This window comes from Ruegeria sp. AE4, assembly GCF_056542185.1.
Window position 1 is genome coordinate 57,672 of record NZ_JBQFZK010000005.1, and the last position, 54,372, is coordinate 112,043.

The 54,372-nt window shown below is 57.4% G+C and carries 59 protein-coding genes and 3 tRNA genes (2 of these 62 running past the window's edge); 26 read left to right on the top strand and 36 right to left on the bottom strand.

What is annotated here, in order from left to right:
- Positions 1 to 727: the 3' portion of a xylose isomerase gene (gene xylA, locus ACR0EK_RS09340; protein WP_480870350.1), read on the top strand. Its footprint begins 581 nt before the window's first position; the window shows 727 of its 1,308 coding nt (coding positions 582-1,308); the start codon falls outside the window, past its left edge; it ends in the stop codon at positions 725 to 727.
- A gap of 89 nt (positions 728 to 816) precedes the next feature.
- Complete coding sequence (locus ACR0EK_RS09345) at positions 817 to 2,280, top strand: MATE family efflux transporter (protein ID WP_480899555.1); 1,464 nt, start codon at positions 817 to 819, stop codon at positions 2,278 to 2,280.
- 9 nt (positions 2,281 to 2,289) lie between these two features.
- On the opposite strand, the gene ACR0EK_RS09350 is transcribed toward ACR0EK_RS09345, so the two are convergent.
- The 8 genes from ACR0EK_RS09350 to ACR0EK_RS09385 all read right to left on the bottom strand — a co-directional run bounded on the left by ACR0EK_RS09350 (position 2,290) and on the right by ACR0EK_RS09385 (position 9,831).
- Positions 2,290 to 3,387: a M56 family metallopeptidase gene (locus ACR0EK_RS09350; RefSeq protein ID WP_480486090.1), complete on the bottom strand. Its 1,098-nt coding sequence runs from the start codon at positions 3,385 to 3,387 to the stop codon at positions 2,290 to 2,292.
- Positions 3,374 to 3,769 carry a BlaI/MecI/CopY family transcriptional regulator gene (locus ACR0EK_RS09355; protein WP_209504337.1) on the bottom strand — a complete coding sequence of 132 codons (396 nt, stop codon included), beginning with the start codon at positions 3,767 to 3,769 and terminating at the stop codon, positions 3,374 to 3,376. The genes ACR0EK_RS09350 and ACR0EK_RS09355 overlap by 14 nt, the downstream gene beginning before the upstream one ends.
- A 65-nt stretch (positions 3,770 to 3,834) precedes the next feature.
- Positions 3,835 to 4,239: a DUF2160 domain-containing protein gene (locus tag ACR0EK_RS09360; RefSeq protein ID WP_267364646.1), complete on the bottom strand. Its 405-nt coding sequence runs from the start codon at positions 4,237 to 4,239 to the stop codon at positions 3,835 to 3,837.
- An 8-nt stretch (positions 4,240 to 4,247) separates the two neighbouring features.
- On the bottom strand, positions 4,248 to 5,045 hold the full coding sequence (locus ACR0EK_RS09365) for a carbohydrate ABC transporter permease (protein WP_155139158.1): 798 nt from the start codon (positions 5,043 to 5,045) through the stop codon (positions 4,248 to 4,250).
- Positions 5,042 to 5,905 carry a carbohydrate ABC transporter permease gene (locus ACR0EK_RS09370; RefSeq protein ID WP_209595792.1) on the bottom strand — a complete coding sequence of 288 codons (864 nt, stop codon included), beginning with the start codon at positions 5,903 to 5,905 and terminating at the stop codon, positions 5,042 to 5,044. Before ACR0EK_RS09370 ends, ACR0EK_RS09365 begins: the two co-directional genes overlap by 4 nt.
- The gene (locus ACR0EK_RS09375) at positions 5,902 to 6,978 is read right to left on the bottom strand and encodes an ABC transporter ATP-binding protein (RefSeq protein WP_480899557.1); all 1,077 of its coding nucleotides are present in this window, start codon (positions 6,976 to 6,978) and stop codon (positions 5,902 to 5,904) included. The genes ACR0EK_RS09370 and ACR0EK_RS09375 overlap by 4 nt, the downstream gene beginning before the upstream one ends.
- Before the next feature lies 1 nt (position 6,979).
- Positions 6,980 to 8,029: an ABC transporter ATP-binding protein gene (locus ACR0EK_RS09380; RefSeq protein ID WP_480899559.1), complete on the bottom strand. Its 1,050-nt coding sequence runs from the start codon at positions 8,027 to 8,029 to the stop codon at positions 6,980 to 6,982.
- A 62-nt stretch (positions 8,030 to 8,091) separates the two neighbouring features.
- Positions 8,092 to 9,831 carry an ABC transporter substrate-binding protein gene (locus ACR0EK_RS09385; RefSeq protein WP_480481601.1) on the bottom strand — a complete coding sequence of 580 codons (1,740 nt, stop codon included), beginning with the start codon at positions 9,829 to 9,831 and terminating at the stop codon, positions 8,092 to 8,094.
- A gap of 474 nt (positions 9,832 to 10,305) precedes the next feature.
- Between ACR0EK_RS09385 and ACR0EK_RS09390 the strand changes: the two genes are divergently transcribed.
- Positions 10,306 to 11,088, top strand: coding sequence for a DeoR/GlpR family DNA-binding transcription regulator (locus ACR0EK_RS09390; RefSeq protein WP_480773548.1), 783 nt, complete (start codon positions 10,306 to 10,308; stop codon positions 11,086 to 11,088).
- Between the two features lie 65 nt (positions 11,089 to 11,153).
- On the opposite strand, the gene ACR0EK_RS09395 is transcribed toward ACR0EK_RS09390, so the two are convergent.
- The 6 genes from ACR0EK_RS09395 to ACR0EK_RS09420 form a co-directional block, all read right to left on the bottom strand.
- A tRNA-Glu gene (locus ACR0EK_RS09395) sits at positions 11,154 to 11,228 on the bottom strand.
- Positions 11,229 to 11,254: 26 nt separating this feature from the next.
- Positions 11,255 to 11,329 (bottom strand) — tRNA-Glu (locus tag ACR0EK_RS09400).
- Between the two features lie 98 nt (positions 11,330 to 11,427).
- On the bottom strand, positions 11,428 to 13,170 hold the full coding sequence (gene recJ, locus ACR0EK_RS09405; protein WP_480899561.1) for a single-stranded-DNA-specific exonuclease RecJ: 1,743 nt from the start codon (positions 13,168 to 13,170) through the stop codon (positions 11,428 to 11,430).
- 93 nt (positions 13,171 to 13,263) lie between these two features.
- Positions 13,264 to 14,247 (bottom strand): class II fructose-bisphosphatase, encoded by a 984-nt coding sequence (glpX, locus tag ACR0EK_RS09410; RefSeq protein ID WP_480773550.1) that lies wholly within the window; start codon positions 14,245 to 14,247, stop codon positions 13,264 to 13,266.
- A gap of 69 nt (positions 14,248 to 14,316) precedes the next feature.
- Positions 14,317 to 15,603, bottom strand: a complete 1,287-nt coding sequence (locus ACR0EK_RS09415; protein WP_480773551.1) for a homoserine dehydrogenase — start codon at positions 15,601 to 15,603, stop codon at positions 14,317 to 14,319.
- Between the two features lie 126 nt (positions 15,604 to 15,729).
- On the bottom strand, positions 15,730 to 15,978 hold the full coding sequence (locus tag ACR0EK_RS09420) for a hypothetical protein (RefSeq protein ID WP_480493496.1): 249 nt from the start codon (positions 15,976 to 15,978) through the stop codon (positions 15,730 to 15,732).
- Between the two features lie 102 nt (positions 15,979 to 16,080).
- On the opposite strand from ACR0EK_RS09420, the gene ACR0EK_RS09425 reads away from it, so the two are divergent.
- Positions 16,081 to 16,668 (top strand): TetR/AcrR family transcriptional regulator, encoded by a 588-nt coding sequence (locus tag ACR0EK_RS09425; RefSeq protein WP_267366137.1) that lies wholly within the window; start codon positions 16,081 to 16,083, stop codon positions 16,666 to 16,668.
- Positions 16,669 to 16,689: 21 nt separating this feature from the next.
- On the opposite strand, the gene ACR0EK_RS09430 is transcribed toward ACR0EK_RS09425, so the two are convergent.
- Positions 16,690 to 17,601: a pirin family protein gene (locus ACR0EK_RS09430; protein ID WP_480899566.1), complete on the bottom strand. Its 912-nt coding sequence runs from the start codon at positions 17,599 to 17,601 to the stop codon at positions 16,690 to 16,692.
- Positions 17,602 to 17,758: 157 nt separating this feature from the next.
- Between ACR0EK_RS09430 and ACR0EK_RS09435 the strand changes: the two genes are divergently transcribed.
- Positions 17,759 to 18,238 carry a hypothetical protein gene (locus ACR0EK_RS09435; RefSeq protein WP_480899568.1) on the top strand — a complete coding sequence of 160 codons (480 nt, stop codon included), beginning with the start codon at positions 17,759 to 17,761 and terminating at the stop codon, positions 18,236 to 18,238.
- Here the strand turns inward: ACR0EK_RS09435 and ACR0EK_RS09440 are convergent.
- From ACR0EK_RS09440 to ACR0EK_RS09450, 3 genes are read right to left on the bottom strand one after another with little or no spacing between them, the layout of a single operon-like run.
- Entirely contained in the window at positions 18,200 to 18,796 is a 597-nt protein-coding gene (locus tag ACR0EK_RS09440) for a TadE/TadG family type IV pilus assembly protein (protein WP_480773554.1), read from the bottom strand. The genes ACR0EK_RS09435 and ACR0EK_RS09440 overlap by 39 nt on opposite strands.
- Positions 18,797 to 18,800: 4 nt before the next feature.
- Positions 18,801 to 19,331 carry a TadE/TadG family type IV pilus assembly protein gene (locus ACR0EK_RS09445; protein WP_480773555.1) on the bottom strand — a complete coding sequence of 177 codons (531 nt, stop codon included), beginning with the start codon at positions 19,329 to 19,331 and terminating at the stop codon, positions 18,801 to 18,803.
- Complete coding sequence (locus tag ACR0EK_RS09450) at positions 19,328 to 20,965, bottom strand: pilus assembly protein TadG-related protein (RefSeq protein WP_480481587.1); 1,638 nt, start codon at positions 20,963 to 20,965, stop codon at positions 19,328 to 19,330. Before ACR0EK_RS09450 ends, ACR0EK_RS09445 begins: the two co-directional genes overlap by 4 nt.
- A gap of 335 nt (positions 20,966 to 21,300) precedes the next feature.
- Between ACR0EK_RS09450 and ACR0EK_RS09455 the strand changes: the two genes are divergently transcribed.
- The 4 genes from ACR0EK_RS09455 (at position 21,301) to rpoD (ending at position 27,274) form a co-directional block, all read left to right on the top strand.
- Positions 21,301 to 22,731, top strand: a complete 1,431-nt coding sequence (locus tag ACR0EK_RS09455; RefSeq protein WP_480913897.1) for a Glu/Leu/Phe/Val family dehydrogenase — start codon at positions 21,301 to 21,303, stop codon at positions 22,729 to 22,731.
- 119 nt (positions 22,732 to 22,850) lie between these two features.
- Positions 22,851 to 23,147, top strand: coding sequence for a hypothetical protein (locus ACR0EK_RS09460; RefSeq protein WP_267366003.1), 297 nt, complete (start codon positions 22,851 to 22,853; stop codon positions 23,145 to 23,147).
- A gap of 80 nt (positions 23,148 to 23,227) precedes the next feature.
- Entirely contained in the window at positions 23,228 to 25,177 is a 1,950-nt protein-coding gene (gene dnaG / locus ACR0EK_RS09465) for a DNA primase (protein WP_480481583.1), read from the top strand.
- 114 nt (positions 25,178 to 25,291) lie between these two features.
- Positions 25,292 to 27,274, top strand: coding sequence for an RNA polymerase sigma factor RpoD (gene rpoD / locus ACR0EK_RS09470; RefSeq protein ID WP_209504318.1), 1,983 nt, complete (start codon positions 25,292 to 25,294; stop codon positions 27,272 to 27,274).
- A gap of 178 nt (positions 27,275 to 27,452) precedes the next feature.
- Here the strand turns inward: rpoD and ACR0EK_RS09475 are convergent, their stop codons facing one another.
- Entirely contained in the window at positions 27,453 to 28,472 is a 1,020-nt protein-coding gene (locus ACR0EK_RS09475; RefSeq protein ID WP_480899572.1) for a helix-turn-helix domain-containing protein, read from the bottom strand.
- Between the two features lie 393 nt (positions 28,473 to 28,865).
- Between ACR0EK_RS09475 and ACR0EK_RS09480 the strand changes: the two genes are divergently transcribed.
- The 6 genes from ACR0EK_RS09480 to ribD all read left to right on the top strand — a co-directional run bounded on the left by ACR0EK_RS09480 (position 28,866) and on the right by ribD (position 32,409).
- A complete protein-coding gene (locus tag ACR0EK_RS09480; RefSeq protein WP_480899575.1) occupies positions 28,866 to 29,255 on the top strand; it encodes a thiol-disulfide oxidoreductase DCC family protein in 390 nt (129 codons plus the stop codon).
- A 2-nt stretch (positions 29,256 to 29,257) separates the two neighbouring features.
- A complete protein-coding gene (locus ACR0EK_RS09485) occupies positions 29,258 to 29,803 on the top strand; it encodes a DUF4166 domain-containing protein (protein ID WP_480899577.1) in 546 nt (181 codons plus the stop codon).
- 78 nt (positions 29,804 to 29,881) lie between these two features.
- On the top strand, positions 29,882 to 30,286 hold the full coding sequence (locus ACR0EK_RS09490) for a hypothetical protein (RefSeq protein ID WP_480486072.1): 405 nt from the start codon (positions 29,882 to 29,884) through the stop codon (positions 30,284 to 30,286).
- 21 nt (positions 30,287 to 30,307) lie between these two features.
- Positions 30,308 to 30,721: a secondary thiamine-phosphate synthase enzyme YjbQ gene (locus ACR0EK_RS09495; RefSeq protein ID WP_480486070.1), complete on the top strand. Its 414-nt coding sequence runs from the start codon at positions 30,308 to 30,310 to the stop codon at positions 30,719 to 30,721.
- A 120-nt stretch (positions 30,722 to 30,841) separates the two neighbouring features.
- Positions 30,842 to 31,312: a transcriptional regulator NrdR gene (gene nrdR, locus ACR0EK_RS09500; RefSeq protein WP_267367325.1), complete on the top strand. Its 471-nt coding sequence runs from the start codon at positions 30,842 to 30,844 to the stop codon at positions 31,310 to 31,312.
- A complete protein-coding gene (ribD, locus tag ACR0EK_RS09505) occupies positions 31,309 to 32,409 on the top strand; it encodes a bifunctional diaminohydroxyphosphoribosylaminopyrimidine deaminase/5-amino-6-(5-phosphoribosylamino)uracil reductase RibD (protein WP_480486068.1) in 1,101 nt (366 codons plus the stop codon). Before nrdR ends, ribD begins: the two co-directional genes overlap by 4 nt.
- Positions 32,410 to 32,411: 2 nt before the next feature.
- On the opposite strand, the gene ACR0EK_RS09510 is transcribed toward ribD, so the two are convergent.
- The 3 genes from ACR0EK_RS09510 to ACR0EK_RS09520 all read right to left on the bottom strand — a co-directional run bounded on the left by ACR0EK_RS09510 (position 32,412) and on the right by ACR0EK_RS09520 (position 36,928).
- The gene (locus ACR0EK_RS09510; RefSeq protein ID WP_480899579.1) at positions 32,412 to 34,412 is read right to left on the bottom strand and encodes a capsular polysaccharide biosynthesis protein; all 2,001 of its coding nucleotides are present in this window, start codon (positions 34,410 to 34,412) and stop codon (positions 32,412 to 32,414) included.
- Positions 34,413 to 34,415: 3 nt separating this feature from the next.
- Positions 34,416 to 35,549, bottom strand: a complete 1,134-nt coding sequence (locus ACR0EK_RS09515) for a polysaccharide biosynthesis/export family protein (RefSeq protein ID WP_480899581.1) — start codon at positions 35,547 to 35,549, stop codon at positions 34,416 to 34,418.
- An 80-nt stretch (positions 35,550 to 35,629) separates the two neighbouring features.
- A complete protein-coding gene (locus ACR0EK_RS09520) occupies positions 35,630 to 36,928 on the bottom strand; it encodes a capsule biosynthesis protein (protein WP_480967768.1) in 1,299 nt (432 codons plus the stop codon).
- 141 nt (positions 36,929 to 37,069) lie between these two features.
- Between ACR0EK_RS09520 and ACR0EK_RS09525 the strand changes: the two genes are divergently transcribed.
- The 6 genes from ACR0EK_RS09525 to ACR0EK_RS09550 all read left to right on the top strand — a co-directional run bounded on the left by ACR0EK_RS09525 (position 37,070) and on the right by ACR0EK_RS09550 (position 41,713).
- Positions 37,070 to 37,657 (top strand): riboflavin synthase, encoded by a 588-nt coding sequence (locus ACR0EK_RS09525; protein ID WP_480583510.1) that lies wholly within the window; start codon positions 37,070 to 37,072, stop codon positions 37,655 to 37,657.
- Positions 37,658 to 37,761: 104 nt separating this feature from the next.
- Complete coding sequence (gene ribB, locus ACR0EK_RS09530) at positions 37,762 to 38,883, top strand: 3,4-dihydroxy-2-butanone-4-phosphate synthase (RefSeq protein WP_267365297.1); 1,122 nt, start codon at positions 37,762 to 37,764, stop codon at positions 38,881 to 38,883.
- A 2-nt stretch (positions 38,884 to 38,885) separates the two neighbouring features.
- Positions 38,886 to 39,437 carry a 6,7-dimethyl-8-ribityllumazine synthase gene (locus ACR0EK_RS09535; protein ID WP_209504307.1) on the top strand — a complete coding sequence of 184 codons (552 nt, stop codon included), beginning with the start codon at positions 38,886 to 38,888 and terminating at the stop codon, positions 39,435 to 39,437.
- Positions 39,434 to 39,916 carry a transcription antitermination factor NusB gene (gene nusB / locus ACR0EK_RS09540; protein WP_480481565.1) on the top strand — a complete coding sequence of 161 codons (483 nt, stop codon included), beginning with the start codon at positions 39,434 to 39,436 and terminating at the stop codon, positions 39,914 to 39,916. The genes ACR0EK_RS09535 and nusB overlap by 4 nt, the downstream gene beginning before the upstream one ends.
- Positions 39,917 to 39,975: 59 nt before the next feature.
- A complete protein-coding gene (locus tag ACR0EK_RS09545) occupies positions 39,976 to 40,281 on the top strand; it encodes a hypothetical protein (RefSeq protein WP_480481563.1) in 306 nt (101 codons plus the stop codon).
- Between the two features lie 265 nt (positions 40,282 to 40,546).
- Positions 40,547 to 41,713 (top strand): adenylate/guanylate cyclase domain-containing protein, encoded by a 1,167-nt coding sequence (locus tag ACR0EK_RS09550; protein ID WP_480899585.1) that lies wholly within the window; start codon positions 40,547 to 40,549, stop codon positions 41,711 to 41,713.
- A gap of 387 nt (positions 41,714 to 42,100) precedes the next feature.
- Here ACR0EK_RS09550 and ACR0EK_RS09555 read toward each other — a convergent pair whose 3' ends face one another.
- A complete protein-coding gene (locus ACR0EK_RS09555; protein ID WP_480899587.1) occupies positions 42,101 to 42,526 on the bottom strand; it encodes an SRPBCC family protein in 426 nt (141 codons plus the stop codon).
- Positions 42,523 to 42,843, bottom strand: coding sequence for an ArsR/SmtB family transcription factor (locus ACR0EK_RS09560; RefSeq protein WP_480899657.1), 321 nt, complete (start codon positions 42,841 to 42,843; stop codon positions 42,523 to 42,525). Before ACR0EK_RS09560 ends, ACR0EK_RS09555 begins: the two co-directional genes overlap by 4 nt.
- A 114-nt stretch (positions 42,844 to 42,957) precedes the next feature.
- Here ACR0EK_RS09560 and ACR0EK_RS09565 point away from each other — a divergent pair, with 114 nt between their 5' ends.
- Complete coding sequence (locus ACR0EK_RS09565; RefSeq protein WP_209504302.1) at positions 42,958 to 43,389, top strand: MmcB family DNA repair protein; 432 nt, start codon at positions 42,958 to 42,960, stop codon at positions 43,387 to 43,389.
- A 4-nt stretch (positions 43,390 to 43,393) separates the two neighbouring features.
- Here the strand turns inward: ACR0EK_RS09565 and ACR0EK_RS09570 are convergent, their stop codons facing one another.
- Positions 43,394 to 43,582 carry a DUF6324 family protein gene (locus ACR0EK_RS09570; protein ID WP_117869403.1) on the bottom strand — a complete coding sequence of 63 codons (189 nt, stop codon included), beginning with the start codon at positions 43,580 to 43,582 and terminating at the stop codon, positions 43,394 to 43,396.
- Positions 43,583 to 43,659: 77 nt separating this feature from the next.
- On the opposite strand from ACR0EK_RS09570, the gene ACR0EK_RS09575 reads away from it, so the two are divergent.
- Both ACR0EK_RS09575 and ACR0EK_RS09580 read left to right on the top strand, forming a co-directional pair.
- On the top strand, positions 43,660 to 44,142 hold the full coding sequence (locus ACR0EK_RS09575; RefSeq protein WP_480486055.1) for a GNAT family N-acetyltransferase: 483 nt from the start codon (positions 43,660 to 43,662) through the stop codon (positions 44,140 to 44,142).
- Between the two features lie 48 nt (positions 44,143 to 44,190).
- Positions 44,191 to 44,267, top strand: a tRNA-His gene (locus tag ACR0EK_RS09580).
- Positions 44,268 to 44,359: 92 nt separating this feature from the next.
- Here ACR0EK_RS09580 and ACR0EK_RS09585 read toward each other — a convergent pair.
- The 11 genes from ACR0EK_RS09585 to secG all read right to left on the bottom strand — a co-directional run bounded on the left by ACR0EK_RS09585 (position 44,360) and on the right by secG (position 53,437).
- Positions 44,360 to 45,166 carry an ABC transporter permease gene (locus ACR0EK_RS09585; RefSeq protein WP_209595834.1) on the bottom strand — a complete coding sequence of 269 codons (807 nt, stop codon included), beginning with the start codon at positions 45,164 to 45,166 and terminating at the stop codon, positions 44,360 to 44,362.
- A gap of 91 nt (positions 45,167 to 45,257) precedes the next feature.
- Positions 45,258 to 46,145: an ABC transporter permease gene (locus ACR0EK_RS09590; RefSeq protein ID WP_480481688.1), complete on the bottom strand. Its 888-nt coding sequence runs from the start codon at positions 46,143 to 46,145 to the stop codon at positions 45,258 to 45,260.
- A 79-nt stretch (positions 46,146 to 46,224) separates the two neighbouring features.
- Positions 46,225 to 46,974, bottom strand: coding sequence for a transporter substrate-binding domain-containing protein (locus ACR0EK_RS09595; protein WP_267365285.1), 750 nt, complete (start codon positions 46,972 to 46,974; stop codon positions 46,225 to 46,227).
- 34 nt (positions 46,975 to 47,008) lie between these two features.
- The gene (locus ACR0EK_RS09600; protein ID WP_267365283.1) at positions 47,009 to 47,785 is read right to left on the bottom strand and encodes an ABC transporter ATP-binding protein; all 777 of its coding nucleotides are present in this window, start codon (positions 47,783 to 47,785) and stop codon (positions 47,009 to 47,011) included.
- A gap of 128 nt (positions 47,786 to 47,913) precedes the next feature.
- Positions 47,914 to 48,663, bottom strand: a complete 750-nt coding sequence (locus tag ACR0EK_RS09605; RefSeq protein WP_480899593.1) for a phosphate/phosphite/phosphonate ABC transporter substrate-binding protein — start codon at positions 48,661 to 48,663, stop codon at positions 47,914 to 47,916.
- Positions 48,660 to 49,097 (bottom strand): tellurite resistance TerB family protein, encoded by a 438-nt coding sequence (locus ACR0EK_RS09610; protein WP_209504296.1) that lies wholly within the window; start codon positions 49,095 to 49,097, stop codon positions 48,660 to 48,662. The genes ACR0EK_RS09605 and ACR0EK_RS09610 overlap by 4 nt, the downstream gene beginning before the upstream one ends.
- A 20-nt stretch (positions 49,098 to 49,117) precedes the next feature.
- Positions 49,118 to 49,567: a tellurite resistance TerB family protein gene (locus ACR0EK_RS09615; protein WP_209504295.1), complete on the bottom strand. Its 450-nt coding sequence runs from the start codon at positions 49,565 to 49,567 to the stop codon at positions 49,118 to 49,120.
- Between the two features lie 180 nt (positions 49,568 to 49,747).
- Positions 49,748 to 50,518 (bottom strand): isocitrate lyase/PEP mutase family protein, encoded by a 771-nt coding sequence (locus tag ACR0EK_RS09620; RefSeq protein WP_480899595.1) that lies wholly within the window; start codon positions 50,516 to 50,518, stop codon positions 49,748 to 49,750.
- 160 nt (positions 50,519 to 50,678) lie between these two features.
- The gene (locus ACR0EK_RS09625; RefSeq protein ID WP_267365948.1) at positions 50,679 to 51,161 is read right to left on the bottom strand and encodes a bacterioferritin; all 483 of its coding nucleotides are present in this window, start codon (positions 51,159 to 51,161) and stop codon (positions 50,679 to 50,681) included.
- 112 nt (positions 51,162 to 51,273) lie between these two features.
- On the bottom strand, positions 51,274 to 52,917 hold the full coding sequence (locus tag ACR0EK_RS09630; protein WP_480481546.1) for a CTP synthase: 1,644 nt from the start codon (positions 52,915 to 52,917) through the stop codon (positions 51,274 to 51,276).
- Positions 52,918 to 53,077: 160 nt separating this feature from the next.
- On the bottom strand, positions 53,078 to 53,437 hold the full coding sequence (gene secG, locus ACR0EK_RS09635) for a preprotein translocase subunit SecG (protein WP_480773610.1): 360 nt from the start codon (positions 53,435 to 53,437) through the stop codon (positions 53,078 to 53,080).
- A gap of 150 nt (positions 53,438 to 53,587) precedes the next feature.
- Between secG and nthA the strand changes: the two genes are divergently transcribed.
- Both nthA and nthB read left to right on the top strand, forming a co-directional pair.
- Positions 53,588 to 54,202, top strand: coding sequence for a nitrile hydratase subunit alpha (gene nthA, locus ACR0EK_RS09640; RefSeq protein WP_480481542.1), 615 nt, complete (start codon positions 53,588 to 53,590; stop codon positions 54,200 to 54,202).
- Positions 54,199 to 54,372: the beginning of a nitrile hydratase subunit beta gene (nthB, locus tag ACR0EK_RS09645; RefSeq protein WP_480967769.1), read on the top strand. It continues 504 nt past the right edge of the window; the window shows 174 of its 678 coding nt (coding positions 1-174); it begins with the start codon at positions 54,199 to 54,201; the stop codon falls past the right edge of the window. Before nthA ends, nthB begins: the two co-directional genes overlap by 4 nt.

Here is a 54,372-nt window from a genome sequence, read left to right on the forward strand (position 1 = left end):
CGAGACGCTGCTCAATACCGACATGAAGGCCGAACTGGATCATATGGGCCGGTTCCTGAACATGGTGGTCGAGTACAAGCACAAGATCGGCTTCAACGGCACGATCCTTGTAGAACCCAAACCGCAGGAGCCGTCCAAGCATCAATATGATTTCGATGCAGCAACCTGCATCGGTTTCCTGCGCAAGTACGGCCTTGAGGATGAGGTAAAGCTGAACCTGGAACAAGGGCACGCAATCCTGGCAGGACACAGCTTTGAACATGAGATCGCTGTTGCCTCGGCCGAAGGTATGCTTGGGTCCATCGACATGAACCGAAACGATTACCAGTCCGGGTGGGATACGGATCAGTTCCCCAACAACACGCCTGAAGTCGCGCTGGCTTATTACCACATCCTGAAAGCGGGCGGGTTTACCACGGGTGGTACCAATTTCGACGCCAAGCTTCGCAGGCAATCCATCGATGCCGAAGACCTGATCGCGGCGCATGTGGGCGGGATGGATATCTGCGCCCGGGGCCTGAAAGCGGCAGCTGCGATGCTTGAAGATGGTGGTCTGGAACAGGCGCTGGCCGACCGGTATGCAGGCTGGAAAACGCCTAAAGCTCAGGCGATGCTAACCTCTGGCCTCGACGAGATTGCAGCGCGGGTGCTTGCCGAAGACCTCAATCCTCAGCCACGCTCGGGGCGTCAGGAAGTGCTTGAGAACTACGTGAACCGCTTTGTGTAATTTCGGTCGGCTGAGCCTGAACTAAAATATTCGGTGTACAAAGCCCCGGAAACGCGTGAGTTTACTTAGGCGTTGTCCGGGGTTTTCCCTTGTCGAACGCAGTGGCATCATGGGCCCGTCCGGGTCGCGCAGGTGGGACGACCAAAGACTTGGTGGAAAAATCGGCAGGTAAGGCAATCTTTCTAAGTGGCAACCTGATGCTACATGTGACGCGCATGTCGCTGACCACGAGCATTGGATTGATGGCGATATTTGCTGTCGATTTTGTCGATATGGTCTTTATCTCGATGCTGGGCAACGACGCGCTGGCCGCAGCGGTAGGTTATGCCGGGACGCTGCTGTTTTTCACCAACGCAATCAATATCGGTCTGTCGATTTCTGCCGGGGCGCTGGTCGCGCGTGAGTTGGGCGGCGGGCGGGCTGAACAGGCAAGGCAATACGCATCCAGTGTCGCCGTTCTGGGGCTGATCGTCGGGTTGGTAACCTCTGTTCTGGTGTTGCTGAACGTCAGCTTTCTGCTGTCGCTGCTTGGCGCAGAAGGCGAGGTTTTGCGGCTGGCGACGCGCTATGTGTCGATCATTCTGCCGACCATGTGGGTGATGTCGATTGCGATGGCAGCGATGGCTGTGCTGCGTGCCCACGGCGATGCGCGCCGATCAATGATGGCAACGATTTACGGCGGCATTGTGAATGCAGTTCTTGACCCGATTTTGATCTTTGCCGTCGGGCTGGGGTTGGATGGCGCCGCGATAGCCTCGGTTCTGGCGCGGCTATGCATGTTGGGAGCAGCATTGTGGCCCGCGCTGCGGGTGCATCAGGGATTTGCACGCCCATCGCTGAAACAGGTGGCACAGGATTTTCGGCCCGTGCGGGCCATCGCAATCCCTGCCGTTCTGACGAATGTCGCCACGCCGATCGGGAATGCCATCGTAGTGCGGGAAATTGCACAGTTTGGAACGGATGCGGTTGCGGGCATGGCGGTGATTGGGCGGCTGTTGCCGGTGGCGTTTTCGGTCATCTTTGCGCTGTCCGGTGCGATAGGGCCAATCATCGGGCAAAATTTCGGGGCAGAAAAATTTGATCGCGTGCGCGCTGCGTTTTTGGCCGGGATCAAGTTCACCGCAATCTACGTTCTTTGCATGTCGGCCATTTTGTTTTTACTGCGTTCGCCAATTGCGAATTTGTTCGCAGCCCAGGGGGAAACGCGCGTACTGATTTATCTGTTCTGCGGCCCGCTGGCATTGGCGTCGTTCTTCAACGGTGTGATTTTTGTGACAAATGCCAGTTTCAACAATCTGGGCCATCCGGTCTATTCCACATGGATAAACTGGGGTCGTCACACCATTGGCACATGGGTGTTTGCCACGATTGGCTCACAAATCGCCGGGGCGTCGGGCGTTCTGCTGGGTCAGGCTTTTGGGGGCGTCATCTTTGCTGTCATAGGATGGGTTCTTGTCGCGCGCGTTGTTGCGCGGCTGGAACGGGTGCAAACGCCCGAGCCTTTTGCCGACCAGGGGCGGCTTCACTCGCTGTTCGGGCGTCGCGGCTGGTAAGCGATCAGGTCAGTTCCCCTGATTGCGCGCTTCCAGCCGTTCCAGGTTGACCACTGTCGACAGCATCAGACGGTCATGGCTCCAATCCCGTGTCTGCTGGATTGAGGCCGACCCCAGAGCCAAAAGCGCACCAAAGATCAGCGTCATTCCAAGGAACACTGCCGGTAGGGCAGGTACCGATGGCTGAACATCGGTCAGCGCGATTACACGTTGCCGCAATACGCGCTTTGCCTTACCGCCTGTCACAAAGGCAACATTCAGAACGCGTGGGCTGTTGGTTGAGATTGTCCGGGCGCAATAGTCCAGCAGGCACGCCGTGTATTCCCGCGCATCAATCCGTTTGCGCGCAACAACCGACTGGTCGCAGGCCAACTCGCGCAGCCGGCCGAACTGATACTTGAGCATCAGATAGGCGGGGTTCCAGAACAACAGCGGACGCAGCAGCTCAAACCCCAGTTCCCATTCGACGTCACCCGTACGGATATGCTGAAACTCGTGGGCAAGTGCAAAACGCAACTCGCGCGGGGTGTCCAGCAGATGGCTGGGCAGAACGACGTGGCGGCGGCGAAGTCCTCGCACGGCAAAGGGCACAGTGATGCGATCGGACAGTCGAATATCCACCTTGGCGGACCGCCGCCAAAGAAAACTGGAATTGACAGTCTGACGGATCGTCATTGCGTCCCGCAAGGCACGCGCAGCGTACACGGCTGCGATACAGGCAAGTATGGCGGCAACGAGGGTGATCACAGGCTGCTGTCCGGACAATGCCAGATCAACCCACCTTTCGCGGGTGTTCAGCAGTGCTTCGAACTGCGTGGCAGGCATTGCGATGTCACCGCGCAGATAGGCTGCAACGGCGATATCACCAAGGGCCACGACACTGCCCGGCCAAGCGTATGTCGCCAGCGACGACACGCAAACCGCGAGAAACGGACTGGCAAGAACACAGATGCACAAGGTCTTGAGCGCCCGCAACTGTGCGACATAGCCATTGCGCAGGGCGGTGCGGCTTAGGGCCGTGCGGGTCACCAGCCAGATCACCGCCGAAAAGGCCAGCACGATGTTGAGTTCGATGAATGCGTCGAGAACCGGTCTAACCGCTGTCATTTTGCAGTCTCCTCTCTACCAGTGCTCGAATTTCCTCCAGGTCGGCTTCGCTCAGCCCCGCGTCGTCGACCAGCCGCGCCACCAGTGTGGCGGGGGTGTCGTCGAAAAGCGTGCGCGACAGATTTTGAAGCGAACGGGCCTGATATCTGTCCTTTTCCAGAAGCGGCGTATAGATCAGGGTCTTTCCCGACTTGTGGCTTTCCACAAAACCCTTCTCGTCCAGAATGCGCAGGATCGTGGCCCCGGATGTATAGGCCAGGTTGCGTTCTGATGGCAGGCGGTCCAGGACATCACGCACCGAGCCTTGCCCGAGGGCCCAGAGCTCGTTCATGAACTCCAGTTCGACCTCGGTCAGCAGATTTGTTGTCTTTTTCTTTCGCATTGGTCTCGGTGTCGTCATGGTTAGTATGCCTGACAGACAAGCATCCTTTCGCGATTTCTCAAAGTCTAAACTTTCCAGAAAACAAAAACGCCCCAGCCAATGGACAGGAACAGCGGTGTCCAGACGGGTTGCCCGACCAGCCCAAGCCACGCCAGGAAAATATATGCGGACCCCAGAAGGGTGATGAACAGGCGATCCCCCAGTGTGGTTGTCAGCCCCAGAACCCCGCGCCGTTCAATTCCGTCGCGGAATTTGAAGCCTTCCAGCAAGCCAATGCATGCTATGGCCGAGAAGATACCGACAAACACGGCCAGCGTGGCAGGTGTCCATGCCATCCAGAAATCGGGCCACAGGGGGTCCGTCCACGAGAACCCTTTTTCGGCCTCCTGTCCGACATTGCCCCATCCGGCCTTGGCCTGGGCAAAGGCTGTTGAGGGCAGGAAGGGGAGGGTGAGAAGCAGTTTTCGCATGTCGAACCTCACACACGTCCCATCGCGAAGCCACGCGCGATGTAGTTGCGAACAAACCAGATGACAATGGCACCGGGGATGATGGTCAGGGTGCCCGCGGCGGCCAGCAGACCCAATTCGTACCCGGCACTGGATGCTGTACGGGTCATCACGGCAGCGATGGGTTTGGCCTCGACCGCGGTCAGGGTCTTGGCCAGCAGCATTTCCACCCAAGAGAACATGAAGCAGAAGAATGCCGCGACACCGACACCTGCCTTGATGTTGGGCAGGAAGATTGTCACGAAGAAGCGCGGGAACGAATATCCATCCACATAGGCGGTTTCATCCAGCTCCTTTGGGATACCACGCATGAAACCTTCCAGAATCCACACCGCCAGCGGCACGTTGAACAGCGTATGGGCCAAAGCCACGGCCAGATAGGTGTCGAAAAGGTGGATCGACGAATAGAGCTGGAAGAACGGCAGGGCGAACACCGCCGCTGGGGCCATGCGGTTGGTCAACAGCCAGAAGAACAGTTGCTTGTCACCGAGGAACCGATAGCGCGAGAAGGCGTAAGCCGCAGGCAGGGCAACGCAGACGGAAAGTACTGTGTTCAGAGTCACATAGGTGATCGAGTTGATGTAACCCCAATACCAGGTTGGGTCTGTGAAGATTGTAATATAGTTTTCCAGCGTAAAAGTCTGGGGAAACAGGGAAAAGCCCGACAGAATCTCGTTCGTTGTCTTGAAGGACATCGCCACCAGCCAATAGATCGGCAGCATCAGGAACGCGATATAGAGGATCGGGATGATGGACCGCTTTTTCATTCTGCGTCGTCCTTTGTCATCAGAGTGTAGAAGAGCCACGACACCAGCAGCGTGATGGCGAAGTAGATCAGGCTCATCGCTGCCGCCGGGCCAAGGTCGAACTGCCCCAGTGCGATCTTCACAAGGTCAATCGACAGCAGGGTGGTCGAGTTGCCGGGACCGCCGCCGGTCAGAACAAAAGGCTCGGTATAGATATTGAAGCTGTCCATAAACCGCAGCAAAACCGCGATGGTCAGAACCGTCTTCATCTTGGGCAACTGGATGTAACGAAACACCGACCATGGGCTGGCGCCGTCGATCTTGGCGGCCTGATAATAGGCGTCGGGGATCGAGACGAGGCCGGCATAGCACAGCAGCACGACCAGCGAGGTCCAGTGCCAGACGTCCATGACGATAACGGTTATCCAAGCCGACAGCGGCTGTTGCGTCATGTCATAGTTGATGCCCAGCACGTCATTCAGGAAATATCCCAGCAATCCGATCTTGGGCAGGGTGAAGATGTTCCACATCGAGCCAACCACATTCCAAGGGATCAGCATCGGCAAGGCCATCAGCACCAGACAGACCGGCACCCAGAACCCTTTGCGTGGCATCGACAGGGCGACGATGATGCCCAAGGGCACCTCGATCAGCAAGATCAGGAAGGTAAACAGGAATTGCCGTCCAAGTGCTGCCTGAAAACGGTCGGATCGCAGGATCTGTTCGAACCAGCCCAAACCTTCCCAGAAGAACTGGTTGTTGCCGAAGGTTTCCTGCACCGAGTAGTTGACCACCGTCATCATGGGCACCAGCGCGTTGAACGCCACCAGCGCAAGAACGGGCAGGACAAAGAACCATGCCTTTTGGTTTTCCGTTCTCATTGCGCCCGCTCCTGAGTTGCAATCCAGCCGTCGCGGTAGACGCGGGATTGTTCGGGTTTGAATTGCAAAAAGACCTGTGATCCCGGTTCCGGTACACCGTGTTCGGTCACGACCTTGAGGGCGGTGTTGCCGACTACGGCGCTGACCACATAGTGGCGGCCGATATCGGCGACCTTGGTCACATGCGCCGGAATGCCAGTGTCGCCGAAACCTACATATTCCGGGCGGATACCCAGATCGGTGCGTCCGCCGTCACCATGTGTGGGACCTTCCAGCATGACCTCGTGCCCTTCAAAAACGGCGCGGTCGCCTTTGGCTTCACATGGAAGGACATTCATGCCCGGCGAGCCGATGAAATGGCCGACAAATGTGTGCTGGGGCCGTTCAAACAATTCGACAGGTGTTCCGATCTGAACCACTTCACCGTCTTGCATTACCACCACCTCGTCGGCGAAGGTCAGCGCCTCGGTCTGGTCGTGTGTCACGTAGATCATTGTGGCCTGCACGCGCTGATGCAGCTCTTTCAGCTTGGACCGCAGTTTCCATTTCAGGTGCGGGTCGATCACTGTCAGTGGTTCATCGAACATCACTGCATTCACGTCGTCGCGAACAAGGCCGCGACCCATCGAGATTTTCTGTTTGTTGTCCGGGCTCAGGCCTGATGCGCGGGTGTTCAGCATATCCGTGACGTCCAGCATCTCGGCGATTTCCAGAACACGGCGCTTGATGGTTTCGGCGTCGACACCCCGGTTCTTCAACGGGAAGGCCAGATTCTCGCCCACGGTCATCGTGTCGTAGATCACCGGAAACTGGAAAACCTGCGCGATGTTGCGTTGGTCCGGGGGCAGGGCGGTGACGTCCTGATCATCGAACAGAATCCGGCCTTCCGAGGGGGTAAGAAGACCGGATATGATGTTCAGCAGCGTGGACTTGCCACAACCTGACGGCCCCAACAGCGCATAGGCCCCGCCATCGCGCCATGTCACGTCGATTTCCTTCAGCGCATAGTCCTCGGGGCCTTTTGGCGATGGCATATAGCTGTGTCGAAGGTTTGAAAGCTTGATCTGTGCCATGTCAGGCCACCCTTTTGCCGTCTTGGCTGAAGTACCGGCAATGCGCCGGGTTCATGTAGAAACTGTGATCTTCGCCGACCTGATAAGGATGCACACCAGCGGCGAGTGAAACCCAGGCTTCGTCACCATGCTGGAAATGCGCGCTGGAATCCGAACCTGACAGTTCGGTCACGATCACACGTCCAGTCAGTTCGACATCGGCGTCAGACGTACGAAATGGCGTCACGCGATGAGGGCGAACGGCGATCATATATTCCCCGTCGGCCATGCCCGAGGCTGCCCAGCCGACATTGCCTGCCAATTGCGCCCGGGCGCTGGAAACAGTGATACGGGCCACATTGATAGGCGGGTCCGAGAATACACGCGCCGCGGCGATGTTTTCCGGATTGCGATAGATGTCGGTGGTTGGGCCGAACTGGGTCACGCGGCCGTCTTCCATCAGCGCGGTGTAGCCTCCCAGCAGCAATGCCTCTTCAGGCTCCGAGGTGGCGTAGACAACGACGGCCCCGCGACCAGCGAACAGATCGGGCAGTTGTTCGCGCAACTCTTCGCGCAGTTTATAATCAAGGTTCGCCAGCGGCTCATCCAGGAAGACGGCGCGGCTTTCTTTTGCGATGGCACGCGCCAGCGCGGTTCGTTGTTGTTGCCCGCCCGACAGCTCGTGTGGGCGGCGGTGCAGCATGGGGCGCAGTTGCAGCAGATCGGCGGCCTCTTCCACGCGGCCATCGATCTCCGATTTAGCCATGCCAGCCACGCGCAGGGGCGAGGCGATATTGTCGAATACAGTCATATGCGGGTAGTTCACGAAGAACTGGTGCACCAGACTGATCTGCCGCTTTTGCGTGTTCAACCGTGTCACGTCCTGCCCGTCCATCAGGACCTTGCCTGAGGCGATCGGGTCCAACCCGGCCATCATTTTGATCAGTGACGTTTTTCCGGAACCTGTCGCGCCCAATAGCACGTTGAAATGGCCGGTTTGCAGCGTCAGGTTGGTTGGCTTGATATGGATGACGTTGCCGACCCGTTTGGTCGCGTCTTGAAGTTCAATCATCTGGGAAACTCGCGGGGCATTCAGGGGTAGGCCGGGCTTAAGCCCGGCCTACGATGTTGCTTTTACTGGGACTGCCAGCGCTTAACCAGTTCGTCATAGTTGACGGTCTGGCCCTGCGGCTTTTCGTTCTCCAGCTTGGCCTTGGGCGAGCCCGCTTTTTCCAGCCAGAAAGATGGGTCCTGCGGCTCGTTCAGGCGTGGACCGCAGCCGCCGTAGACACCGGCGCTTTCATCCGCAGCCTGCATACGGGCCATGGTGATGTCCATCTCTTCGGCCAGACGGTCCATCGCCTCTTGCGGGGTGAAGGCGCCCGAGTTCACGTCACCGATCTGCTGCCACCAGATCTGGGCCAGCTTTGGATAGTCCGGTACGTTGATGCCGGTTGGCGACCATGCCACGCGGTCAGGCGAGCGATAGAATTCGACCAGGCCACCCAGCTTGGATGCGCGTTCGGTGAACGACTCGTGGTTGACCGAGCTGTCGCGGATGAAGGTCAGACCCACATGGGACTTCTTCACATCAACAGTCTTGGACGTCACGAACTGGGCATAAAGCCAGGCTGCCTGCGCACGATCCGAGGGGGTCGATTTCAGGAACGTCCAGGAACCCACGTCCTGATAGCCAACCTTCTGACCTTCTTCCCAGTAGGGGCCGTGCGGGCTGGGCGCCATCCGCCACAGCGGAGTGCCTTCGTCATCCACGGTGTTGTTGCCTTCGGACTTCGGCTTCACCATGTCGGCGGTAAAGGCGGTGTACCAGAAAATCTGCTGGGCCACGTTGCCCTGGCTCAGTGCCGGCAGCGACTGATAGAAGTCATAAGACGCCGCACCCGGAGGCGCGTAGGCCCGCAGCCATTCGTCCCATTTGCGGATCGCATAGACCGCAGCCGGACCGTTTGCAGCACCACCGCGCGACACCGAGGCGCCGACCGGGTTACAGGTGCCCGCTTCCATGCGGATGCCCCATTCGTCAACCGGAATACCGTTCGGCTCGCCCTTGTCACCAGCACCGGCCATCGAAAGCCAGGCGTCGGTCATGCGCCAGCCAAGGTCGGGCGCGCGCTTGCCGTAATCCATGTGGCCGTAGATCGCCACGCCGTCGACTTCTTTCACGTCATTGGTGAAGAACTCGGCGATGTCTTCATAGGCCGACCAGTTGACCGGAACGCCCAGATCATAGCCGTATTTTTCTTTGAACGCGGCCTTGTTGGCTTCGTCATCGAACCAGTCCTTGCGGAACCAGTAGAGGTTCGCAAACTGCTGGTCGGGCAACTGATACAGCTTGCCGTCCGGCCCGGTGGTGAACTGAATGCCCATGAAGTCATCCAGATCGATTGTCGGCGAGGTTGTCGCCGCCCAGTCACCGCCCATCATGTCGGTCAGCGGATATGCCAGTTGCAGACGCGAGTGGGTACCAATCAGGTCACTGTCGTTGACATAGCCGTCATACAGGTTCCGACCTGTCTGCATCTGGGTCTGAACAGCCTGGACCACTTCGCCTTCGCCAAGGATCTGGTGATTGACCTTGATGCCGGTGATTTCTTCAAACGCCTTGGTCAGAACCTCCGACTCGTAGGAATGCGTCGGAATACCTTCGGACAGGACGTTGATTTCCATGCCAGCGTAGGGCTGTGCAGCTTGGATAAACCATTGCATCTCGGCCATCTGTTCGTCTTTCGACAAGGTCGATGGCTGGAATTCGTCGTCGATCCAACGTTGTGCTGCGGCTTCGTCGGCCCAAGCGGACCCGTGCCCCGCAATGACGGCAGCCGCCGCCACTGCGGAAAGTAGATGTCTCCGCATCTGTCTCCTCCCAAAAATTATGGTTCTCCGGCGGGAACCGGATGCAGAACAGCATCAGCGATTTTTTGCGTATGTGTCAAACTAAATTTTTAGTAATTGACGTTCAGGCACTCCGGAGCCGCATGAATTGAGTTTGTATCCAACGCTGTAAATGATTGTAACTATATAATTATGTTATCGAAATTTCAAAATTTCTCCGCGAGGGAAATAGGGAACTCCACTGAGACCCATTGCAAGCAAGAGATGACAGAGGGTGCGTTGAATTGCATTCGCGTTGCGAGAGGCATGGACACTGATCCGGCACTCGTGAGAAGTCAGGCAAACCAGCTTCCCGGATCACTACTGCTGAAACTCAGTGCTCACATGGCACCAATCCGTTCCGACAAAAGGCCAGTTGTGGCAATGCGGATGTAGCACTGCCTTGCCGTTCACGGTATTCCGTGTCCATATAAAGAAAAATTCCGGAGCCGGTTCGTGAAGAAGAATACCCTCAACACCCATCGTGAGCTGGAATTGCTTGATGCCCTCAGACGTTTGGGTGGAACGGCCCGGAATTCGGATTTGGCGAATATGCTCGGCGTATCCGAAGAGACGGTGCGCCGAACGATCAAAGCCTTGTCAAAGGCGGGTACGGTCGAACGCGTTCATGGCGGAGCTTACCTTGCCGGAGTGCAGGGTGCCCCCAACTTCTTTCACCGGATATCACAAGACGCGGATGAAAAGCGTTTGATTGCCGGGCATACCGCGAAACTGGTTCGCGATCAGATGACCGTTTTCCTGGATGTGGGATCGACAACCGCTTTCGTCGCTGAAGAGCTGCGCCAGGTCAGCAACCTCACGGTTGTCAGCAACTCCGTCGGTGTCGTTCAGACCTTGGCCGGGGTCAACGGAAACCGGGTGCACCTTTTGGGGGGTGAGTTGCAGATCGATGAAAGGGGGACGTTTGGTCACGTCACCCACAAGCAGCTGCAACGCTATGCCTTTGACATCGTGATCCTGAGCACGGACGCGATTTCCGACAGCAAAGGGTTTCTCTACCACAGCGCGGTCGAAGCGGATCTTGCATCGGTGGTGGTCAGGTGTGCGGACCAGGTTGTCATGGCTGCAGCACATTCCAAGTTTGGTGAAAGGGCACCTTATGTGGGGCCGGATCCTCGGCTGGTGCATTCGCTGGTCACGGATGCTGTGCCAAAGGGTGGGGTGGCCAGATTCCTTGACCGTTGGGGCATCGAAATTCAGATCGCTGATGACAGCTAGGTTGCTGATTCCAGACGCGGCCCGGATGATCTTGCTGCTTTGGGATGGAAGAAGCTAAGGAAGAGTGGCAGCCCGTAGGGGAATCGAACCCCTCTTTCCAGGTTGAAAACCTGGCGTCCTAACCGATAGACGAACGGGCCACTTGGTATAAGGTCACAAGCGCAAATGGCAGCCCGTAGGGGAATCGAACCCCTCTTTCCAGGTTGAAAACCTGGCGTCCTAACCGATAGACGAACGGGCCACGCTGGCTTGTGGAGGGCCTTTTACGGTTTCGCCGTGACCCCCGCAAGCGTAAAAACGCAGGGACGGGAAAGTTTTTTAGCACACCAAAGCCGCGTGTTAACGGGCCTCTGCCGCGTCCTCCAGCCTGAGCTGCACAGATTGGCGCCCGCCCCAGGTGTTGACCTCAAGCCGACCCGCAAAATGAAAGCGCGCACCGCCGTGATTTGACAGTTTTTCGCCCATCGGCCCGTCAAAAGCACCAAAGGCAATCGCATCCAGCCCGCCGCCCATTCCATCGGTCAGCGACAGTTTCAGATGCGATTCACCGACCCGCTTGGCAAAGCGAACCTGCAGGTCAGGCAACGCATAGCGCGGGGCCGGGGCACCGGCGCCAAACGGTCCGGCCTGTTCGATCTGCTCGATCAGTTCCACGGTTGCCGCGCCGGGCATCAACGCGCCATCCAATTTCAGATCCGCAGGCCCACCCTGGCCCGCCCCTTGTCTGGCCAGCAACTCGCTCAGGCGTTCCATTGCGGGTTCCAACTGATTGCGCATGACGGTCAAACCTGCGGCCATCTTGTGACCGCCTCCTTTGACCAGCAACCCTTCGGCCGCCAGACGCTGGATCGAAGCCCCAAGATCGACGCCGGAAACCGAGCGGCCCGAACCTTTGCCCTCATCCCCGTCAAAGCCAATCACAATCGCCGGTCGATCGGCTGTCTCCTTCAGCCGAGAGGCCACGATACCAACGACACCGGGGTGCCAGCCTTCGCCTGCTGCCCAGACCAAAGGGGCGTCCAAGCCACGCGCCTCGGCTTGCTCCAGCGCGGCGGCACGTACCGTGTTTTCAATGTCACGGCGCTCAGTGTTCAAGGCATCCAGACGTTCGGACAACGCCTGCGCCTCTTGCTGGGAATCGGTGCTCAGCAAGCGCGCGCCCAGATCGGCCTGACCGATCCGTCCACCGGCATTCACGCGGGGCCCAAGCAGAAACCCGAGGTGATAACAGTTCGGCGCGGTATCCATGCGCGAGATATCGGACAGCGCGACAAGGCCGGGGCGCTGCCGCTGTGCCATCACTTTCAGCCCCTGTCGCACCAGGGCGCGGTTGGCCTCGATCAGTGGTGCCACATCGGCAACGGTCGCCAGGGCCACCAGATCCAGAAGGGCCACAAGGTCCGGTCCCCTTGCGCCCGCGTCACGCAGCTGCCGACCGGCCTCGACCAGCATCAGGAACACAACGCCCGCCGCGCAAAGATAACCAAGATCGCCGCTTTCATCCTGTCGGTTTGGGTTCACCACCGCGACGCAATCGGGCAGCGTCTCGCCCCCCAGATGGTGGTCCAGAACGATCACATCCGCCCCCGTAGCCGCCGCAATCGGATCATGGCTGAGCGTGCCGCAATCAACGCAGATGATCAGATCATGCGTAGCCGCAAGCTCCTGCATCGCGGGAACGTTGGGGCCATACCCTTCGTCGATCCGGTCCGGCACATAAAGCGTCGCCTGCACGCCCATCTGCCGCAGCCAGACCAGCAGCAACGCGGCAGAGCTGCCGCCATCGACATCGTAATCCGCAAACACCGCAATTTTCTGACGATTGCGGACGGCTTCCAGAAAGCGCGTGGCGGCAACTTCCATATCCTTGATGGCCCGCGGATCAGGCAGCAATTCCTTCAGCTTTGGGTCAAGAAAGCCGGGCGCCTCCGATACCGGCACGCCGCGCCGGGCCAGAACCTGGCAAACGGCACGGGGCAGGTCGGTTTGTTGCGCCATCATCTCGGCCGCCCGCTCAATCTCCGGGCTGGGTCCAACCCAAAGCCGTCCCGTCAGTGATTGCTCGACTCCAAGAAAACTCATTGCTCGCCTCTCATGCGCCAAGGCCGGACCCTTGCGGACCCGGCCTCTTCACCTTTTCAGAAATACTCTCGCCGAAGGCAACGGCGCAAGCCGTTATGTGTTGTCATGCGGCCATGTCGGCGTGCGGTAGGACATGCGGCGCACCGACCCGGTCTTGGACCGCATCAACAGCGTCGTGGTTTCCACCCAGCCGGGCTCGCGCTTGATCCGGGGCAACAAAGAGCCACCGGTCACGCCGGTGGCGGCAAAGATCACATCCGCCGTCACCATCTCATCGCGTGCATAAACACGGTCCAGATCGGTGATGCCTGCCTTGGCGGCCCGGCCACGTTCGTCATCGTTACGGAACAACAGGCGGCCAAAGATTTGCCCGCCCATACATTTCAGCGCAGCGGCGGCCAGCACACCCTCGGGCGCGCCACCTTGGCCCATATACATGTCGATGCCGGTTACTTCGCTTTCAGCGCAATGCATGACACCCGCCACGTCACCATCAGTGATCAGACGGATCGCGGCGCCGGTTTCGCGCACTTCGGCAATCATCGCCTCGTGGCGCGGGCGTTCCAGAATGCAGACGGTGATGTCGGCCGGCTTGCACTCCTTGGCCTTGGCCAGTGCTTCGACACGCTCGCGTGGCGACATGTCCAGATTCACGACACCTTCCGGCAGCCCTGGGCCAACCGCCAGTTTGTCCATATACACATCCGGCGCGTGCAGCATCGAGCCGCGCGGGCCCATGGCGATGACGGTCAGTGCGTTTGGCATATCCTTGGCGGTCAGCGTGGTGCCTTCCAGCGGATCCAATGCGATATCCACGCCGGGGCCATTTCCGGTGCCAACCTCTTCGCCGATATACAGCATCGGCGCCTCGTCACGCTCGCCTTCCCCGATGACTACAACACCTGCGATATCCAGTAGGTTCAGCTGTTCGCGCATTGCGTTCACAGCGGCCTGATCCGCGGCTTTCTCATCGCCCCGGCCTACCAGCGAAGCCGAGGCCAGTGCAGCCTGTTCCGCCACCCTGGCCAGCCCCAGAGACAGCAGGCGGTCATTGAAATCGGTCTTGGCAGCACTCATGTTTCTGTATCCTCTGGTCAGTATAGCCGTGTCTTCCGGCATAGCTTGCGTTTCATGCAGGCCGCAAGGTCAAACCGCCTCAATCCGCAATGCAACTGGGTCGCCTGCAACCACATCGGTTTCGCGGAAACCCTCCAACGCGACGTCCAGCGCCGTTCGGGTGGTCTTATGGGTGACGATCAGCACAGGCGCGGTGCTTTCGGCATGTGCATATTGGCGCATCCGGTCGATTGACACCCCGGCATTGCCCAGAATGGCCGCAACCTTGGCCAATGCACCAGGTTTATCCAGCAGGCCCAGCCGCAGATAATACGGCGCAGGTCGGCCGGTGACGGCGGGAACTGCGGTTTCAAGCGTGGTGGCTGGGCGGCCAAAGGTCGGGATATGCAATCCACGCGCCAGATCGCAGACATCGCCCATCACAGCGCTGGCTGTCGGGCCTTCGCCCGCGCCGGGGCCACGCAGAACAACCTGCTCAACCGCGTCGCCTTCGATCACGACCATATTGGTGCCGCCTTCCAGCTGGCCCAGTGGCGATTCACTGGGTACCAGGCAAGGCTGCATGCGTTGCTCCAGCCCGCGTGCGGTGCGCTGCGCCACGCCCAGCAGTTTAATGCGAAAGCCCATGTCTTCGGCCTGATCAATGTCGTCCAGGCTGATCTGCTGAATACCCTCAATCTCGATCCCGTCGAAATTCGGCTTGGTCCCAAACGCAATCGAGGATAGCAGAGCCAGCTTGTGCGCAGCGTCGATACCTCCGACATCCAGATTGGGGTCGGCCTCAAGGTATCCCAATTCGGCGCACTCATCGAAAAGGGCATTGTAGCCCTGACGCTGCGATTGCATCCGGGTCAGGATGTAGTTGCACGTTCCGTTCATGACACCCATCACGCGGGTGATCTCGTTGCCCGCCAGACCTTCGGTCAGGGACTTGATTACCGGGATACCACCAGCGACCGCGGCCTCAAACCGTATCACACGACCGGCGGCCTCGGCCTTTTCAGCCAGTTCCTGCCCGTGGATGGCCAGCAACGCCTTGTTGGCGGTGACCACATCCTTGCCACTGGCCAACGCTGCTTCGACCGAGGCTTTGGCAGGACCGTTCTCGCCACCCATCAATTCGACATAAACGTCTATGTCGTCGCGTTTTGCCAGTGCAACCGGATCGGTTTCCCAGGCATAATCCGACAGATTCACGCCACGGTCCTTGTTCGGGTCGCGCGCGGATACAGCCACGATTTCAATCGAACGGCCTGTGCGGGCCTGCAACAATTCTGCATGGCGGCGGACGATCTTGACGACACCCACGCCGACCGTTCCCAAGCCCGCAATTCCCAGCCGCAGTGCCTGTGTCATGTCGTGGGTCCTCTTCCGCTCGAATTCTTCTGGTGTCGGATGCTTGTCCAATCAGCGCTGCCTTAGCGGGTTCAGGCCAAGGGTGCAATCCGTCACCGGGGGATAGTGGGGGTGATTTATGACGCGTCAGTTGGTTTGCGCGTTTTGTAGCGCCTGCGCCTTTTGGGCCAAGGTATTGCTGCGTTGTGTCAGTTCGTCTTCGACGGCTGCCGCCTGATGGATCGGGTCCACCGGTGGCCCTAAGGTTTCCTGCAACGGAATAAGGCGCGGGTAGGGGGCGGATCTGACTGCAGCCGGTTCGCTGCCTTCCAACTCGGGAATGTCCGCACAGGCGGCGCAAAATAGAATAAGGGGCAAAACAGGCAGCAGTTTCATGTCGCAGGCTTTTCGGTCTTTGTTGCCCCATCGTGATGCACGTTTTGACGACATCGTTCAAGCGGGGTTCTATATGAACATCTGTTCATATACTGTAGACCCATGGCACGCACTCAAGGCTCACATTCCGACATAACCGGCCCACGTATCCGCAAGGCCGCGCTGCACCTGTTTGCGCGCTATGGGTATGCCGCTGTCTCGATGCGGCAGATCGCAAAAGAGGTCGGCGTGCAGGCAGGCGCGCTTTATAACTATACGCCTGACAAACAGAGCCTTTTGCACCGGTTGATGCGCGAACACATGCAGGACCTGCTTGAGGCGCTTGATGCAATGGGCCGTTGCGACGACGCTGAAGACGCCTTGCGCCAGTTTATCGGCTTTCACATCCGCTTCCATTTGCAACGCCCCGACGAAGTTTTCATCGCCTATATGGAGTTGCGCAATCTTTCGCCCGAAAACTTTGCTGAAATCGAAGACTTGCGGCGCCAATACGAAAACGTGCTGGAAAGCATCCTTGACTCAGGGCAGCAGGCCGGACAATTCGCAATTTCGGACACGAAGATTGCAACGCTGGCCGTGATAGCCATGCTGAACGGCGTGATGACCTGGTACCGTTCGGGTGGTCGCCTGTCACTGGACGAAGTCGAAGAGATCTATTGGAACATGGTGCACAAGGCTGTGACGGCCTGACAGGGTCAAACCGTCACGCTGTTAGTGCGCGGGGCGAATGAACGTGCCATTGCGCAGCTCGCGAAATGCCTGTTCCAGTTCGGCCCGCGTGTTCATCACGATGGGGCCATGCCACGCGACGGGTTCATTGATTGGAGCCCCAGAGATCAGCAGGAACCGCACACCTTGGGGGCCAGCCTGAACGGTGATTTCATCGCCCGTGCCAAAACGGACAAGCGTGCGATCCCCTGACATGTCGCGGATATTGACCTCTTGCCCGGCGATTTCCTTTTCCAACAGCACACCTGTCGGCTGCGAGGCATCGGCAAAGGCGGCCTGACCCTGAAACACATAGGCGAAAGCACGGCGGTACGTATCGATCCGGAAGGTTTTCTTCACACCTGCCGGGACAGAGATATCCAGATACTGCGGGTCAGCAGCTATCCCGTCAACGGGTCCGGTCTTACCCCAGAACTCACCTACGATCACCCGCACTGTGGTGCCATCGTCATCGGTGATTTCGGGGATGTCCTTGCTTTGAACGTCCTGATAGCGCGGGGCGGTCATCTTCTGGTCCGAAGGCAGGTTGCCCCACAGCTGGAAGCCGTGCATCTGGCCCGAGATGTTGCCGCTTGGCATTTCCTGATGCAGGATGCCGGAACCTGCGGTCATCCATTGCACATCGCCGGCGCCAAGCTTGCCGGTGTTACCCAGCGAATCCGAATGCTCGACTGTGCCGGTCAGAACGTAAGTGATCGTTTCAATTCCCCGGTGGGGGTGCCACGGAAACCCGGCCTGATAATCCTGCGGGCGGTCGTTTCTTAAATCATCGAACAGCAGAAAAGGATCCAGTTCGGACGGATCCTGAAACCCGAATGCACGGTGGAGTTTGACACCAGCCCCTTCCATTGTGGGAATGGCTTTGCGTGTTTCTAACGTCGGTCTAAGGGACATGTTCACCTCCGTTTCATCCGGGCAGCATGTAATCTCTGCGCCACGGCAGTCAATTTGCATGAAATAACCGGACCTGTGCGAAATTGTTTTGCGGCCAAGCCTCTGTTGTTTCCGGCGCAAAATGGCTAGATCGAAGCGGATCAGACAGGAGACATCCATGCAGGACGACGTGTTGGCAACGATTCAGGCCTCATCCCCCAGACGATGGACCGGGGTAGGGATGCTGACAACGGTTGGAATGCTGGTTACCTATGTCGCGCTGGCATCGCCACCCGAACCGGTTTGGCAGGTGTTTCTGTTTGTCGTTGGCGGTGCATCGCTTTGGCTGGCGCTTCGTGTCTGGCGCGCCACAGAAGACTGGATCGAACTGACGCGGACCGAGTTGCGAACGGGGTCGGGTCAGATCATCGCAGAAGTGGCCGACATTGAAACGGTAGATCGGGGTGTGTTCGCCTTCAAACCGTCAAACGGCTTTCTGGTCCGTACGCGAAACAAGGCGGCGAACAGTTGGGCTCCGGGATTGTGGTGGCGGGTTGGTCACCGGGTTGGCGTGGGCGGCATGACATCTGCCGCCGAGGCCAAGTTCATGTCCGAAATTCTATCCGCTATTTGTGCAGACGAACGGGGTCTGGGTTAAGTTACAAGCAACTTCGTTTGTAAAGCGGGGACGGGTAAAGATGAAGTTCTCAAAGGTGATACCTGTCGCAAAATCCCAGCCCGGTCGGAACGTGGGGATGTATTCATTGGACGTTTCAACCAGAATAACGGTGTCCTGATTGGGCATTGGCGGCAGGCGGTCTTCGATTTCATCGATCCTGTTGTCATCCCATTCCTGATCAAAGCCGCGTACGGTCGACCAGCGCACATAATGGCGTTTATCGTCCTCATCGTAAACGATAAGAGAAACCCGCATTTTCACTTCTGACCGGTTATTGATCATCTTGCCCGCCAAATCGTGCAACGAGTCAATATACACATCGGTCACGGCCTGCGTTTCACGCGAAATAAGGTCGCTGATCGTATAAGCTGCCTTCAGATTGGATGCGCTTTGACGAAACCCCTCGAATGCTGTGAACGTGAACGTGATCGTCCATAACATCAGCGGAAAAATCATGAGGGCTTCTACGGTCAGAATGCCACTTTCGTCTTTCTTGAAGACTTTGAAGCGATTCTTCAGGTTTCGGAATACAGACATGATCTTACAGTGGCTCCTGTACGAATGCCGTTGTTGCGGTCACCGCGTAGTGACCGGTAGCGTCCGGGACAAGCTTGGCAATGGCTGAGGTCTCAAGAACCGGATCTATGCGCAAACAGGCCCGCAAGATCATCAACTCGTTGGATTGGCCGCTTTTGAAATCCAGAACCGGTTTGGGATCTTCGGAACTGTCCGTGCAGGGAACGTTGTCTGAAAGTACGATACCAGCGAACGCGTCCTGCTTGACCATTTGCAGTCGCAAATTCCCTGTACAATCCTTGATTCCGGACACTTCGCAAATCCGATTTCTGATTACGTCGTGATCCCAGTTCGTACCGGTGCCCAGCCGAATATCCCTTACGATCAGGTCTACCCCACGCTCCAAAGCAGCATGCCGCATTGTGATGATGGACAGTTCGGCTCCTGCCACGAGAAGCGCCAGGAAGAAGGGTACGAGCATGATGAACTCGATTGTCGCATTGCCTGCCTCGGATTGTCGAAACAGGCGGAGCATCGACAGCTTTCTGCTGATCATTGGGTTAGCCTCAGCTTGCGGATCGACGATGCGATGGATTCAAAGGCTTTCTCAAGGTTCAGGCCACTTACGTCATAGACGTGGCTGTCAGAGCTGGCACAGTCTTTGAGGGTCCTGTACCCGCTTCTGGGCGCCTCGAACGCGATACCGTAAACGATGATGCCCTGATCCTTGGCCGCATCACAAATGTGCTTGGTGCGCTGGTTCTTGGCCGACGTTTCAACTTTCGCGTAGGCCTTGGAATACCATTCCGCCCAACCGCTGGACTGCCAGTAATAGTTGTACCGTGCGTTCCATGCCAAAGATACTCGGTTAAACAGTTCGGGATATGACAACCGAACGGCTGTTCCAGGTTCTTCGTTCAGCTGCGTCTCAGGTTCCGGGTTTCCGTAGGGATGATCCGCCCAAACGTCTTGCTGAGGCCAGAAAAAATTCGGACGACCCTGAGAATGGTACACGGTGTATTCATCAGCTTCCGGGTTGTACCAAACGTCTGACATACCTTCGCGCAGCGATGGGTTAAGCATGTATTGATCGGTGTTCTGACCATCGGTCATAACAATGGCGATCTTCAGAACGTCGGTGCCATAGTCCGAGGGACGGACCGAGAATTTTGATGGCACAATTGTTGTACCTGCATAGGATGGATCCTGTTCCAGCGACAGGTCGCGAACAATTCCGCGCATGCTCGGGTCCAGCAGGGCAGTTCCCCACTTCATCCCAATATCGATCGACGTGTTCCCACCGGGGGTGAGGGACGCAATCTGAGCAAGCAGTTTGTTCATATTGTCGGTGACAGGGGTGATTGCACTTCCTGCGCGGACCGGACAAACGGGCAGGTCGATTGACCCTTCAGAATAGGTGAAAGGATCGAAATGGGCGGTGCGCTCCAACGTGTCATCGCGTTCCAGATCAGAATCGCTGTACTGTTCCGGAATGAAGTTTACGCAGTGCGAATAGCTGTGTTCCTGCGTGACATTTGTGAACTTGTCCAGGATTGGCGCACCCGCGTTGACCTGCGTTGCATAAGGAACAATCGAGATTGAAATCTGTGTTTCATCAGGTTTGTCCAGCATGAGCCTTACAAATTCCGACGCAGCTTCTCTCAACACTGCGATTTTTGTCTTCGATGGTGTGGCAGACGAGCGCGACATAGAGCCGGAAATGTCGAGAACCAACGAGATTTCTACAGCGCCAATGGATTCTTCAGCCGCACTGCTGGCAACAAGGCCCAGTTCAGTGACTTTGCCGAACCTCAGATAGCGGGTCGGAACAACCGCTTCGGCTGTAGCACTTACTTTTTTAGAGCCGAACCCTTCAACAACCGTCGTAATGGCGTTCAGATTGCCCAGCCCGGCCTTGTCCATGTAAGAATCGACAACCGCCTTGGCAGGAAGATCCTGGTCAAGGTCAGCGGCAGCAAGCACAGCGCGGTCCAGGGTGGATTGCAGGCTGGCGCGGTCACGCTCATACTTCATGACATCCATGGCCATGCCGGTAATTGCCAGCATCAGGACCACCATGAACAATACGAAGATAGTGAAGACGCCATCTTCGTTCCGAGCGAACTGCTCTAACTTGAACGTTTTGCGCTTCGGTTTCGAGCCGTCGTTACAAAGCAAGGAATTTAGCATTCTGGTTACTCCGCCTCACACGTCGAATTCGTGCGTCAAAGAAAAAGAGATTTGGGACAAAGTTAATTTTCAAACGTGGCGTGAATTGGGCGAAAAAGGCTTGGTTTTGGCCTTTTTACGCGCCGAAGGGGTATAATTTGGACCGTTTCAGGTGATCTGTCGATGAAATGAAAACAATTCGTTAAGGAGTTGGCCGATCTGAGCGACTCACCCTAGGGCAACTAAGCGTGCGTTCATAAAATGATTAAAAAAAGTGCATTGTTTGATTGCAGCAGGCCGCCAGTGGTGCGACAAAACGTCGTGACGCATCGTCATGTACCGCTACGGAGGATTTTATGACCGGCATCAAAGAACCCAGCTTTCGTGAAAGTGTTGACCTGATGTTCAACAGGGCAGCCGCCCTTATGGAGCTGCCGCCGGGGTTGGAGCAAAAGATCCGTGTCTGCAACGCAACCTACACAGTTCGATTTGGCGTGCGGCTGCGTGGTGAAATCCATACCTTCACTGGTTACAGGTCTGTCCACTCGGAGCATATGGAACCGGTCAAGGGCGGTATTCGATATGCCACTGCGGTTAACCAGGACGAAGTCGAAGCTCTGGCTGCGCTGATGACGTATAAGTGCGCACTTGTCGAAACACCGTTTGGTGGCTCCAAGGGTGGGCTTTGCATTGATCCACGAGAATATGAAGAGCATGAGCTTGAACAGATCACGCGGCGCTTTGCGTATGAGCTTGCAAAGCGAGACCTGATAAACCCATCGCAAAACGTGCCTGCGCCCGATATGGGCACTGGGGAGCGTGAAATGGCTTGGATGGCTGACCAATACGCGCGGATGAACACAACGGACATCAATGCGCGCGCCTGTGTGACAGGAAAGCCGCTGAATGCCGGTGGTATCGCGGGGCGGGTCGAAGCGACTGGGCGCGGTGTTCAATACGCGTTGCGCGAGTTTTTCCGCCACCCTGAAGACATCCAGAAAGCAGGCTTGTCAGGTAAACTGGATGGTAAGCGCATTATCGTGCAGGGGCTTGGTAATGTAGGTTATCACGCTGCAAAGTTCCTCAGCGAGGAAGATGGCGCGCGCATCACCGGAATCATCGAATGGGACGGTGCGCTATTTAATCCCGACGGGATTGACGTCGAAGCCGTGCGTCAGTGGATTGTCAAACACGGTGGCGTAAAGGACTATCCCGATGCGACCCATTCCGCTGAAGGCGCGGCAGTGCTGGAGGCTGAATGCGACATTCTGATCCCGGCGGCTTTGGAAGGTGTCATCAACCTGTCGAACGCCGATCGGATCAAGGCACCGCTGATTATCGAAGCTGCCAATGGTCCGGTAACCGCTGGCGCGGATGAAGTCCTGCGTAAGAAGGGCACAGTGATCATCCCCGACATGTATGCCAACGCAGGCGGTGTGACAGTATCCTATTTCGAATGGGTCAAGAACCTTAGCCATATCCGCTTTGGCCGGATGCAGCGTCGTCAGGAAGAGTCGCGTCACGAACTGATCGTCAGCGAGCTGGAAAGGCTGGACCGGTACCTGGGGGATGCGTGGTCGATGTCGCCGGACTTCAAGGCCAAGTACCTCAAAGGCGCGGATGAGCTTGAGTTGGTGCGCTCGGGTCTCGATGACACAATGCGTATTGCTTATCAGTCGATGCGTGAGGTTTGGCACGGCCGTGATGATGTCGAGGACCTGCGTACGGCGGCTTATATCGTGGCGATTGACCGCGTTGCGAAAAGCTACCGCGCCAAGGGGCTGTGAATTAGGTGGGCGGGGTGATCATTTCATCCCGCCAGTACGCGCTGCGGCTTGAATGTCCATGACAGCCCGTTAGGTTGACGGGCAATCTACTTCAAAGAAACGAATCTCCGGAGAATTCCATGTTGCGTATCGCTTTTGTCGCGGCTCTGTTGGCCACCCCTTTGGCCGCTCAGGAAACCAAGGAACAAAGCTGCAAGTACCAAGCTGATGTGGTGGCTGCGGTTCAAAAGGCGCGACTGGACCGTGTAAAAGAACGTGACGTTGTACAAGCGGTGGCGGATAGCGGCCCGACATGGCCCGAAAACTACAATGCTGCAATCCCGCTGATCACACCTTGGGTTTATGAGCAAAAGATGCGGGACGTGCGCAAGAAAGACCTGGGCGCGGCGTGGCTTGAACTGTGCCTGCAACAATAATCCACAACTCGGACATTTCCCTGTGGACAACCGCGCGCCTTCCTCTTGGCGCGCGTTTTCATTTCTGGCAGGTTTAGCAGATGTCATTGCCCCCCGGATTTCTGGACGAATTGCGCACGCGGCTCAGCCTGTCTCAGGTTGTCGGGCGCAAAGTCATGTGGGACCAGCGCAAGTCCAATCAGGGCAAAGGGGACATGTGGGCGCCTTGCCCGTTCCATCATGAAAAGACGGCCTCGTTCCACGTGGATGACCAAAAGGGGTTTTATTACTGCTTTGGCTGTCACGCCAAAGGCGACGCGATCAGTTTTGTGAAAGAGACCGAGAATGTCTCATTCATCGAAGCAGTCGAGATTCTGGCCCGCGAAGCCGGGATGCCGATGCCTGCGCGCGATCCGAAGGCGCAGGAAAAACAGGACCACCGCACACAGCTGGCTGAAGTGATGGAGCAGGCAGCGCAGTTCTTCCGCCTGCAGCTCAAGACCGGGGCAGGAGCCGCCGCACGAGACTACCTCACGCGCCGCGGGTTGAACGCGCAAGCGCTGGACCGGTGGGAGATTGGATTTGCCCCGGACGATTGGCAGGCGCTGTGGGACCATCTGCGCGGCAAGAACGTGGCCGAGGACCTGATCCTTGGGGCCGGGCTGGCCAAGCCGTCAAACAAGGGCAAAAAGCCTTATGACACCTTCCGCAACCGCATCATGTACCCGATCCGCGACCCGCGCGGACGTTGCATCGCGTTTGGCGGGCGGGCGATGGACCCCAATGACAACGCGAAATACCTGAACTCGCCCGAGACCGAGCTGTTCGACAAAGGGCGCAGTCTTTACAATCAAGGCCCGGCTCGACAGGCGGCAGGTAAGGGGCAGCCGCTGATCGTGGCCGAAGGTTATATGGATGTGATCGCGCTGGCCGAAGCAGGCTTTGGCGCGTCGGTTGCCCCATTGGGTACCGCCATAACCGAACATCAGCTGCAACTGCTCTGGCGGATATCGGACGAGCCGATCATTGCGCTGGACGGCGACACAGCAGGTCTGCGCGCTGCGATGCGGGTGGTTGATCTGGCTTTGCCGATGCTCGAAGCTGGAAAGTCGCTGCGGTTTGCCCTGATGCCCGAGGGCAAAGACCCCGACGACCTGCTGCGCGCCGAAGGGGCAGGCGCTGTGAAGGCCGTGCTGGATGGTGCCATTCCGATGGTCAAGCTGCTGTGGCAGCGCGAGACCGACGGCAAGGTGTTCGACAGTCCTGAACGCAAGGCGGCTTTGGACAAGTCCCTGCGCGAGAAAATCAAGCTGATCCGCGACCCATCGATACGGGCGCATTATGGGCAAGAAATCAAGGACCTGCGCTGGCAGTTGTTCCGTCCGCAACGGCAGCCGCAATCCCGGCAATGGCAACCGCGCGGCAAATGGGTGCCGCCAAAACAACCCGCCACGCCCGGCGCGCGGTCCTCGTTTCTGGCCTCGTCCGAGAATGCCGAGATTCAACTGCGCGAAGCGGCCATTCTGGCTATTGCCGCGCTTAACCCCCAAGTCGTCGTGCAGTTCGAACACCAACTGGAAGAGATGGAATGCCGCGATGTTGATCACGCCGCATTGCGAACTGCAATTCTGCGCCACGCGATCGATGACCCGGACAATCTGAAGGACCACATTGCCGAAACTTTAGGGCCTGAGGCCCTTGAAAACCTGCTGGCCCTTCGCCATGTCGCCGTAATCCCCTGTGTGTTCAAACCGGGCGACGTTGAAAAGGCCGAGATGACTCTGGCCGAAGAACTCGCGAAAATCAAAGCGCTCCGGGGGTTGGATGCTGAGATTGCCGAAGCCGCAGAGGAGTTGTCCGATCTGGCCGATGAGGCGCTGACATATCGGCTGGCGCAAGCGGCAGAAGAACGCAACCGGACAAACCGAAGCCAGAATGAAGACAGGGCCATATTCGACATCGCCGACAACGGGGCGCGAATCAACCGCGACGAGAAAGACGCGTTCGAGGCAATCATGTCCGGCATCAAATTCGAGCGGAAACGCCGGTAAAATGGTGTTTTCGTAAGGCACTGGAAAAGAAAAACGGGTAAACGGGTGGCCGAATCACTTCTACGCGCTAATGATTCGGTTCAATCGAATCACCCATCCCTGCAGGAGCATTGAATGGCCGCCAAAGACACGACCGAAGATCGCAAATCCGACGAGCAGGACCAGGAAATCTCGCTGGACATGAGCCAGGCCAACGTCAAGAAGATGATCGCCGAGGCCCGCGAGAAAGGTTACATCACCTACGATCAGCTCAATCAGGTTTTGCCGCCCGATCAGGTCAGCTCGGAACAGATCGAAGACGTTATGTCTATGCTGTCCGAGATGGGCATCAACATCATCGAAGATGAAGAGGCCGAAGAGGAAGAGAACAAGGGCTCGACCGAACTGACGACCACCGAAAGCAACCGCGAGGTTGCGTTGGCGGGGGCCGCCACCGAAAAGCTGGACCGCACCGACGATCCCGTTCGCATGTATCTGCGCGAGATGGGTTCGGTCGAACTGCTGAGCCGTGAGGGCGAGATTGCCATCGCCAAGCGGATCGAAGCAGGGCGCAATACCATGATTGCCGGCCTGTGCGAAAGCCCGCTGACCTTTCAGGCGATCACCATCTGGCATGACGAATTGCTGTCCGAGGATATTCTGCTGCGGGATGTCATCGATCTGGAAACCACATTCGGCAACCAGCTGGACGAAGATGGCGACGCGCCAGTCGTTGACGCGTCTGCTGTGCAGGCTGCGAAACCCGCGAAAGAGGCCGGGCCGGAACTGGATGCCGATGGCAACCCGATCACCAGCGACGACGACGATGACGAAGACGATCAGGCCAACATGTCGCTGGCCGCGATGGAAGCGGCATTGAAGGATCAGGTTCTGACCACGCTGGAGCGGATCTCAACCGATTTTGCGATGCTGTCCGAAATGCAGGACAGCCGCATTTCGGCCACCTTGAACGAGGATGGCACGTTCAGCGAAAAAGACGAAGAGACCTATCAGAAGTTGCGGGCCGAGATTGTACAACTGGTGAATGGTCTTCACCTGCACAACAACCGGATCGAAGCGCTGATCGACCAGCTTTACGGTATCAACCGTCGCGTCATGTCGCTGGACAGTTCGATGGTGAAGCTGGCCGATCAGGCACGGATAAACCGTCGCGAGTTCATCGACGAATACCGCGGGCGTGAACTGGACCCCAACTGGCTGGCCGAAATGGCGGAAAAGCCGGGCCGGGGCTGGCAGATGTTCATCGAACGCTCGACCGCGAAGGTCGAAGAGCTGCGCAACGACATGGCTCAGGTCGGCCAATATGTGGGTCTGGACATCAGCGAATTCCGCCGCATCGTTCAGCAGGTCCAGAAGGGCGAAAAAGAGGCGCGGCAGGCCAAGAAGGAAATGGTCGAAGCCAACCTGCGCCTGGTGATCTCGATCGCCAAGAAGTACACGAACCGCGGCCTGCAATTCCTTGATCTTATTCAGGAAGGTAATATCGGCCTGATGAAGGCGGTAGACAAGTTCGAATACCGCCGCGGCTATAAATTCTCGACTTATGCGACGTGGTGGATTCGTCAGGCTATCACGCGTTCAATCGCGGATCAGGCGCGCACAATCCGTATTCCGGTTCATATGATCGAAACGATCAACAAGCTGGTCCGGACCGGTCGCCAGATGTTGCACGAGATCGGCCGCGAACCGACACCTGAGGAACTGGCCGAAAAGCTGCAAATGCCGCTTGAGAAGGTTCGCAAGGTGATGAAAATCGCCAAAGAGCCGATTTCGTTGGAAACTCCGATTGGTGACGAAGAAGACAGCCAGCTGGGTGATTTCATTGAGGACAAGAATGCTGTGCTGCCTCTGGACAGCGCCATTCAGGAAAACCTCAAGGAAACCACCACACGGGTCTTGGCCTCGCTCACCCCGCGCGAAGAACGTGTGCTGCGGATGCGTTTCGGCATCGGTATGAACACCGACCACACGCTTGAAGAGGTGGGTCAGCAGTTCAGCGTGACCCGCGAACGTATCCGCCAGATCGAAGCGAAGGCGCTGCGGAAGCTGAAGCACCCCAGCCGATCCCGAAAACTTCGGTCCTTCCTGGATCAGTAAGTATCAAGGCGCCTCTCCCGAGGCGCCTTTTTTTATTCCGGACACTCTTCACGATGGCCTGTTCTCCCATCACATTGGCGGGAACGCACAAGGGCTGGACCTTCTGTCCTTCTATATCCGTTCTGTCCACTCATGGGACGGGCCGGGGCGAGGTTTTTCAAGCTGATGACCCCCGGTCTCACGTCCGTATCGGGTGTTCCAATCGCGTCTTGAACGCGCTGGGCGGCTGGCCTGTCCAACGTTTGAAAGCGGTCGAAAATGCGGCCTGATCGGCATAGCCCAGCGAATAGGCGATTTCGGACAAGGGCATTTCATTCTTGATAAAGGTCTGCGCCAGGTCGCACCGCAGATCGTCGACAACATCGCGATAGCTGGTGCCTTCGTCCCTGAGGCGCCTGCTGAAGGTTCTAAGGCTCATCCCCAGATCAGCCGCGAGGCTTTCGGCCTGCGGGATTGCGCCGGGCAGGGATCGGGTAACCAGCCCTTCGACCTTGGCACGGGTCAGATGTTTGGGCGCGCCTCTCTCAGAAAGCAGGCGATCTGCATATTCCAGCAAATGCTCTCTGAGTTGGGGGTCATAAGTCGGCACAGGCAGGTCCAGCGCTGAAAGAGGCAGGATAATCTCGAGGTTCTCGGCCCCAAAGGTCACGGGAAAACCGGCAAGCTTTTCAAATCTTCGGGCGTGGTCACCGACCCTGTGCTGAAACCGAATTTCTATCGGATAAAGATTGACTTGCGTCAGGTTCCGCATTCTGGCCAGGGCAGCAAATATCAGGAATTCGGTGCGTCTGTGATACCGCGCAAATCCGGGATTCTTCCACTCGGCTTCCAAGGTCGCAAAATTACCCGCGACGCGCAGGTTTAGCGCGATGGCAGGGTCGATGATGCCGTGAAAGCGCGTGAGGTTCTCCATCACCTGTTTCAGGTCGCGGGAATACTTGCTGACATAGGCGGTCACGGTCGAGGCTGACGTAACCTCAAGACCCGTGCGGGCAGCAAATGTGATGTCGTGGGTGGCGTCACATGCATAACGGATAAACAAAGCCTCGCTTTGTACGCTGTAGGTAGTGACCGGCGGCGCGATATCCTGAGGGCGCAGCCCCGCCATTTTCAGGACATCGCGGGACATGTCGCCATTACCAGAATGGCGGTCCAGTGCCTGAACAAACAAATGAAGACGGCCGATATCGACATCCATCGCGAAACAGTACCTCAAATTTTCAAATACATAGGCAGACTATCAGAGAATTTTCTTTCATGATCGACGGTGCTGACAAGTGGGTTCTTCGCTAAAACAAGCCATCTCTGGCGGTATCTCGAAAATTTTTGACCAATATGGACAAGCGTCGCCACGTGTAACGAACCACTTCAGCAGTGTTGCCGGGTCCAGACCTTTATGGGGATGAGGTCAGAGCCTCGGGGAAATCACCAGCCTCTGGTCAAGGCTCCCCGGCACGCCCCCACACCTTTCATACATGTCGCATTGCTTCGCTCAGGTGGTTTTGTCAGGCTGGCTTTAAGTCAATAGTTCCGGTGTAAAACCTTGCAGGATATTTTTGAGAATACAGCGGTTAATGACCAAAACCTAATTGTGTTTGACAGCGAATGCGTGCTGTGTTCGGGGTTTTTCCAGTTTATGCTGAAACGTGACCAGCGCCATGTTTTCCAATTTGCAACGGCGCAGTCCCCGCTTGGGCAAAAGCTATATCGTGATCTCGGCCTTCCCACACAGGATTTTCCAACAAATCTGGTGGTCGTGAATGGCGCTGTTTTTCAGCATCTGGATGCATTTGCAGCGGCGATGCGACAGTTGCGCGGCCCATGGTCGCTGTTATCAATGTGTCGGTTTCTGCCTTGGCTCATCAAGGATCCGACCTATCGCCTGATCGCACGAAACAGATATGCATTCTTTGGGCGTTCCGAAACATGTCTGGTTCCCAGTCCCGATATCAGGGCTCGTTTTGCCGAAAACGGGTACTAGCGATGGGCGATCCCTTTCTTAAGGCGGTAGGATCGACCGAAAGGTTGCCAAAGGCGGTTCGAGATCTGCACATGAGCGAGGGCTGCTTTGCAGGACGCTGCGATATCGAACGCGGCAAAGGGATATGGGTTGCCCTTGTAACACGTCTGGCCGGGTTTCCGCAAAACGGCAAAGACGTCCCCGTTTCCCTGCAGATTGATGCAAATGGCGAAATCTGGTCATGGGACCGGAATTTCGCGGGCCACAAAACCCGATCAACTCTGAAATATGATACGAAAAGAGAGTGTGTTCGGGAATCTTTCGGCGCGGTCTCGATTTGGTTGCAGCCCATTTGGCAGGAAAACGGGATGCATATCAAAATTCTCCGCCTGACCGTGTTTGGCATCCCGATGCCATCTTTTTCCTTGCCGCGTTCAAGAACGCACGAATGGCAGGACAAAGCGGGGCGCTTTCGGTTTGATGTGTCTGCGGACGCGCCGGGACTGGGGTTGTTGATCAGGTACCAGGGATGGCTCACGCCGGTTCACGCAACGCATGAGACGGATTAAACAGAACGTGAGCGACCCTGTGCCGACGAAGCTTATGGCCTAACCTTTTTGAGACACACAATCAGGGAAGAAATGACAATGAAACATACACGGACATTTGCCGCGATTGCCGCCCTGGCGTTCAGCATTCCAATGACGGCTGACGCGGCACCGCACGGGTACCGGACCGAGCCGATAAACGCCACCGATTTCGAAGTTATTCCGCGCGGCGACCAGCGTACCGAAGGATACTGGTGCGCGGCAGCGGATTATGCACGGCGTACATTGGGCGCGGGCTGGCGCGATCGGATCTACGTGTTGCGCGGGTATGGGCCAAGCGTCACCACCGGTCGTAAAACGGCGGTTCAGTTCTCGACCAAGCCGCCCCAGAATGTGGGTGCACAGCCAAGCAGCTTTGTTACAATCGGTTTTCAACCTGGCACCAGCATGTCTGTACAAGGCGCGAATGCCAGGTGTAACTATCGACCGTTCTATAACGACTGACAAAACGGCGAGACACCGCGAATGCAGACTGAATTTGTAATCCGGACCCAAGGATCAGGTCTTTACGAATTCACGTCCGAGGTGACGCAGTGGCTGGGGCAGGTGGCGACGGATGGCTTACTGACGCTTTTTGTTCGCCACACCTCCTGTTCATTGCTTGTTCAGGAAAACGCAGACCCCGAAGTTCAAACTGATCTTCGGGCGTTTTTCGAAAGGCTGGTGCCGCCGTCCAATCACCCGGCAATGTCGTATCTTCGGCATACTTATGAAGGCCCCGACGACATGCCAGCGCATATAAAGGCTGCGCTGTTGCCGGTATCCTTGTCGATACCTGTGGTGCAGGGTCGCCCATGCCTTGGAACATGGCAGGGAATATATCTGTTTGAACACCGCACGGCACCACACCAGAGACGGATTGCAGCGCACCTTGTCTGACCCTTTATCTAGCGGTTGAAATTTCCGACTACCCAAACTCTAGTTGCTGCCCTATAGTTGTGGATAAGTAAGTCGCAGCGCTTACAAAAAGAGGCGGAACAAGGGACGAGGAGACGGCGGATGCGCTGCCCGTTTTGCGGAAATATCGATACTCAGGTAAAAGATTCACGTCCGGCAGAGGACCACGTGGCAATCCGCCGACGCCGGTTCTGCCCGGCCTGTGGCGGGCGGTTCACGACCTATGAGCGTGTGCAGCTGCGTGATTTGGTTGTCATAAAGACCAATGGTAAGCGCGAGGATTTCGACCGCGATAAACTGGAACGTTCGATCCGCATCTCGATGCAGAAACGGCCAGTTGATCCCGAGCGGATCGATCAGATGATTTCGGGTATCGTGCGTCGGCTGGAAAGCATGGGCGACACGGATATCCCGTCCCACAAGATCGGTGAGATCGTTATGGAAGCTCTGGCGCGGATCGATACCGTCGCGTATGTTCGCTTTGCGAGTGTGTACAAGAATTTCCAGGCGGCCGATGATTTTGAGGAGTTTGTCCACGAACTGCGCCCGCCGCAGCCACCGACGGACGAGTGAGCGAAAAAGATAAGCGTTTCATGGCGCTGGCCCTGTCACTGGGGCGGCGCGGTCAGGGGATGTGCTGGCCAAACCCTGCGGTGGGGTGTGTTATCGTGCGCAAAGGCCGGATTGTCGGGCGCGGTTGGACCCAGCCGGGCGGCCGCCCCCATGCCGAAACCGAGGCTTTGGCGCAAGCCGGGCAGGCCGCACATGGCGCGACCGCCTATGTGACTTTGGAACCCTGCGCCCACCACGGCAAAACACCCCCCTGTGCCGAGGCTTTGATTGCTGCGGGTGTCGCCCGTGTCGTGGCAGCCGTGGAAGACAGCGATCCGCGTGTCGCGGGGCAGGGCTTTGCCAAGTTGCGCGAGGCCGGAATTAAGGTCGTAACCGGTGTCCTCGCAGAGCAGGCGGAACGTGATCTGGCGGGCTTCTTTCTGAAGACCGAACAGGGCCGACCTTTCGTGACCCTCAAGCTGGCCAGCAGTTTTGACGGGCGGATCGCAACCTCGACCGGGCACAGCCAATGGATTACCGGGCCACAGGCGCGCCGCGTTGTCCATGCCATGCGTGCGCGACACGACGCGGTGATGGTCGGAGCGGGTACAGCGCGGGCTGACGATCCCTCACTGACAGTTCGGGATCTTGGCATTGATCATCAGCCCGTGCGCGTTGTGGTTTCGCGCCATATGGATATATCCCTGATGGGGCATTTGGCCCGCACGGCATCAAAGACACCTGTGTGGCTCTGCCATGCGCATCACCCGGATGCCGAGCGCGCGAAAGCCTGGGAAGGATTGGGCGCAAAGCTGATCCCCTGTGCGTTGAAAGATCATCAGGTTGACGCGGTCGATCTGCTCCAACAGTTGGGGCAAGCCGGTCTGACCAGCGTCTTCTGCGAAGGTGGGGCGGCGCTGGCAGCGTCGCTGCTGGCCGAGGATCTGGTGGATGAACTGGTCGGATTTACCGCTGGATTGACCATCGGAGCCGAAGGTCTGGCTGCCGTGGGAACATTGGCTTTAACGACACTGGACGCCGCGCCACGGTTCGAACTGGTTGAAGCGAAAGTGGTGGGTGGGGATATCCTGCACCGTTGGCGCAGGGCGTCTGACTAGGTTTAGCGCCACAAGTGCGCATGTGTCGCAAACACGCCCTGAAGTTTTGACAGAACTCGATTGAACGGACCGGTCGGAGCACAAGTGCCCTGCGCCAGACGTTCAACGGCAACCTCGACCGGGCAGGGTTGCCCTGTGACCGGGTCGAAATAACGAGGGTAATCAATCAAGGTGGCATGGACGAGGCCCATCAACGTCGGTCGTGCGCCTCGCCGGGCGGGAACAGCCCCCAGATCCGTGGTCAGCCCCCAACCCGCATAAAAGGGCGCGCCCAGAGTTGTAACCTTCACGCCGCGTAGCAAAGCCTCGAACCCCAGAAGCGACGTCATGGTCCATACTTCCTGCACGTGCGGCAACAATGATGCGGGGTCTGTTTGGGTTACGACAATGTCTGCAATCGCCTCGGCATCGATCCTGCCTTCGCGCAGACCCGCTTCGACATCGGGGTGGGGTTTGTAAATCAGGATCGCGTCGGGATTGGCATCGCGCACAGTTTTCAGCAGGTCCAGATTGTTGCGGACCGCGCTGGTACCCAACAGGATCGAGGCGTCGTCCTCGACCTGTCCGGGCACAAGAATACGATGGCCTTCGGGCAGGGTGCTGGTCGGATTGCCGGTATTGTATTTGCTCAGGCCGGCGGCCAAAAGGTTTTCGACAAGACGTTCCGCGCGCAGGTCCTGATCCGGCCTCAACGTTTCACGCAAAGTGATCAGCTCTTCCAACTGGCTGGGTTTTGTCGGGTCGTAATAAATTCCGCTCTCGTCCGTCACCAGCGACAATGGCGGGACCAGTGCCGCCCCAAGCCCGCGTGAACGCATGAACCCGTCTTCGACCCGAACCGCCCCTTCGGTGTTCCTTGCCTGGCTGGCCCAGACCATGTGGGGGCGGTCCAGTGTGCCGGGTTGAGATGCCGTAAAGCGCAGCTTTCCATGTTGCCCGAAAAACTGTTGCAGATGCCTGCGTTTCCACAAGCGCATCCCGGATGCCGTCCAGCCGTTCTTGTCCTGTCGCCAGGCGCGGGTCTTTGCCTCTAACGTGTCCAGTACCGTTTCCAGTTCGCACAGCTGATCGCGATAGGGGTCATACCAAGTCGGGTAAAGCAGCATGGCGGCCGCGAACAATTGCGCCCGTGTCAGGCTGCGCTGGCGGTGCGGAACGGGTCTGTCATCCTGCGTCAGGCCCCATCCGGCATAGAAAGGTTGGCCGAACACACGCGGTTTGTGGCCTGCCAGAATTGCCTCGAACCCCAGTTGCGAGGACACGGTGTAGACAGCAACAGCCCCTTCAAGCAACGGCCATGGGCTGATCGGGTCGCTGAACTGCGTTATCCGGTCTGACAGGTCCTGATCGGTAAAATGCCCCTGACGGTGACCCGCCAGTGTTTCAGGATGCGTCTTGATCAGGATGCGCGCGCCGGGGTTTTCCTCCTGCGCCAACACAAGCATTTCAAGAAACCGGGCGCGGTCCGCTCCGCTTGCTGTTACCGACGCATCGCCGACCGTCTGATCAATCACCAGAACATAACCCGGATCGGGTGGTTCAAGATCGAGATCGAAGGCGGAATACTTGCTGAGGTTAAGCTCTCTGATCCGCGTGATCGCGGCGCGGGCACGGTTCAGCAGGGCCGTGTCATCCAGAGGGTGCGTGGCCAGCGCTGTTTCAAGTTCAGACGGCGTGGCGGCATTGAAATGCAGGCCGGAACGATCCAGCAACAGCCCCAAAGGGGGCTCGCCATTCCGGCCCGGGTGCAGAGATCTGAGAAAGGCGTCCTCGACCCGCAGAATCGGGGCAGCGTGTTTTTCAGCAATCTTAAGACCGCGATGTGCTGTCGGGCTGTTGCCCCAGACGCCTACGCAATCGCCTTCTTTCGGAAATCCCAGTCGAATGTCGTAACCCGAAAGCGACAGAATTCGTCTCAGACGTTTCTGGGTCAAAAAGCCGCCGTTATAAACAAACAGCCGATTTTGCCCGCTCCCGGCTGACGTGTCGGGATCGGGCCGCATGCATCAATTGCCGGTTAGCGTGGCAACGTTTGCAACGGGAGTCAAACCGCCTGCGATAAGTGAGATCGACTTGCTCCACTGCGCATAGGGCGCTTCGGTCACGTAGATCGTATCATCGTCCCGGATCACGAAATCGCGTGCAATGAACAGGCCGTTGGGGGCTGTCAAGTTCAGCAGGTAGATCATGCGCTGATCCCCTTTCAGGTCGGCCCGTCCGGTGACACTGCGGGCGACATCCTGACGTTCCTTGCGCAGAATGAAGATACCCGTTGGATCCGAGGACAGCGTCAGCAGACCGCCGACCTGCGCCAAGGCTTCCAGTGCCGACAGATCCTGACTTTCAAACGCCACGCGCGACTGGCCCCCGGTTGCGCCAAGGGCGATATACGATCTGCTGTCCTCTTCCACCAGAATGCGGTCGCCACCGCGCAGGGCGACGTCCAGCTTGGGGTTGCGGAACAGGTCCTCGTACCAGACGGTACCCTTCTGATCGCCCCGGATCAGGGTCACCAGCGCAATGTCAGACGCGACCGAGACTCCGCCCGCTTGGGACAACATACCAAGCAGCGACCGGGTTGGCCGTTCAATCGGATAAATGCCCGGTGCGGCGACCGTGCCCGTCAGCGAGACGGTGGACCCGTCACCAGCGACGCGCCGCACTTCGACCTGCGGGTCCGGCGTTTGTTCCTGAAGCTTGTCTGTGATCAGAACGCGCAGCTGTTCCGGCGTGTTTCCTGCCGCCCGAATCCGGCCTGCGTAGGGAACAAAGATAAATCCGTCGCTGTCGACCTGAACCTCGTTCAACGCGGTCGCAAGACCAGTTTCGCCGGACAGCAGTCCATCGTCGACGTTTTCCCAGATGGTCAACCCCAGCACGTCTCCAGGGCGAACGGTATCTGCGGTCAATGTCTGGGCACTGCTGAAGGAGGAAGAAAAGCCATACTGAGGAATGGCGGACGTCGCGCGTGTGACGTTGTCGTCAACTTCAACGACATATGCGTTGCCCCCGTTTTGAACTGAACCGGCCAGAATTTCGGATTTGTTCGGTCCGGATTTTGGCAGCTGGCACGCGGCCAGCAGGCCAATTGCAGCCACAAGGGACACACCCCGCACCCATCGCCTAGGAGAGACTTTCACCGCCCGATATCCTCAGTCTTTTGTAGTTACGTGCAGACTAGCTGGTAAGTTGCTTAACTTCCAGTCAGACACCACCCGTTTCATTCGACGACTTTCAACTGTGTCGTTCGCGCCTCGTTCGTGTTCAGAACCGATTGGTAGGGGTCGTTGCTGTCCAAAAGCATATCCACGGCGCGGCGCAGCAGCTGACGGCGGCCACGCCTTGAATAGAACCCGCCGGGTACCTGACTGGTTTCCAGAAGAAATTGCCGATAACAGCGATAGGCTTCGGCATCCGGGTGGTGGGGATCGGCGAAAAACGCCGCGATTGGTTGCTGCGAGACGAAATCGGGCTTGTCATAAACCGAACGCCCGAAAATGCGCAATGGAATGCCCCGCCACAAGACCTGCTGTCCGGCGGTGGAATTCACGGTGACGGCCGAATTCGCCTCATCCAGCAATTTGGCCAGTTTGCCGCCCGGCACATAATGAACCCGGTCGCCGATGCCATGTTTTCCGGCTATCTCGCGGGCCCGGCGTCGCAACGGTTCGCGATGGTTTTCCAACGGGTGTTCCTTTACCGCCAGCCTGTGATGGGCAGGCGCGCCCTGCGCAAATCCTTCGATTACCAGCTCAAGAAATTCACACATGCCCGAAAAGCTGGAATGAGCCTGCACCGAGCTGTCATGCCCAAGCTGCAACAGTACCAGATGATAGGGGTATCCGCCCCATCTGACCCGCGCCGTTGCCACACTTCGTTGAAGGCGATGAAAAGGCATCAAAAACAGGCGCTTGAGGTACAATCTGAATTCTTGCGAGACAGGTAATTCCCTGTGTGGTTGAAAGTTGCGGTAGCGACTGTTCAGGGCCATCACGAACCAATGATAAAGGGCACCATAGAAGATATGGTGCCGCATGTCTCCCCAATGCGACGGGGGCGGGGGCGCCTTTCGGTCGGACAGGGCCAAGGCCTGGCGCATTTGCTGAACGTCCAGCGACATCAGCCGGGAATTTCCGTTTGATCCGTCCCGCTCATAAGTCACCCACCATGGGCGCAGATACCCCTCCTCGAATACATGAACGGTAACTCCGCAAGACCGCGCGATTTCGACCGCACGCGCATGTATGGGTCTGGTGTCGCCATATAGAACAATATCCGTGACAGCTTTTTCAGCGATCAAAGAGGACAGTGTTGCGGGCCAGTTTTCCGGTTTGTCCTGAAACGGGATGTAGCTTGCCTTGTCAAACCAGAACGCCTGATCGCCTGCATTGAACCCAACCCGCCAGACCCGAGCCCCCGTGGCGCGCAACATACGCCCCAAGGCCGGGAAAAAAGGTCCGTGCGGGCCCTGAAGGAACAGGAAGACCCGATCATGAGACCTTGAAGGCAGGTGCGGCATCCGAACTGCTCGTATTGTTGTTGTTGCCAAAACTATGCCCGTTTGGTCGGTGTACGGCAAGGCAGGGCTTGCCCGCGCGGCCCGTTGGCCTTACCTCGACGGTGATAGTCAGGCACAGGTTAGGAACTGAGGGTTAACGGAATGTTTACAGGGATAGTCACCGACATGGGCACCGTCGCCGAGCTGGAGCAGCAGGGAGACCTGCGTGCGCGGATCAGGACTGCGTATGACACTGCGGGCATCGATATCGGGGCCTCGATTGCCAGTGACGGTGTGTGTCTGACCGTGATCGCGCTGGGCGACGATTGGTATGACGTCCAGATCAGTGCGGAAACCGTCTCGAAAACCAATCTCGACACCTGGACTGTCGGCAAGCGTGTCAATCTGGAACGCGCGCTGAAGGTTGGTGACGAATTGGGCGGTCACATCGTCTCGGGCCATGTGGATGGCGTAGCCGAGGTGATCGCGATCAGGGAAGACGGCGACAGCACCCGCGTCACCCTGCGCGCGCCAAAGGATCTTGCACGGTTCATCGCGCCCAAAGGATCGGTGGCATTGAATGGCACATCCCTGACGGTCAATGACGTGACAGATTGCGATTTTGGCATCAACTTCATTCCACACACCAAAGAGGTCACCACTTGGGGTGACGTGCAGGTCGGTGACAGGGTCAATCTTGAGATCGATACGCTGGCCCGTTATGTGGCGCGTCTGGCCGAAATGTCCTGATACGATACGTCGCGTCGGAACAGACCTGCGCCGTTTGTGGACTGGTCTTTGTGCCCTCAGTGGTCTATTCCGCCGTTCAAACATGCCATGCGAAAGGCTGCCCAATGAGCTTTGAGACACCCGGCCCGGTCGAGGCCCGGCTGCGCGACGCGATCAGCCCGATCGAAGACATTATTGAAGAGGCGCGTGCGGGCCGGATGTATATTCTGGTCGATCACGAGGATCGCGAAAACGAGGGCGATCTGGTGATTGCTGCCGAGTTCGCCGATGCCGAGGCCATTAACTTTATGGCCACCCATGGCCGTGGCCTGATCTGTCTGCCGATGACAGCAGAACGGGTCGAAGCACTTGGGCTGCCGATGATGGCGGTGAACAACTCGTCCCGGCACGAAACCGCATTCACCGTGTCAATCGAGGCGCGCGAAGGGGTCAGTACCGGAATCTCTGCCGCCGACCGTGCGCTAACCGTGGCGACTGCGATCAACGAGCAAAACACGATGGCTCATATCGCAACGCCCGGCCACGTCTTCCCCTTGCGCGCCAAGCGGGGGGGGGTGCTGGTGCGTGCCGGTCATACCGAGGCTGCCGTTGATATCTCGCGTCTGGCCGGTCTAAACCCCTCGGGCGTGATCTGTGAGATCATGAAACCCGACGGCACCATGGCGCGTCTGCCCGATCTGGTTGAATTTGCGCAAGAGCACAACATGAAGATCGGCACAATCAGTGACCTGATCGCCTATCGGTCGCGCAACGACAATCTGGTGGTTGAAACCTCGCGTCAGATGGTGACGTCAGAATATGGCGGCGAGTGGGAGATGCGGCTGTTCACCGATCAGACCCATGGCATCGAACATGTGGTCATGATCAAGGGCGACATCACCACACCCGAACCGGTGTTGACCCGCACCCATGCTCTGCACGAGGCCCCCGATATTCTGGGTCTTGGTCCGAAATCCTCGCGCGAACTGCCGCGCGCCATGGAAAAGATTGCTGAAGAAGGACGGGGCGTGGTCTGCCTGTTCCGTCAACCGCGCAACTCGCTATATGCGACGGGTGATGAGGGGCCGCGCACCATTAAACAAACCGGTCTGGGGGCCCAGATCCTGTCCAAGATGGGAATTCAGGAACTGGTTCTGCTGACCGACTCGCCAGAAACCGTATATCTGGGGCTTGACGCGTTTGGCCTGTCCATCGTCGGTACCCGTTCGATTTTGAAGGAAGACTGATCATGGCTGCTCAAGACGAACATGGCGTTCTGCCGACACCGACATTTGACAAGCCGGTCAAGCTGCTGATCGTGGCGGCGCCGTTTTATCGTGCGATTGCCGATAACCTGATCACGGGCGCGAAGGCCGAAATCGAAGCCGCGGGCGGAACCTGCGAAGTGGTCGAGGTGCCCGGCGCGCTGGAAATCCCGACCGCCATCGCAATGGCCGACCGTCAGTGCAACTTTGATGGCTACGTCGCGCTGGGCTGCGTCATTCGCGGCGAGACCACGCATTACGAAACCGTTTGCAATGACTCCAGCCGGGCCATCCAGTTGATGGGCCTGCAGGGCCTGTGCATCGGCAATGGCATTCTGACTGTGGAAAACGACGCGCAGGCCGAAGTCCGCGCGAACCCGAAAAAGATGAATAAAGGGGGTGGGGCTGCTGCTGCGGCCTTGCATCTGATCGCGCTCAGCCGTAAGTGGGGCTCTTCCAAAAAGGGCGTTGGTTTCAAACCGCCGTCCGAGTCCATCCTCGTGGCGGGCGACAGCAACGGACCCTCGACAGCATGACCAAGACAGACGCGCCGAAACCGGCCAACCAGAAACGCCTGATGAAATCCGCCGCCCGGCTTTATGCCGTGCAGGCGCTGTTCCAGATGGAACAGTCCGGGCAAACGACCGAAGCTGTCGTGAATGAGTTTCTGGATCACCGTTTTGGCGCTGTCTATGAGGGTGAGGAAATGTTGGACGGTGATATCAGTGTCTTCCGCTCGTTGGTCGACAATGCGGTGAACTATCAGGCGGCCATCGACCAGATGACGGACCGTGCGCTGGTCGCCAAATGGCCGATCGCTCGGATTGACCCGACCTTGCGGGCGCTGTTCCGTGCGGCTGGGGCAGAGCTGACCCAAAGCGACACGCCGCCAAAGGTTGTCATCACTGAATTTGTTGACGTTGCGCGTGCGTTTTTCCCGGAAGGCAAAGAGCCGAAATTCGTCAATGCTGTGCTGGATCATATGGCCCGCGAGGCACAGCCCGAGGCATTCTGACGCCTTTACGAGAACCAGATATGCGCTAACTTGAATGTCATAGCGCAAAGAGGTTCGCCATGCCCAAACTGATCCGCCTTTATATCACGCAAGTTGCCTGGGGCTTTGTCATTTCGGCTGTGTTTGTCGGCGTCCTGTTGGCGCTGAATGTCGCAAACCTGCGCCATCTGATAACCAGTTCGGAAATCGGTCTTATCGCTTTGGTGATGATCTGGTTCATGAACGGCATTGTCTTTGCCGGTGTCCAGTTCGCCTACAAGATCATGAGCATGGCAGAAAAGCCGCAAGGCCCGCGCCGGGGAACACCGGTTTTAGATGATTTGAAACCAGTTGCGATCAAGCAAGAGGCGAGTGTTTCACGCTAATTTTGATGCCAGGCTTTATCACACCAAGCCTCTTATGGGTTCTCTGGCATATCGTGAGATGGTTGCGCCGACATTGACTGTTGCAGCTTCAAAGCAGATGCAGCCGCTGTCACGTTTGTATGCGGTTGATTTCAGCCTATCGCGGATATTCAGAATGGCGTATCTGGGGCCTTGGTCTGAACATATTCCTTCAATATAGCGCTTTGAATAACCTGCTAATAGGAAGGGACTTTGATCATCTTGTCCAAGCGACTAGTTTGACAACATGGCCTCCGTACCACAATTAACCGACTGGATGATTACCGAAGGACGCCGCTCAGGCGACCCCGTGAAAGTAGTTTCTCATTTCTGCTCGTCATTAGTTGACGAAGGCGTTCCACTCTGGCGAGTCAATATTGGTCAGCGGTTCGCCAATCCGTTACTTATTGCATGGGGGATAGTCTGGACCCCTGACCGGACCGACAGCTACGACGTAACTCATGAAACGATGTCGACAGACGGGTATGTTGGCAGCTCATTTGAGTACATTCTGGAGCACAGAAAGCCACTTCATAAAAGTCTGCGACAACTTGATCCAAGGACCGAGCATTCATCGTATCTTGAATTCGCTGAGTCGGGTGGCACAGACTACTATGCCACCCTTATGTATTATGGTGATGGATCTCTGCACGGTTGTACATTTGTTACACAGGACCCAGACGGTTATTCACCGCAACATCTGGAATTGATTGAGGAAGCTCTGCCTGCTCTATCGTCCGCCTTGGAACCCGTCACAATGCGCAAGTCAGCCAAGGGGCTTCTACGAACATATCTTGGTGATGGGCCCTCTGATGCGGTTTGGAATGGGCGGATCAAGCGGGGCGAACGAACGACAGTTGATGCAGTTGTCATGTTTTCTGATTTGCGAGGTTTCACGGCTCTTTCGGAAGCCGCTCCCGAGGTGGATGTTTTTGACGCGCTGAGCGGTTACTTTGATCTGGTTGTGCAATCCGTAGAAGAGAACGGCGGCGATGTTCTCAAGTTTATGGGTGACGGTATTCTCTCGATCTTCACCATCGCAACTCAGGTTGACCACGCCGACCGATGCCGAAAGGCTGCGCAAGCCGCACAAAGTGTATTGGCCGGTTTGACGACGCTCAACAGTCGCCGCGTTGAGGCTAATAAGTCGTCTTTGGATGTAGGAATCGGGATCAATGTTGGGCAAGTCAGCTATGGCAATATCGGCAGTCCGGGAAGGCTTGATTTCACGGTTCTCGGGGGCGCAGTGAACGTTGCCAGTCGCATAGAAGGTCTAACCAAGTCTATCGGTCACAGAGTGCTGGTAACATCAGCGATTGCTGGGACCTCACCTGATCTGTTTTTGCCTTGTGGGGTTCACGAAGTTCGTGGCCTTGCTAATCCAATCGAATTGTTTTCTCTCATCGAAGGATAGCCTTGAACCAGTTTGCATGAATATTCTTGGGGCCAGGGAATGGGTGCTATGTTTCAACAGGAAGGCTGGTACACTAAGTCAGCATTGCTTTTGGAAGAATTGGGCTATCAGAGCGGATTAATTTGATCTGCATGGCATCCAGGCGTGTAAAGACCGACGTTGGTGGTGCTCTGAGCCAATTCAGCAATGTGGCGGGACCACCAAACAACCGTGTGGTTTGATTCCCGAGGACCTGTATATACAGGTGGGCGCCAGGTAATCAGGCCAGGACCTGAACAGAGCCAGCCCCCTCGGAATTGCTTAAGGCCACCAGAATGCTACCTGTCACAAGAAGGGCAGAACCCGCCACGCGCTTAAGTAGGGCGTCTGACGGGTTCGCACAAGGGGTCAGGCATCAACAGTTTCGTGCAATGCCGTGCGCATCTTGCCAAAGTGCTCGTCCCAACCCTTGTCCAGCGCCAGGATCAGGCCAAAGGCATCGGCCCCCTGCGGCAGGCCTTCATGCCGCAGGTCAAGGCGCGTCCCGCCTGCGACGGGTTCCAGGGTCCACTTGACGACGCTCACCGCGTCGCCCATCGGTTTTACGGTGAACGTGTATTCCAGATATTTTGGAGGGTTGGCAACGCGAACCTCACCCCAGATCAACAGGTCGCCGCTTGTTGTGCCAAACATCTCCAGCTTTTGACCCGCGGTCAGAGGATGTTTCGGTTTGTGGAACCATTCCGCCAGGCGATCCGGGTCTGTAAGATAAGCCCAAACCGTTTCCGGCTCGGCCCTCAGATAGATCGATTTCTTCAGAACTGCATCGGTCATTTCGATTTCCTTTCAACAGCTTCCTTGAGAGAGTTGAGGCGATCGTCCCAGAACTGGTCAAAATACCTGAGCCAGTCCAGAACGGGGGCCATTCCCTGTGGTTCAAGACGGTTAATGCGTTCGCGGCCACGGGTTTCGACGGTGATCAAGCCGCCGTCGGATAGCACGGTCAGATGCTTTTTGACCGCGGCCCGGGTCATGTCGAACTGGTCTGTCAACTGCCCGATGGTCATGTCCTGAGACGAAAGCAATTGTACAATGTCCCTACGTGTGGGATCGGCCAGCGCTCGGAACGCGTTTTGAGTTTGGTTATCCATAAGCAACCCCAGAAGAGATACCATTTGGTATCATATTAATGCGATACCTAATGGTGTCATGTCAAGCGCGATGGAGCACTTTACTTTTGTTCACCAATTGTTCACATTTGGGGTATGTTGTTAGATTTGCAGCCCGGACAGAAACTGGCGCGTGGCGTCGCACGCCACCTTGCCGCGCATGGTTTTGTTTCTGTTGAAGAATTCGTTCCGGCACGTGGTTTGCGTGTCGATGTGATGGGGCTGGGTCCCAAAGGTGAGATTTGGGTGATCGAATGCAAATCCAGCCGTGCCGATTATCAATCGGATGCCAAATGGCAGGGCTATTTGGAATGGTGTGATCGATTCTTCTGGGCCGTGGATACCGAGTTTCCGACCGATCTGTTACCTGATGAAACGGGCTTGATCATTGCTGACGCCTATGATGCCGAGATCGTGCGCATGGCGCCCGAGGACAAGCTTGCCCCGGCGCGGCGCAAGAAGATGATCCAGAAATTTGCAACAGATGCAGCACGCCGTCTGCATGCGCTGCGCGATCCGCGCTTGTAAAAGCTCAGCCTTTGACGGCGAGGGCGGCCTGTATCGCGGCGCGGATCTCATCGGCGATTTCTTCGGCTTCCTCGGGGTCGAAATCCATCGGAATCTCGATGCCGTCGGCTTCGATGAACAAGCGTACCATCCCCTGATCGGTCGGACCGATTTGCAGGTTGGCCTGAATATCGCGTTCGGTATTGATGCCCATCTATGCCTCCGAGACTGAGCATTCGTGCTAGCGCGCACGGGGTTGAGAATCAAGTCACCTTTGCGGTCAGATAAGACATGGAAAATGTGGTTCTCAGAACGTTTCGCCCCGATGATGCCGCGTGGCTGGTTGGACAGCACGGGTTACTCTATGCGCGCGACGAAGGATTTGATGACAGCTTTGCCCCATTGGTTGCGCGCATCCTTGAGGAGTTCATTGCCAACAATGACCCGTCCTTTGAAAAAGGCTGGATTGCTGAACGGGCTGGGCAAAGATTGGGTAGCATCTTCTGCGTGCGTGTTGACCAGACAACCGCCAAACTGCGCCTCTTCCTGCTTGTCCCCGAAGCGCGCGGACTTGGGTTGGGGAAACGGCTGTTACAGACCTGTACAGACTTCGCACGCGAGGCTGGATATCGGGAAATGGTTTTGTGGACCCATGAAAGTCATACGGCTGCCTGCGCGCTTTACAGGGCGTTTGGCTGGGAACTGATCGACAGCAAACCGGTGCATTCCTTTGGCGTCGATCTTGTCGAACAAAGCTGGAGAATTAGGCTTTAATCCTCTTGCATTCCCCCGGCGCGTTCGGTACATCGCCCCTCACAAAGTGCCGCCTTAGCTCAGTTGGTTAGAGCGCTGGATTGTGGATCCAGAGGTCCCCTGTTCAAGCCAGGGAGGCGGTACCATTCCCCCCAAATCGACTGTCCGTGTTCGCATCACCAAGCGTATTACAAGCGTAGTGTAGGCTTGAACGCCGGAATTTACGGCGCGCTGTCCTTTAGCGCGCCAGGTTCAGTTTGAACCGCATTTTTGCCCGTTTGGCGGTGGGCAGGTGGCGGTTCAGGCGTTTGTTGATCAGGCCAAATCCCCCGACAATCACCAATGTCAGCAGGATGAAATAGAACGCCAGAATTGGATAGGGGATGAAGGGGTTGAACGTTTTGTCCGCGAAATAGCTGGCGTAATAGAGCGCGTCGCCACGTTGTTGCCAGGCCGGAAAGGCCGAGAAGAAGACCAGCGTGGTGGCATGGAACAGAAAGATCGCTTCGTTCGTATAGGCCGGCCAGGCCAGACGCAGCATGGTGGGCCAGACGATCCGCCGAAACCGCGACCAGCCGGACATGCCATAGGCATCTGCCGCTTCGATATCTCCCTTGGGGATCGAGCGCAGGGCACCGTAAAAAATCTCACCCGAATAGGCTGCGGTGTTCAGGAACAGCACGATCAGCGCCCCCAGCCAGGCCGAGGTGAAGGCGTCGAACATCGGATATGTTTTCTTCAGCGACAGGAAGAAGAAATAGGCAAAGAAGAACTGGATAAAGAGAGGCGAGCCCCGGAACAGAAAGATGAACCATTCGGCAGGTTTGCGCAGCCATTTGTTGGTCGAGGCTTTGCCGACGGCCAGCGCGGTGGCCAGAAAGAACCCGGTCGCCAGCGCCATGACGCCGAAATAGATGTTCCAGATCATGCCCGAGCCGATCAGGGTGAACTGTTCGCACAGGGTGAAATCGGTCTTGGGCAGCAGGCGTTCGCCAAAGCCAAGCGACCGCAGGCCGTAATCCTGAATGGTCTGGATGCAGCTCATGATCGGGCTCCTTGGAAAGGAGATTGCGGGCGCGAGAGAGATTGCTGTGCAATCGCGTGCGGCACCCGGTTGCGGTCTTGAACGCGGATCATCATGCCGTGGTCTCCTTGCGCAGAAGCTCTCCGCCGGAAGTGGCCTGTCCGTGGGACAATCGCCGCATCAGTTTTTCAAGCCCAAGTTCCGAGAAACGGGTCATGCCAAGGTAAAAGATCAGCAGGAACAGGAAATACCACATGCGCCAGTCGCCATGCGGGTATTGCGTGAATTTCGAGGTTTTGGTGCCGCCCAGTTCGCGCGCCCAATACACGATATCTTCGACGCCCAGCAGGAAGAGCAGGGGTGTCGCCTTGATCAGCACCATCCACAGATTGGACAGGCCGGGCAGCGCGTAAACCCACATCTGAGGTACGAGGATTTTCCAGAAGGTCTGGCGGCGATTCATGCCATAAGCTTCGGCCGTTTCCAGTTGCGCATGTGGTACGGCGCGCATTCCGCCGAACAGGACATTGGCCGCGAAAGCACCAAAAACGATAGAGAAGGTGATGACCGCAAGGAAAAACCCATAGGTTTCATGCACCCATTCAGGCGCGGTTCCAAGTGGCAGCTTGGCGGCCTGACAAACGAGGAAGTCATTGCCCTGGCGGATTGGGTCGGTCCAGTCCGGGCACAATATCTTATGCCGCGTCCACTCAAACGCCTGATCCAACGCGATGACGAAGAACAGGAAAAACGCAATGTCGGGCACGCCGCGCACAATCGCGATATATCCTTTGCCCAACCAGCTGAGGGGCGGGAAATGCGAGCGCGCCGCCATGGCTCCAGCAAACCCGAAGCCAAGAGCGACGGGCGCGGTCACAGCCAGCAAGGCCAAAACCTTGATGAAAGACAGGTAGAACGACCAGTGGACGCCATTGGTCAGGTAGCATGAAAACCAGCGGAACGTGCCCAGCGTGTCAGGATCAGCGCAGTACGAGAACATATGGCGTCTTTCCAACGTCTGTTCCGGCTAGGCCGGAAGCGGCCCGGCGCCAAAGCACCGGACCGGGATTGGTCAGGTCTTAGTTGGTGACGACCGAACCGTCAGTACCGTATGTGGCGGTGCCCTCACCGAACCACTTGATCAGCATCTCGTTCAGCGTGCCGTCAGCTTTCATCGAAGTGATGGCTTCGTCGAATTTGCCGCGCAGTTCACCGTCGCTTTCACGCAGGCCCATGCCGACACCGCCGCCCAGCGGAACCGGATCGCCGATAAAGACCAGCTCACCGCCCGATTCCTCGACCAGCGGCACCAGATAGTCGCGGTCGGCCAGAACGGCATCGGCTTCACCGTTACGGACGGCTGCAATGGTTTCTTCCGGGGTCGCGAATTCGACCAGGGTTGCACCGGATTCGGCAACGTGGCCTGCCTGGATCGTGGCGGTTTGCGCAGCAACGACACCGCCGGTTACGTCTGCCGAGTCAGAGGTCGCGACATAGGCCGACGCGGTCGGCGGGTAATAGTCTTGGGTAAAGTCGATGACCTCATCACGTTCGGCTGTGATCGACATACCGGCGATGATGGTGTCGTAGTTGCCCGAGACCAGATTCGGAATGATCGAGTCCCAGTCGTTCTTGACCCATTCACACTCCAGGTTAGCGCGTTTGCATAGCTCGTCGCCGACTTCACGCTCGAACCCGTCGATTTCACCTGCATCGTTGATGAAGTTGTACGGAGGGTAGGCGCCCTCGGTGCCCATGCGGACCGTGTCGGCCATCGCGATACCAGCAGTCAGCGCCAGGGCTGCAGTGGACAGAATCAGGTTTTTCATTGGTTACTCCCCAGTTTTGGTTCTGTTCTAGAAGTTAAGCCGCTTGAGTAGCGGAGAGAAAGCCCCGAAGCCGTTCGGATTCGGGTGACGTAAAGATATCTTCGGGCAAACCTTCTTCCTCGATCAGGCCCTGATGAAGAAATACCACGTGGCTCGAGATATCTGCCGCCATTTTCATGTCATGGGTCACGATGATCATGGTGCGCCCTTCTGCGGCCAGATCCTTGATCACCTTGATCACTTCCTGTTCAAGTTCGGGATCCAGCGCCGAGGTCGGTTCGTCGAACAACAGCGCCTGCGGTTCCATGCACAGCCCCCGCGCGATCGCGGCACGCTGTTGCTGACCGCCGGACAATTGCGCCGGATAGGCGTCGCATTTGTCGCCAATCCCAACTTTCTCAAGGTATTTGCGCGCGCTGTCTTCCACTTCGGCCTTGTCGCGGCCCAGAACGGTCACGGGGGCTTCCATCACATTTTGCAGGATGGTCATATGCGCCCACAGATTGAACTGCTGAAACACCATCGACAGGTTGGTGCGGATGCGCAGAACCTGCTTGGGGTCCGCGGGGCGACGCCCATGGCTATCGCCCGACCATTTGACAGGTTCGCCTTTGAACAGGATTTCGCCCTGCTGGCTGTCTTCCAACAGATTGCAGCAGCGCAGCAAAGTTGATTTTCCTGACCCCGATGACCCGATCAGCGAGACCACGTCGCCGCCATGCGCTGTGATATCCACCCCCTTCAACACTTCCAGATTGCCGAAGCTTTTGTGAAGGTTTTTGATTTCGATGACGGGAGCGATTTCTGTCACGGGCAGTCCAGTAGTTTGTGGTGTTGGTGCGGTAATAGGGCCGAAAAATTTGCTCAATGCAATGCGCAATTCGCAAATTCAGGGTCGGAAACAGCCAAAATGACCAAATGCACCGGACAATTTGGTCATCAGATTATCCGCTGTGCGCATGGCGGTGGCGGGGTCGGTACGGACAGGTACTCCTCCGCCGGGATGTCGACCAAATCCTGAATGTGCAGCGTTTTGCGGTCGTGTTCGGTAAGGCTGTTTATCGCAGCTCGAACTGCGTCTGCGACCTGATCAACGTTTTGGTCGGGTCCGGTAATATAGGGCAGGGTCGGTGTCGGAGAGGTTTTTGCCAGTTCGCGCAGGCTTTCGCCCAGATCGGTATGTTCCTGCAACATCATCCAGGTCAACGCATCCAGCGCGGCGATATCTGCCTTCCCGTCAGAGACCGCCTGCGCCGACAACGCGTGACCGCCTGTCTCCAACAGCGACACAGGATGCAGGTTCTCCCGGGATAGATGCGTGATCGGTGCCGCCCAGCCGGACTGAGACAGCGCTTCGTTATACGCGAAGATACCGTCTGTCATGCCCGCCAGCGTGCGGTTGTCGTCGCGCCGCGCCACAAAGACCGAGCAATAATGCCCGGCAGGACAACCGGGAAGGCCATAATCCGGGGTGCCCACCAGTTGAACCCGACCATGCAAGCGTGTGCGATAGGGCATTCCACAGGTCTGTGCCAGCACCAGATCGGGATCAAGCCAGACCTGCCAAACATCGGCGCCTCGGGTCAGCTGTTCCGGACCATGTCCCAGATGCGTGCGAATCAACGCCCAGAACCGGTCATTGGCGGCCTGAACCTCGGGCATGTCGTACATGCCAAGCATGGCTATCAAGATTTGGCGGCCTTTTGCCGGGCCAAAGCCGAATCCACGTCGCTGACCCCCAGCAGGCTGACAACCAGACGCAGCAGCGAATCCTCCTCACCCGTACGGTGGCCATCAGCCAGCGCCACCGACCACAGCGCCTGAACCACCGCCAGCCGGTTTTCATAAGCGACAGCTTCTTTGATGGCACGGGTAAAACGGACCGTGTCGGGGGCCTCGGCCTCAAGATCTTCGGCACGGGCGCGCAAAGCCGCGCTTTCGAACGGGGACAAACCGTATCGTTCAGCCGAGATGCGGTCGATGCGCGCCATCTCAGAATCAGAATAATCGTTGTCAGATCGTGCCAGACGCACCAGCAGGGCCGTCAGGGCCAGGCGGGCATCATCTTCGACAAGCGGGTCGGGCTTGGGCTGTGTGAGCCTGGAAAGAAAGTCGCTGAACATGGGTAAGATATAGCGGGCGCTTAACTCACATCCAAGCGGCTTTGGACGCGCTCGCGCGCTGCCTGACTGTCATTATAGCTCAGGCCCATGGCAATGCGGGCTTCTTCGACGATCTTTATCTCGCCCTCGTCCGAACTGCCATCTGCCAGAACGATTTCCCACAACGCGTCAAGGGCTGCCAGCCGCTCTTTTAGGTCCGTGGTTTCCCGGATCAGTTTGCCGAACGTATCAGTTTCCGGTGCCGCAGCATGGAGCTTTTCGCAGGTGGCCCGAACCTTGGCCGCCTCAATCGCGTTATGCTGGTAAAGACGAGCCAGTATCTTGTCGATCAGACTGATCTCTTCCAGCTTATAATCGCGATCTGCCTGCGCGACGCGCACCATCAGAGCACCCAGAGCAAGTTCTGCATCCGGGTCCGGCAATTGTTCATGATGAGGCGGTCTGAGCGCCTTAAAGAACCTTTTCAACATAACAAACACCTAGACGACAGGTCGTGATCGGCCAAGCACGAAATGCCGGTCTTGCTATAGTATTGCGTGTGTCCCGCGCTGAACCAGAGCTGCGCGGCACCGGGTACACACCGGCCAACAATCAATCATTGCCCAATATCTATGAGTTTCAATTTGTCCTTAAGAAACAAAGGCCTGCGTTTACCAGGTCAGCGCCTCTTTGGCTGCGTTCTGCAACCAGGCCAGCATCTGGCGATAGGGGACCGGGCCGTAGCTGATCCGCGCGACCCCGAGCTTTGCCAGAGTGGCCGTATCCGGCGTGCCGGGCAGAGCGATGATATTGACCGGCAACGTGGTGGATTCGCAAAGCCGGGCGATCAGGGCTTCGTTCTTTAGCCCGGGGGCAAAGAATCCGCTGGCGCCTGCGTCAGCATAGGCATTGGCACGGGCAATGGCCTCATCCAGCATCGTGTCGTCATGGGTGTCCGCTGCGGCCTTCAGGAAGATATCTGTGCGCGCATTGACATAGCCGGGAATGCTTGCGCGCGCGCAAGCGTCGCACATCGCTTCAACGCGTTTGGCCTGAGTGGCGATATCGTAGAGACCGTCACCACCGATGATCTGGTCTTCAAAGTTGAACCCAACAACACCGCAGTCAAGTGCGCGCCGAACGTTTTGCGCGATCCCTTGCGGGTCTTCGGCATAAGCCCCCTCGAAATCCAGTGTTACCGGCAAATCAATCGCCGCAACGATGCGGCGTACATTGTCCAACGCGGCCTCAAGTGGAATGTTCTGCCCGTCGCCATAGCCCTGCGCCATGGCAACAGGGGCACTGCCGGTCGCGATGGCCTGGGCACCAGCGTCCCGAACGGCGCCAGCGCTGCCAGCGTCCCAGATATTGAACAGAATGACAGGATCGCCCTTCTTGTGAAGGCTGGTAAAGGTCACGGCTTTCTGGGACTGGCTGGTCATCGGAACTCTCCTGTTGTCACGTATCCTACAGCTAACGCTGAGAAAATGACCCGGCCAGAGTTTTTGCACCCAGCCAGGTCAATTTAAGGTGACGGCACAGGCACAGATTGCGTCAGCTTCGCAAAGCACCTGTGACATCCACCGGTTTGAAACCAAGGTCTCAGGCGTCGCCCGCAGCGCCAGAGACGAATTTCGCGCTAAACGCAGATTCGCCCAGACGTTGCAGAAGGCTCAGCTGTGTCTCCAGCCAGGCTTTATGACCTTCTTCTTCCATCAGGATGCGTTCGAACAGTGTACGCGAACCAACATCACCAACTTCGGCCGCCTGTTGCGCTGCATTGGTGTAAAAATCAACGGCCTCACTCTCGTCTTTGAGGTCAGAGGCGAACATCTCTTCCAGTGTGCCTGCTGCGGCCGGGCTTTTCTGAAACGCAAGCTCGGGGGTTCCACCCAGAAACAGGATACGTTCGATAAAGGCGTCAGAATGCACCAGCTCTTCCTGCATCTCGCCCCGCATTTTCTCGGCCAGAATATCAAGGCCCCAGTCGTCCAGAACATGCGCGTGCAACTGGTATTGGTGCGCGGCAGTAAGCTCCATATGAAGCGCTTGCTGAAGGTTGGTGATCGTTGTTGCGTTGCTCATCGGAAATCTCCTGAAACCGTGAAATGCAAAAGCAGAAAACCTGCCTCTCCACACAGTTAAGAGGTCAGCCCCCACGAAACAACGTGGGGTGACAGTCCGACACAGTCAGAGATTAGACCAGCCGCGAGGTGTCTTTCGCGGCCCGCACAAATTCGCGAAACAGCGGATGCGGGTCAAACGGCTTGGACTTCAGTTCCGGGTGGTACTGAACGCCGATGAACCACGGGTGATCCGCCCATTCCACGATTTCGGGCAGACGACCGTCCGGGGACATGCCCGAAAACTTCAGGCCCGCTTTTTCAAGCTTGTCGCGATACTTGATGTCCACTTCATAGCGGTGGCGGTGCCGTTCCTCGATCTGCGTGCCGCCATAAACCTCGGCCACTTTGGATCCATCCGCCAATACTGCGTTGTAAGCCCCAAGGCGCATTGTGCCGCCCTTGTCGTCGCCGACCTTGCGCTCGACCTTGTGGTTGCCCTGTACCCACTCCTTGAGGTGATAGACCACCGGTTCAAACCGTTTCTTCCCGGCCTCATGGTCGAATTCCTCGGACCCGGCTTCGGCGATTCCCGCAGCGTTCCGCGCAGCCTCGATCACCGCCATCTGCATGCCGAGACAAATGCCCAGATAGGGAACCTTGTGCTCGCGCGCATATTGCGCCGCCTTGATCTTGCCTTCGGTGCCACGCTCGCCAAACCCACCGGGGACGAGGATGGCGTGGAAGCCTTCCAGATACGGGGCCGCGTCTTCGGTATCGAAAACCTCGGCATCCACCCACTCGATCTTGACCTTCACGCGGTTGGCCATACCGCCATGGGTCAGCGCCTCGGCAATCGACTTATAGGCGTCCTCAAGCTGCGTATATTTGCCGACAATGGCCACTTTCACTTCGCCCTCGGCGTTGTGGATGCGGTCGCTCACATCTTCCCATTTGGCCAGATCGGGCTTGGGGGCGGGGCTGATCTGGAAGGCATCAAGAACGGCCTGATCCAGCCCCTCGCGGTGATAGGCCAGCGGGGCGTCGTAGATGGTCGACAGGTCCTGCGCTGCGATCACGCTGTCCGGACGCACGTTGCAGAACAGGGCCAGTTTTTCCCGTTCCTTGGTCGGGATCGGCCCTTCGGACCGGCAGACCAGAATATCGGGGGCCAGACCGATCGAACGCAGTTCTTTCACCGAGTGCTGGGTCGGCTTGGTTTTCAACTCACCCGACGCTTTGATGTAGGGCAGCAACGTCAGATGCATAAAGATACACTGGCCGCGCGGTTTGTCCTGACTGAACTGACGGATGGCTTCAAAGAAGGGCAGGCCTTCGATATCGCCCACAGTGCCGCCAATCTCGCACAGCATGAAATCAACCTCATCCTCGCCAATGGCGATGAAATCCTTGATCTCGTTTGTGACGTGCGGGATCACCTGAATGGTCTTGCCAAGGTAATCGCCACGGCGTTCTTTCTCGAGCACGTTCGAATAGATCCGCCCGGAACTGACCGAGTCGGTCTTGCGCGCGGCGACTCCGGTGAACCGTTCGTAGTGGCCAAGGTCCAGATCGGTCTCGGCACCATCATCGGTGACAAACACTTCGCCATGCTCAAAGGGCGACATCGTACCGGGATCGACGTTCAGATAGGGGTCCAGCTTGCGCAGACGCACCGAATAACCGCGGGCTTGCAACAATGCGCCCAATGCTGCCGAAGCCAGCCCTTTGCCCAAGGACGAAACCACACCACCGGTGATGAAAATAAAACGTGCCATAGTTTTTCGGCTGCTCCCGTGAGACGTCAAAATCAGCTGCCCGACGGTTCCGAAAAACCGCTGCATCACGGGACTTCACATATAAAGGATTCGCGCCAAAAGCGCAAGAGAACCGCAAGATGCTGTTGCAGTCCTCTTTCAGGTTTCTAGGTTTTGTGGATCAATCCGCCTGCGGGATCAGTGGCGCGTTGTCGTCCTGTGCCGGCGGCAGAAGATCATCAACCGACGGAATCGCCGGTGTGGTTTCTTCTGTCGAAGCTGGCGCTGGAACACCCAGACGGTCGATTACCGAGCTGCCCGAAGATTTCTGAGCCGCAAGAATGGTCAGCGTGATCGAGGTGACGATGAAACAGGCCGCCAGAATCCAGGTCACCTTGCCCAATGCCGTCGCTGCTGCGCGACCAGCCATGGCACCGCCACCACCCATACCCAGGCCGCCGCCTTCGGACCGCTGCATCAGGACAACGGCGATCAGGCCCAGAGCCAGAAGAAGATGGATGATGAGAACGACGTTTTCCATGGTGGTCCTGTACAGCGTGGCGTGTATCGCGTGGTACTTATGCAAGTTTGCCAGCGGGGGCAAGTCAGGAGTTGGCATCAACTTCTTTGATGTATCCCATCACGTCAAAGGGACTGGACAGTGTGTCGATTTGTGACGCAGGCTGCGGCCATGCCACATGACGATCACGACCACCCGCATGCCCTGTTACCACCTGAACCCGCATTGCGCGTCAAAGCGCTCGAGACGATTTTAACCCGCAAAGGGCTGATCGATCCGGCGGCTCTGGATGAGATTATTGACACTTATCAGAACAGGATCGGGCCGCAAAACGGCGCGCGCGTTGTTGCCAAAGCCTGGAGCGACCCTGCCTTCAAAGCTGCCCTGCTTGAAGACGCCACTCCGGTCGTGGCCGACCTTGGCTATTATGGCCGCCAGGGTGAACATATGGTAGTGGTTGAGAACACACCGGACCGGCACAATATGGTCGTCTGCACGCTGTGCAGCTGTTACCCTTGGCCGCTGCTGGGCATACCGCCCGGATGGTACAAATCCGACGCCTACCGCGCCCGCGCAGTGCGAGAACCGCGCAAGGTGCTGGCCGAATTCGGCGTCACCTTGCCCCAAGACACATCTGTACGGGTTTGGGATTCGACAGCCGAGGTTCGCTATCTCGTCTTGCCCATGCGCCCTGTAGGCACAGACGGGATGAGCGAAGAGGGGCTTGCCGCGCTTGTGACGCGCGACAGCATGATTGGCACGGGCCTTCCAAGGGTGCCCGCATGACCCGCGTTCACGATATGGGAGGACGTTTCGGTGACGGTCCGATAAACCCCGAGACAGAGGATGCGCCGGTCTTTGCCGAAGACTGGCACGCCCGCGCTCTTGCGGTGACACTTGCATCTGGTTTTCTGGGGCAGTGGAACATCGACGTTTCGCGCCACGCGCGCGAACGC

Excerpts from the sequence above, each read along its gene's own strand:
- ACR0EK_RS09350 (WP_480486090.1), bottom strand. The coding sequence starts at position 3,387 with ATGACAGCGGTTAGACCGGTTCTCGACGCATTCATCGAACTCAACATC.
- ACR0EK_RS09355 (WP_209504337.1), bottom strand. The coding sequence starts at position 3,769 with ATGCGAAAGAAAAAGACAACAAATCTGCTGACCGAGGTCGAACTGGAG.
- ACR0EK_RS09360 (WP_267364646.1), bottom strand. The coding sequence starts at position 4,239 with ATGCGAAAACTGCTTCTCACCCTCCCCTTCCTGCCCTCAACAGCCTTT.
- ACR0EK_RS09365 (WP_155139158.1), bottom strand. The coding sequence starts at position 5,045 with ATGAAAAAGCGGTCCATCATCCCGATCCTCTATATCGCGTTCCTGATG.
- ACR0EK_RS09370 (WP_209595792.1), bottom strand. The coding sequence starts at position 5,905 with ATGAGAACGGAAAACCAAAAGGCATGGTTCTTTGTCCTGCCCGTTCTT.
- ACR0EK_RS09375 (WP_480899557.1), bottom strand. The coding sequence starts at position 6,978 with ATGGCACAGATCAAGCTTTCAAACCTTCGACACAGCTATATGCCATCG.
- ACR0EK_RS09380 (WP_480899559.1), bottom strand. The coding sequence starts at position 8,029 with ATGATTGAACTTCAAGACGCGACCAAACGGGTCGGCAACGTCATCCAT.
- ACR0EK_RS09385 (WP_480481601.1), bottom strand. The coding sequence starts at position 9,831 with ATGCGGAGACATCTACTTTCCGCAGTGGCGGCGGCTGCCGTCATTGCG.
- recJ (WP_480899561.1), bottom strand. The coding sequence starts at position 13,170 with ATGAGTTTTCTTGGAGTCGAGCAATCACTGACGGGACGGCTTTGGGTT.
- glpX (WP_480773550.1), bottom strand. The coding sequence starts at position 14,247 with ATGAGTGCTGCCAAGACCGATTTCAATGACCGCCTGCTGTCTCTGGGG.
- ACR0EK_RS09415 (WP_480773551.1), bottom strand. The coding sequence starts at position 15,603 with ATGACACAGGCACTGCGGCTGGGAATTGCGGGCTTGGGAACGGTCGGC.
- ACR0EK_RS09420 (WP_480493496.1), bottom strand. The coding sequence starts at position 15,978 with ATGAAACTGCTGCCTGTTTTGCCCCTTATTCTATTTTGCGCCGCCTGT.
- ACR0EK_RS09425 (WP_267366137.1), top strand. The coding sequence starts at position 16,081 with ATGGCACGCACTCAAGGCTCACATTCCGACATAACCGGCCCACGTATC.
- ACR0EK_RS09430 (WP_480899566.1), bottom strand. The coding sequence starts at position 17,601 with ATGTCCCTTAGACCGACGTTAGAAACACGCAAAGCCATTCCCACAATG.
- ACR0EK_RS09435 (WP_480899568.1), top strand. The coding sequence starts at position 17,759 with ATGCAGGACGACGTGTTGGCAACGATTCAGGCCTCATCCCCCAGACGA.
- ACR0EK_RS09440 (WP_480773554.1), bottom strand. The coding sequence starts at position 18,796 with ATGTCTGTATTCCGAAACCTGAAGAATCGCTTCAAAGTCTTCAAGAAA.
- ACR0EK_RS09445 (WP_480773555.1), bottom strand. The coding sequence starts at position 19,331 with ATGATCAGCAGAAAGCTGTCGATGCTCCGCCTGTTTCGACAATCCGAG.
- ACR0EK_RS09450 (WP_480481587.1), bottom strand. The coding sequence starts at position 20,965 with ATGCTAAATTCCTTGCTTTGTAACGACGGCTCGAAACCGAAGCGCAAA.
- ACR0EK_RS09455 (WP_480913897.1), top strand. The coding sequence starts at position 21,301 with ATGACCGGCATCAAAGAACCCAGCTTTCGTGAAAGTGTTGACCTGATG.
- ACR0EK_RS09460 (WP_267366003.1), top strand. The coding sequence starts at position 22,851 with ATGTTGCGTATCGCTTTTGTCGCGGCTCTGTTGGCCACCCCTTTGGCC.
- dnaG (WP_480481583.1), top strand. The coding sequence starts at position 23,228 with ATGTCATTGCCCCCCGGATTTCTGGACGAATTGCGCACGCGGCTCAGC.
- rpoD (WP_209504318.1), top strand. The coding sequence starts at position 25,292 with ATGGCCGCCAAAGACACGACCGAAGATCGCAAATCCGACGAGCAGGAC.
- ACR0EK_RS09475 (WP_480899572.1), bottom strand. The coding sequence starts at position 28,472 with ATGGATGTCGATATCGGCCGTCTTCATTTGTTTGTTCAGGCACTGGAC.
- ACR0EK_RS09485 (WP_480899577.1), top strand. The coding sequence starts at position 29,258 with ATGGGCGATCCCTTTCTTAAGGCGGTAGGATCGACCGAAAGGTTGCCA.
- ACR0EK_RS09490 (WP_480486072.1), top strand. The coding sequence starts at position 29,882 with ATGAAACATACACGGACATTTGCCGCGATTGCCGCCCTGGCGTTCAGC.
- ACR0EK_RS09495 (WP_480486070.1), top strand. The coding sequence starts at position 30,308 with ATGCAGACTGAATTTGTAATCCGGACCCAAGGATCAGGTCTTTACGAA.
- nrdR (WP_267367325.1), top strand. The coding sequence starts at position 30,842 with ATGCGCTGCCCGTTTTGCGGAAATATCGATACTCAGGTAAAAGATTCA.
- ACR0EK_RS09510 (WP_480899579.1), bottom strand. The coding sequence starts at position 34,412 with ATGCGGCCCGATCCCGACACGTCAGCCGGGAGCGGGCAAAATCGGCTG.
- ACR0EK_RS09520 (WP_480967768.1), bottom strand. The coding sequence starts at position 36,928 with ATGCCGCACCTGCCTTCAAGGTCTCATGATCGGGTCTTCCTGTTCCTT.
- ACR0EK_RS09525 (WP_480583510.1), top strand. The coding sequence starts at position 37,070 with ATGTTTACAGGGATAGTCACCGACATGGGCACCGTCGCCGAGCTGGAG.
- ribB (WP_267365297.1), top strand. The coding sequence starts at position 37,762 with ATGAGCTTTGAGACACCCGGCCCGGTCGAGGCCCGGCTGCGCGACGCG.
- ACR0EK_RS09535 (WP_209504307.1), top strand. The coding sequence starts at position 38,886 with ATGGCTGCTCAAGACGAACATGGCGTTCTGCCGACACCGACATTTGAC.
- nusB (WP_480481565.1), top strand. The coding sequence starts at position 39,434 with ATGACCAAGACAGACGCGCCGAAACCGGCCAACCAGAAACGCCTGATG.
- ACR0EK_RS09545 (WP_480481563.1), top strand. The coding sequence starts at position 39,976 with ATGCCCAAACTGATCCGCCTTTATATCACGCAAGTTGCCTGGGGCTTT.
- ACR0EK_RS09550 (WP_480899585.1), top strand. The coding sequence starts at position 40,547 with ATGGCCTCCGTACCACAATTAACCGACTGGATGATTACCGAAGGACGC.
- ACR0EK_RS09555 (WP_480899587.1), bottom strand. The coding sequence starts at position 42,526 with ATGACCGATGCAGTTCTGAAGAAATCGATCTATCTGAGGGCCGAGCCG.
- ACR0EK_RS09560 (WP_480899657.1), bottom strand. The coding sequence starts at position 42,843 with ATGGATAACCAAACTCAAAACGCGTTCCGAGCGCTGGCCGATCCCACA.
- ACR0EK_RS09565 (WP_209504302.1), top strand. The coding sequence starts at position 42,958 with ATGTTGTTAGATTTGCAGCCCGGACAGAAACTGGCGCGTGGCGTCGCA.
- ACR0EK_RS09570 (WP_117869403.1), bottom strand. The coding sequence starts at position 43,582 with ATGGGCATCAATACCGAACGCGATATTCAGGCCAACCTGCAAATCGGT.
- ACR0EK_RS09575 (WP_480486055.1), top strand. The coding sequence starts at position 43,660 with ATGGAAAATGTGGTTCTCAGAACGTTTCGCCCCGATGATGCCGCGTGG.
- ACR0EK_RS09585 (WP_209595834.1), bottom strand. The coding sequence starts at position 45,166 with ATGAGCTGCATCCAGACCATTCAGGATTACGGCCTGCGGTCGCTTGGC.
- ACR0EK_RS09590 (WP_480481688.1), bottom strand. The coding sequence starts at position 46,145 with ATGTTCTCGTACTGCGCTGATCCTGACACGCTGGGCACGTTCCGCTGG.
- ACR0EK_RS09595 (WP_267365285.1), bottom strand. The coding sequence starts at position 46,974 with ATGAAAAACCTGATTCTGTCCACTGCAGCCCTGGCGCTGACTGCTGGT.
- ACR0EK_RS09610 (WP_209504296.1), bottom strand. The coding sequence starts at position 49,097 with ATGTTCAGCGACTTTCTTTCCAGGCTCACACAGCCCAAGCCCGACCCG.
- ACR0EK_RS09615 (WP_209504295.1), bottom strand. The coding sequence starts at position 49,567 with ATGTTGAAAAGGTTCTTTAAGGCGCTCAGACCGCCTCATCATGAACAA.
- ACR0EK_RS09620 (WP_480899595.1), bottom strand. The coding sequence starts at position 50,518 with ATGACCAGCCAGTCCCAGAAAGCCGTGACCTTTACCAGCCTTCACAAG.
- ACR0EK_RS09625 (WP_267365948.1), bottom strand. The coding sequence starts at position 51,161 with ATGAGCAACGCAACAACGATCACCAACCTTCAGCAAGCGCTTCATATG.
- ACR0EK_RS09630 (WP_480481546.1), bottom strand. The coding sequence starts at position 52,917 with ATGGCACGTTTTATTTTCATCACCGGTGGTGTGGTTTCGTCCTTGGGC.
- secG (WP_480773610.1), bottom strand. The coding sequence starts at position 53,437 with ATGGAAAACGTCGTTCTCATCATCCATCTTCTTCTGGCTCTGGGCCTG.
- nthA (WP_480481542.1), top strand. The coding sequence starts at position 53,588 with ATGCCACATGACGATCACGACCACCCGCATGCCCTGTTACCACCTGAA.